General features: G+C 74.8%; 21 protein-coding genes (2 of these 21 only partly in view). 15 read left to right on the top strand and 6 right to left on the bottom strand.

The features are described from left to right. From NYF13_RS19250 to NYF13_RS19215, 8 genes are all read left to right on the top strand, one after another. A protein-coding gene (locus tag NYF13_RS19250; protein ID WP_315658559.1) for a papain-like cysteine protease family protein crosses the window boundary here: on the top strand, nucleotides 1-14 show its 3' portion. The gene continues 667 nt to the left of window position 1, outside the view; 14 of the gene's 681 nt are visible here — the last part of the coding sequence; its start codon lies off the left edge, out of view; its stop codon occupies nucleotides 12-14. Between the two features lie 7 nt (nucleotides 15-21). Further along, nucleotides 22-870 carry a hypothetical protein gene (locus tag NYF13_RS19245; protein WP_315658558.1) on the top strand — a complete coding sequence of 283 codons (849 nt, stop codon included), beginning with the start codon at nucleotides 22-24 and terminating at the stop codon, nucleotides 868-870. A gap of 1,183 nt (nucleotides 871-2,053) precedes the next feature. Beyond that, nucleotides 2,054-19,933, top strand: a complete 17,880-nt coding sequence (locus tag NYF13_RS19240) for a non-ribosomal peptide synthase/polyketide synthase (protein WP_396287619.1) — start codon at nucleotides 2,054-2,056, stop codon at nucleotides 19,931-19,933. Between the two features lie 43 nt (nucleotides 19,934-19,976). Then, the gene (locus NYF13_RS19235) at nucleotides 19,977-20,177 is read left to right on the top strand and encodes an MbtH family NRPS accessory protein (protein ID WP_315658556.1); all 201 of its coding nucleotides are present in this window, start codon (nucleotides 19,977-19,979) and stop codon (nucleotides 20,175-20,177) included. A gap of 53 nt (nucleotides 20,178-20,230) precedes the next feature. After that, nucleotides 20,231-21,577: a serine hydrolase domain-containing protein gene (locus tag NYF13_RS19230; protein WP_315658554.1), complete on the top strand. Its 1,347-nt coding sequence runs from the start codon at nucleotides 20,231-20,233 to the stop codon at nucleotides 21,575-21,577. A 61-nt stretch (nucleotides 21,578-21,638) separates the two neighbouring features. Continuing rightward, entirely contained in the window at nucleotides 21,639-41,573 is a 19,935-nt protein-coding gene (locus tag NYF13_RS19225) for a non-ribosomal peptide synthase/polyketide synthase (protein ID WP_315658553.1), read from the top strand. After that, the gene (locus tag NYF13_RS19220) at nucleotides 41,570-42,877 is read left to right on the top strand and encodes an MFS transporter (RefSeq protein WP_315658551.1); all 1,308 of its coding nucleotides are present in this window, start codon (nucleotides 41,570-41,572) and stop codon (nucleotides 42,875-42,877) included. The genes NYF13_RS19225 and NYF13_RS19220 overlap by 4 nt, the downstream gene beginning before the upstream one ends. Then, nucleotides 42,874-44,091: a cytochrome P450 gene (locus NYF13_RS19215; RefSeq protein ID WP_315658549.1), complete on the top strand. Its 1,218-nt coding sequence runs from the start codon at nucleotides 42,874-42,876 to the stop codon at nucleotides 44,089-44,091. Before NYF13_RS19220 ends, NYF13_RS19215 begins: the two co-directional genes overlap by 4 nt. Nucleotides 44,092-44,683: 592 nt before the next feature. On the opposite strand, the gene NYF13_RS19210 is transcribed toward NYF13_RS19215, so the two are convergent. After that, nucleotides 44,684-45,529: an SAM-dependent methyltransferase gene (locus tag NYF13_RS19210; RefSeq protein ID WP_315658548.1), complete on the bottom strand. Its 846-nt coding sequence runs from the start codon at nucleotides 45,527-45,529 to the stop codon at nucleotides 44,684-44,686. Nucleotides 45,530-45,712: 183 nt separating this feature from the next. Between NYF13_RS19210 and NYF13_RS19205 the strand changes: the two genes are divergently transcribed. Then, a complete protein-coding gene (locus NYF13_RS19205) occupies nucleotides 45,713-46,288 on the top strand; it encodes a hypothetical protein (protein ID WP_315658547.1) in 576 nt (191 codons plus the stop codon). A 10-nt stretch (nucleotides 46,289-46,298) separates the two neighbouring features. On the opposite strand, the gene NYF13_RS19200 is transcribed toward NYF13_RS19205, so the two are convergent. Both NYF13_RS19200 and NYF13_RS19195 read right to left on the bottom strand, forming a co-directional pair. After that, the gene (locus tag NYF13_RS19200; protein ID WP_315658545.1) at nucleotides 46,299-47,231 is read right to left on the bottom strand and encodes a LysR family transcriptional regulator; all 933 of its coding nucleotides are present in this window, start codon (nucleotides 47,229-47,231) and stop codon (nucleotides 46,299-46,301) included. A 109-nt stretch (nucleotides 47,232-47,340) separates the two neighbouring features. Further along, a complete protein-coding gene (locus tag NYF13_RS19195; protein WP_315658544.1) occupies nucleotides 47,341-48,600 on the bottom strand; it encodes an MFS transporter in 1,260 nt (419 codons plus the stop codon). Nucleotides 48,601-48,888: 288 nt separating this feature from the next. On the opposite strand from NYF13_RS19195, the gene NYF13_RS19190 reads away from it, so the two are divergent. From NYF13_RS19190 to NYF13_RS19180, 3 genes are all read left to right on the top strand, one after another. Further along, complete coding sequence (locus tag NYF13_RS19190; RefSeq protein ID WP_315658543.1) at nucleotides 48,889-49,329, top strand: SRPBCC family protein; 441 nt, start codon at nucleotides 48,889-48,891, stop codon at nucleotides 49,327-49,329. 133 nt (nucleotides 49,330-49,462) lie between these two features. Continuing rightward, complete coding sequence (locus NYF13_RS19185; protein WP_315658542.1) at nucleotides 49,463-50,428, top strand: TIGR03557 family F420-dependent LLM class oxidoreductase; 966 nt, start codon at nucleotides 49,463-49,465, stop codon at nucleotides 50,426-50,428. Nucleotides 50,429-50,512: 84 nt separating this feature from the next. Then, nucleotides 50,513-51,271, top strand: coding sequence for an FkbM family methyltransferase (locus NYF13_RS19180; RefSeq protein WP_315658541.1), 759 nt, complete (start codon nucleotides 50,513-50,515; stop codon nucleotides 51,269-51,271). Nucleotides 51,272-51,277: 6 nt separating this feature from the next. Here NYF13_RS19180 and NYF13_RS19175 read toward each other — a convergent pair whose 3' ends face one another. The 3 genes from NYF13_RS19175 to NYF13_RS19165 are packed head-to-tail and all read right to left on the bottom strand — an operon-like array spanning nucleotide 51,278 to nucleotide 54,545. Continuing rightward, complete coding sequence (locus NYF13_RS19175) at nucleotides 51,278-52,573, bottom strand: glycosyltransferase (RefSeq protein ID WP_315658540.1); 1,296 nt, start codon at nucleotides 52,571-52,573, stop codon at nucleotides 51,278-51,280. Beyond that, nucleotides 52,555-53,556, bottom strand: coding sequence for a hypothetical protein (locus NYF13_RS19170; RefSeq protein ID WP_315658539.1), 1,002 nt, complete (start codon nucleotides 53,554-53,556; stop codon nucleotides 52,555-52,557). Before NYF13_RS19170 ends, NYF13_RS19175 begins: the two co-directional genes overlap by 19 nt. Then, a complete protein-coding gene (locus NYF13_RS19165) occupies nucleotides 53,553-54,545 on the bottom strand; it encodes a glycosyltransferase family 1 protein (protein WP_315658538.1) in 993 nt (330 codons plus the stop codon). The genes NYF13_RS19170 and NYF13_RS19165 overlap by 4 nt, the downstream gene beginning before the upstream one ends. Before the next feature lie 832 nt (nucleotides 54,546-55,377). Between NYF13_RS19165 and NYF13_RS19160 the strand changes: the two genes are divergently transcribed. The 3 genes in view from NYF13_RS19160 to NYF13_RS19150 are tightly spaced (each overlapping or abutting the next) and all read left to right on the top strand, a layout consistent with a single transcriptional unit that may run on beyond the window. After that, nucleotides 55,378-56,472 carry a glycosyltransferase gene (locus tag NYF13_RS19160; protein WP_315658537.1) on the top strand — a complete coding sequence of 365 codons (1,095 nt, stop codon included), beginning with the start codon at nucleotides 55,378-55,380 and terminating at the stop codon, nucleotides 56,470-56,472. Continuing rightward, nucleotides 56,469-57,494, top strand: a complete 1,026-nt coding sequence (locus NYF13_RS19155; RefSeq protein WP_315658536.1) for a glycosyltransferase — start codon at nucleotides 56,469-56,471, stop codon at nucleotides 57,492-57,494. The genes NYF13_RS19160 and NYF13_RS19155 overlap by 4 nt, the downstream gene beginning before the upstream one ends. Continuing rightward, a protein-coding gene (locus NYF13_RS19150; RefSeq protein WP_315658535.1) for a galactosyltransferase-related protein crosses the window boundary here: on the top strand, nucleotides 57,491-57,671 show its start. 701 nt of this gene lie beyond the right edge of the window; the window shows 181 of its 882 coding nt (coding positions 1-181); the start codon lies at nucleotides 57,491-57,493; its stop codon lies beyond the right edge, outside the window. The genes NYF13_RS19155 and NYF13_RS19150 overlap by 4 nt, the downstream gene beginning before the upstream one ends.

Below are 57,671 nucleotides of genomic sequence, written 5' to 3'. Positions count from 1 at the left end.
TTTCGAGGAGTTGAGTCCGGCGTGGTCGGTCCCACTCGCTTCCTGGTGGTCGCGGCGCTGCTCGCCGGCGGCACGACGATGGGCCCGCCGGCCGGCGCCGAGGGCGGGCGCCCGTCGCCGGCGCCGCTGCCGGCCGGACGGCTCGCGGCCGCGGTCGCCGCCGCCCACACCGCCCGCGCGGTCAGCATCGCGCTGACCAACCTGGAGCAGGGCGGCCGCCCGAGGCCGGCGACGGTCGCCGTCGCCGGCCTCGGGATCCCGGTGTACGAATTCAGCCCGGCGTTCATCCGGGGGGACCAGGCCGCGCCGGTCGTGCAGCCGGCCTACGTCGCCGTGCCCGCCGCCGCTCCGGACGGACGGAAGGTCACGATGCAGGTCGTGCCCGAGCCGGCGGGCTGGTCGGTCACGGGGGCGCTCTCCGGTGACGACGAAGCGCGCCTCGTGGGCCAGGTGCCGCCGGGCGGGTTCCTGGTCAACGAACCGCAGATCAACGGCTGGCTGGCCCTGTCGGGCGGGGAAGTGCGATTGCTGCAGGCCAGCCTGCCGGACGGGGCGGCCGGGGCGGCGACCTCGCTGCACGACTACCAGCTCCGGCTCCAGCAGCGGTACGCCGTCCCGCACACCGATGCGCACGGGCACCGCGAAATCGGGTTCGTCCAGCGCACGCCGGAGCCGGGACCGTCCGATCCGGCCTCGAACCGGTCGATGCCGGTCTGGTGGATCGCCGGCCTGGCCGGGCTGCTCCTGCTGGTCGCGGCGAGCAACGTCGTGGTCACCCGGCGGAAGGCCGCCCGCGCCTCGTCCGGCCGGGAAGGCGCCGGGCCGGACCTCGAGCCCGAAGTCAAGACGGGCACGGGCTGCGCTCCCTGAGCCGCCCGGCCCCGTCCGGGCCGGGCCGGACGGGGCGGTGGCTGGGGCCGGGGCCGGGGGGTGGCTCGGTCCGGCCCGGGTTCACGGCGTCGTGCGGCCCGGCTTCGCCCCGGCGCCTTCACCTGAGCTGGTGACCGGGCTGGCGGTCGATTATCACCGAACCAGGGTCGCATCCGGTGGGGATCGGGCACTCTGAATGGCCGACTTCGGGTCCTGCTTCGTGATCATGGGCGCTGAAGCTCCACTGAACCGGCTTTCTCGCGGGGCGCCTCGGAGGGGGCGGGGCCGGGGGCTCGGGGCCGCCGTGTTCTTCGAACTGGTCATGGGACGGCCCAGGACCTGGGGTCATCCCGCCCGGACCGGCCCGGTGCTCGACCGGCGGTGACCTGCGGCTCAATGGCGAAAAGGGGGCCTCGGTGGGGGTCCGATATCGCCATTTTTGGAATATTCCAATTACCGAATTACGGGCTCCAGTGATCGGCCAATCCGGTGCCGATGCCGGGGCCTGTCGCGTTTGCGAGGTTGGGCGGGGTCGCGGGCTTTCGCCGGGGGATTGCCGATCTTGGGCCGGGCGAAATTTCACGGAGTTGCCGCAAACAAACTGCTCGCTAACGTAAATCGTCCGTACCCAGAGAGTGTTTTCGCAGGCCGCAGGTAGCAACGGGGTGAACTTGGTTCGTACTTCCGGGGTAGGTTGGCGCTGCTGCTCCGTTCGGCGGTACAAGCGGCACGGCCGCTGGGTAAATTTGAGCCAAATCCGATAGTCGCGGTGGCCCCGGCTGGCGGATTAAAGTGAACTGCTGCGTGAGCGGTGGTGATGTGGCCACTTCTGGGGAGTCGGCACCGGATCGCCGGTAGACCGACATTTTTCGGAAAAGCGCCTCTCGCTGCCGGTTCGCGAAGTGGCCGCCGCAACCGGAAGGATCGCTGTGACTTCTCGCAGGCTTCTTCGTCCCTGCCGTGGATCCAGGCTTCCCGCTGAATGCGTGAATTCGCTTGTTGGCGGAGTGCTCATGAAGCGATAGGGCGTTCGGCCAGGAGAATCGCCCATTCCTGGTGTTCTGACCACGGGTGAGCGGGGCCTGCTCCGGTAGCCGTGAAAAGACCGCCACTCCCTGTCCTGACCGCGCCGGCGTCGCTTTGCCGCGCGCTGGTTTCAGCATGCCCGAAAGGTGCCCGAGCAATGCCGTCCCACGACGTCACGATGCCTGCCACTCCGACCGGGCCCGCCGGTCCGGCGCCGTCGGGCACGCTGGCCGGCCTGATCGAAGCGCAGGTGCGCCGCTCGCCCCACGAGCCGGCGCTGGTGGGCGCGGACGGGACGACGACGTACGCGGATTTGAACGCCCGGGCCGACCGGCTGGCCCGGCTGCTGGTCGAGCGCGGGGCCGGGCCGGAGGAGGTCGTCGCGCTGGCCCTGCCGCGCTCGGCCGACCTGGTGACCGCGCAGCTCGCCGTGGCCAAGACGGGTGCGGCCTTCCTGCCCGTCGACCCGGACTACCCGCCCGAGCGGATCGCGTTCCTGCTGGCCGACGCCCGGCCGCGGCTGATCCTGACCCGGGCCGGCTCGGCCGCCGCCTTCCCCGCGGACCGGGTGATCGTCCTCGACCGGCCCGGTCCGCTCCAGGAACGGGCCGCCACCGGAGCCGCTGAAAACACCGAAGACACCGAAGCCACCGAGTTCGCCGACGCCGACCGGCTCCGCCCGCTGCGGCTCACCCATCCGGCCTACGTCATCTACACCTCGGGTTCGACCGGCGTGCCCAAGGGCGTGGTGACCACCCATCGCGGCCTGGCCGGCTTCTGCGCCGCGATGAAGGAGCACTACGACGTGCGCCCGGGCGACCGCGTGCTGGAGTTCTCCTCGCCCAGCTTCGACGCCTCGGTCCTCGAACTGGGCCTGGCGCTGACTTCGGGCGCGGCCCTGGTCGTGCCGCCCGCCGGGCCGCTGGTCGGGGACACGCTCGCCGCGGTGCTGGACCAGGAGCGGGTGAGCCACGCCCTGATCCCGCCGGTCGCGCTGGCCACGATCCCGGCCCCGGCCGCCGGGGCGCTGCCGCACCTGCGCACGGTCATCGTCGGCGGGGACGCCTGCCCGCCGGAGCTGGTCCGCGTCTGGGCGCCGGGCCGCCGCATGATCAACTCCTACGGGCCGACCGAGTCCACGGTGGTGGCGACCTGGAGCGGACCGCTGACCGCCGGGGACCCGCCGCCGATCGGCCGGCCGATCCCGGGCACCACCGTCCACGTGCTGGACGAAGCACTGGTGGCCGGCGAGTCCGGCGAGCTCTACCTGGCGGGTGCGGGCCTGGCCCGCGGGTACCTCGGCCGCCCGGGGCTGACCGCGAGCCGGTTCGTGGCCAACCCGTTCGGCGCTCCCGGCGAACGGATGTACCGGACGGGCGACGTGGTCCGCCGCACCGCCACCGGCGAGCTGAGCTTCACCGGCCGGGCGGACCACCAGGTGAAGATCCGCGGGTTCCGCATCGAGCCCGGCGAGATCGAGGCGCGGCTGCGGGAACAGCCGGGTGTCGGTGAAGCGGTGGTGCTCGCCCGGGAGGACCGGCCGGGGGTCAAGCGGCTCGTGGCCTACGTGGCCGGCGACCCGGACCCGCGGGCCCTGCGCGCGGCGCTGGCGGACCGGCTGCCGCCCTACCTCGTGCCCGCCGCCTTCGTGCCGCTCGAGCGGATGCCGCTGGGCCCGCACGGGAAACTCGACCGGGACGCGCTCCCGGCCCCGGACTGGGACACGGTGGACCGCGCCCGGTACGTGGCGCCGCGGACCCCGGCCGAGCAGGTGCTGGCGCGGCTGTGGGCGGAAGTGCTGGGGGTGGCCGAGGTCGGGGTCGAAGAGGACTTCTTCGAGCTCGGCGGGGATTCGATCCTCGGCGCGCAGGTGCTGGCCCGCATCCGCGCGCGGTTCGGCGCCGGGCTTTCCCCGCGGGTGGTGTTCGAGACCAGGACCGTCGCCGGGCTCGCCGCCCTCCTGCCGGCCGGCCCGCGGCCGGCGGACCACGGCGGCATCCCCCGCGTCCCGCGCACCGCCGCGGTCCCGATTTCGCCGGTGCAGCAGCGGCTGTGGGTCCTCGACGAGATGACGCCGGGTACCACCGAGTACAACACCGGCGTCGGGCTCACACTGTCCGGCCGCCTGGACCGCCCGGCGCTGGCCGGGGCGCTCGACCGGCTGGCCGCCCGGCACGAGTCGCTGCGGACGACGTTCGCCCGGGCCGGCGGTCAGGTCCGGCAGATCATCTCGGACACGGCCAGGATCCCGCTGCGGGACGCCGGTCCGGCCACCGCCGACGAGCTGGACGCACTCCTGGCGGCCGAGCTGGACCGGCCGTTCGATCTGCGCCGCGGCCCGCTCACCCGCGCGGTGCTGGTGCGCACCGGCGCCGAGGAGCACGTGCTCCTGGTGTGCCAGCACCACATCATCACCGACGGGTGGTCGGTGGCCCTGCTGGTCGAGGAGCTGGCGGCGCTGTACGCGGGTGAGGAACTGCCCGCGGTGCCGGTGGCGTACCGGGACTTCTCGGCGTGGCACCACGAACGCCTGGCCGGCCCGCTGCGGGCCCGTCAGCTGGCCCACTGGCGGGACCACCTCGCCGGCCTCGGCGCCCTGGACCTGCCGGCCGACCGACCGCGCCCGCTCCGGCGCGGCACCGCCGGGGCCGTCCGCCGGTACGAGCTGCCGGCCGGTCTCGCGGAGCGGCTCGGCCGGCTCAGCCGGGACGCCGGGACCACCCTGTTCACCACGCTGACCGCCGTGGTGCAGGTGCTGCTGGCGCGCTACAGCGGCCAGGACGACGTCGCCGTCGGCACCGCCGTGTCCGGGCGCGACCACCACGAGCTGGAGCGGCTGGCCGGGTTCTTCGTCAACACCCTGGTCCTGCGCTCGACCGTGCGCCCGGACCGGTCGTTCGCGGACTTCCTCGGTCAGGTCACCGAGACCGTGCTCGCGGCGTTCGCCGCGGGCGAGGTCCCGTTCGACCAGGTGGTCGACGAACTGGCGCCCGCGCGCGACCCCGGCCGCACCCCGCTGGTGCAGGTCCTCGTGGTGCTGCACCAGGAACTGCTCCGGCGGCGGCAGGCCGGCGGGCTGCGCCTCGGCGAGCACGCGCTGCCGCGGCCCCGCGCCCGCTACGACCTCGTGCTGGAGTTCCAGGCCGACGCGCGCGGCCTCGCGATCGAATACCGCACCGAGCTGTTCGACGCCGCCACGATCGACCGGCTGGCCGGGCATCTGTGGGTGCTGGCCGAGGCCGTGGCCGCCGGCCCGGACCGGCCGGTGGCGGACCTGCCGCTGATGGCCGGGCCCGAACGGCGGCGGGTGCTGGAGCAGTGGCAGGGACCGGCGGCGACCGCGGAGCCGGGCGCGACGCTGACGCGGCTGATCGAGGCGCAGGCGGCCCGGACGCCGGACGCGGTCGCCGTGCGGTGCGGGGACGCCCGGCTGACCTACCGCGAGCTCGATCGGCGGGCGAACCGGCTGGCCCGGCTCCTGGCCGGGCGGGGGGCCGCGCCGGAACGCCTGGTGGCCCTCTCGATGCCGCGCTCGGAGCGGCTGATCGTCGCCCTGCTCGCGGTGCTCAAGACCGGAGCGGCCTACCTCCCGGTCGATCCGAACTACCCGGCCGACCGCGTCGCGCTGATGCTCGCCGACGCGGCCCCGGTGCTGCTGCTGACCGAAGGGGACGCCCCGGCGCCGGCCGGCGTCCCGGTGCTCGCGTACCGCACCGAGACCACTGCCGAGACCACTGCCGAGACCGCTGGGGACGAGCCGCTCGGCGACGTCGGCCTCGACCCGGCGAACGCGGCGTACGTCACCTACACCTCGGGTTCCACCGGCCGGCCGAAGGGCGTAGTGGTCACCCACCGCAGCGTGGCGGGCCTGATGGCGTGGGCGGCCGGGGCGTTCGGCGCCGAGCTGTCCGGCACGGTCGTCGCCTCGACCTCGCTCAATTTCGACGTCTCGGTGTTCGAAACGTTCGCGCCGCTGGTGTCCGGCGGGACGGTGGAGGTCGTGCGGGACGTGCTGGCCCTCGGCGAGCGTCCCGGCACCGACTGGCCGGTCGGACTGGTCAGCGGGGTGCCGTCCGCGTTCGCCCAGTTGCTGGCGCAGGGCGGGGTCTCGGTGCGGCCGGAAACCGTGGTGCTCGCCGGTGAGGCCCTGACGCTGCGGGCGCTGCGCGACATCCGGGCGGCGCTGCCGGAGAGCCGGATCGTCAACATCTACGGCCCGACCGAAGCCACCGTCTACGCCACCGCCTGGTTCCACGACACCGATCGCACCCCGCCCATCGGCCGCCCGATCGAGGGGACCCGCGCCTACGTCCTGGATCCCCGGCTGCGGCCGGTCCCGACCGGCGTGCCCGGGGAGCTCCACCTCGGCGGCGGCGGGCCCGCCCGCGGCTACCTCGGCCGCCCGGGGCTGACCGCGGACCGGTTCGCCGCCGATCCCTTCGGCGCGCCCGGTTCGCGGATGTACCGGACCGGCGACGTCGTCCGGTGGAACGCCGAGGGGGAGCTGGAGTACCTGGGCCGGGCGGACGACCAGGTCAAGATCCGGGGCGTGCGGATCGAGCCGGGCGAGATCGAGGCCGCCCTGCTGCGCCACGACGCCGTGGCCGACGCCGTCGTCGTCGCCCGGGCCGAAGACTCCGGCCACCAGCGGCTGGTCGCCTACTTCGTGCCCGAGGCCGGTCGTGCGGCCGAAACCGCCGGGCTCCGCGAGTTCCTCGGCCGCTCGCTGCCCGGCTACCTGGTGCCGGCCGCGTTCGTGCCGCTCGACCGGCTGCCGCTGAACCCCAGCGGCAAGCTCGACCGGCGGGCCCTGCCCGCCCCGGACTGGGCCGGCGCCACCACCCGGGTGGGGCCGCGGACCGGGACCGAGCGGGTGCTGGCGAAGATCTGGGCGGACGTGCTCGGGCTGGCCGAGGTCGGTGTCGAGGACAACTTCTTCGATCTGGGCGGGGATTCGATCCTGAGCATCGGCCTGGTGGCCGCGGCGGCGGAAGCCGGGCTGAAGGTGACGGCCGCGGACGTCTTCGCCTGCCAGACGATCGCCGCGCTGGCCCTGGTCGCGGTTCCCCTCGCCCCCGAGGCCACCGACCAGGGGCCGGTGACCGGGCCGGTGGAGCTGACCCCGATCCAGCGCTGGTTCCTCGACGCCGAGCCGGTGGCGCCGGACCACTTCGAGCAGCGCCTGACCGTGCGGCTGGCCGAGGGCTTCGACGAGGCGCGGCTGCGCGCCGCGCTCAATACCGTCGTCGAGCACCACGACGCCCTGCGGCTGCGGTTCCGCCGCACCGGGACCGGCTGGACGCAGGAGCACGCCCCGGCCGGACCGGCCGAGGTGACCGGCGCCCGGATCGACCTCGGCGCCGGACCGCTGCTGCGCGCGGAGCTGGCCGGTTCGACCCTGCTGCTGGCCGTGCACCACCTGGTGGTCGACGGCGTTTCGTGGCGCATCCTGCTGGAGGACCTCGATTCCGCCTACCACGGGCGGGAACTGCCGCGGAAGACGACTTCCTTCCAGGACTGGGCTTCGCGGCTTTCGGCGCACCCGTTCGCCGGCCTGCCCCACTGGCAGGCGGTCGACGGCGCCCAGATCCCGCTGGACGCACCGGTGGCCGAGGGTTCGAACACCGTCGCGTCCACCCGTTCGGTCACCGTCCGGCTGGACGGCGAGACCACCCGGGCGTTGTTGCAGGATGTGCCCGGGGTGTATCGGACGCAGGTCAATGACGTGTTGCTGGCGGCGCTGGGGCGGGTGCTGTGCGGCTGGGCGGGCCGTGACCGGGTGCTGGTCGATCTGGAGGGGCACGGCCGCGAAGACCTGTTCGAGGGGGTGGACCTGTCCCGGACGGTCGGCTGGTTCACCTCGCTCTACCCGGTCGCGCTCGGCGCCGGGGACGCCGGCTGGGCGGACGCGCTCAAGACGGTCAAGGAGCAGCTTCGGGCGGTCCCGGACCGCGGTGTCTCCTACGGCGCGCTGCGCTACCTGACCGCGTCCGCGCCCGAGGTGACGCCGCTGGTCAGCTTCAACTACCTCGGCGGGTTCGCCCCCTCCGGAACCCTCTACCGCGGTCTCGACCGGGAGCTGGAACTTTCGCAGAGCCCGGCGGCCACCCGGTCGCACGCGGTGGAGGTGGTCGGCCGGCTCACCGGCGGCGGACTGGAGTTCACCTGGTCCTACTCGGCCGGGCTGCACCGCGAGCGCACCATCCGGGCCGTCGCCGGGGACTTCACCGGCGCGCTGGCCGAGATCGTGGCGCACTGCGCCGGTCCCGGTGCGGGTGGGCGCACGCCGTCGGACTTCCCGCTGGCCCGGCTGGACCAGTCCACTGTGGACGAGATCGCCGGGGACGGCCGGAACGTCGAAGACCTCTACCCGCTCACCCCCACCCAGGCCGGGATGCTGTTCCACCGGCTGACCGGGGGCGGCCGGGGCGCCTACCTCCAGCAGCTGAGCTTCGTGGTGGACGGGGTCGCGGACCCGGACGCGCTCGGCCGGGCCTGGCAGCAGGTGGTGGACCGGACCCCGGTGCTGCGCAGCCAGATCGTCTGGGAAGGGGTGGACGAGCCGGTGCAGGTGGTGCGCCGGCACGTCACCCTGCCGGTCGAGCACCGCGACTGGACCGAGCGGCCCGAAGACCTCGACGCGGTCCTGGCCGAAGACCGCGCCGCCGGGCTGGATCCGGGCGCGGTGCCGCTGATGCGGGTGCTGCTGGCCCGGGTTTCGCCCACCCGCGTCCAGGTGGTCTGGACCTTCCACCACCTGCTGCTCGACGGCTGGAGCCTGTTCCAGGTGCTGGCGGACGTCTCGGCCGCGCACGAGGGCCGGGCCCTGCCCGCGCGGCCGCCGTTCCGCGACTACCTGCGCTGGCTGGGCGAGCAGGACGCCCCGGCCGCGGAGCGGTACTGGCGCGAGCTGCTCGCGGACCGGTCCGAGCCCACCCCGCTGCCCTACGATCGGGCGCCCGGCGCGCACGCCACCGAGTCCAGCGCCGAACTGCGGGCCGCGGTGCCCGCCGAGCCGCTGCGGCAAGCCGCGCAGCAGCACGGGCTGACCCTCAACACGCTGGTGCAGGGCGCGTGGGCGGTGCTGCTCGCCCGCTACAGCGACCGGCGCGACGTGTGCTTCGGCACCACGGTGGCCGGGCGCCCGGCCGAGCTGCCCGGGGCCGGGGAGATCACCGGCATCTTCATCAGCACCCTGCCCGTGGTCGCCGACGTCGCCGACGGCGTCCGCGCGCTCGACTGGCTGCGCGAATTGCAGAGCGCCCAGGCCCAGGCCCGCCGGTTCGGCCACCGGCCGCCGGTGCGGCGGCCGGGCGCGGACGGCGGTGAGCTGTTCGACAGCATCCTGGTGTTCGAGAACTACCCGGTCACCGCGGGCCTCGGGCTCAGCGGGCTGCGCGGGGTCGAGACCACCAGCTACCCGTTGAGCGTCGTGGCCTACCCCGGGGAACGGGAGCTGGAGCTGGTCTTCGGCTACGACCCGGAGCGGTTCGACGCCACGACGGTGGAGCGCCTGGCCGGCCACTTCCGGACCCTGCTGGCCGGGCTGGCCGCCGGGCTGGAGCAGCCGCTGTCACGAGTGGACCTGCTCACCGCCGCCGAGCGGCGGGAGGTGCTGGCCACCGGGACCGCCACCGCGCCGCCGGGGCCGGCCGCCACCGTGCCGGAGCTGTTCGCCCGGCAGGCGGCCCGGACCCCCGGCGCCACCGCGGTGGAGTCCGGAGCCGGGAGCCTGACCTACGCCGAACTCGACCGCCGCGCGAACCGCCTGGCGCACCGGCTGATCGGGCTCGGGGTCGGCGTGGAGCACCCGGTGGGCCTGCTGGCCGGCCGCTCGGCCGAGGTCGTGGTGGCCGAGCTGGCGGTGCTCAAGGCCGGCGGCGCCTACGTCCCGCTGGACGCGCGGGCCCCGGCGGACCGGCTGCGGGCGATGCTGGACGGGGTTTCGGTGCTGCTGTGCGACGAGGCGGGCCGGGAGCTCGCCGCGTCCATCCACAGTGGACCGGTCCTGCCGGTGGACGGCGGGCCGGGCCCGTCCGGCCCGGACACGGCGCCGGAAGTCCCGCTGTATCCCGAGAATCTCGCGTACGTCATGTACACCTCGGGCTCGACGGGAACGCCGAAGGGCGTGGGCGTCGGCCACGAAGACATCGCCGGACTGGCCCTCGACCGCTGCTTCGCCGGGGACGCGCACCGCGCGGTCCTCCTGCACTCGCCGCTGGCGTTCGACGCCTCGACCTACGAGGTGTGGGTGCCGCTGCTGAGCGGTGGCCGGGTGGTCGTGGCGCCGCCGGGCGAGGTCGACGCCGACGTTCTGCGCCGGGTGATCGGCGACCACGGGGTGACCGCGCTGTGGCTGACCGCCGGCCTGTTCCGCCTGGTGGCCCAGGAGGACCCGGGGTGCCTCGCGGGGCTGGCGCAGGTGTGGACCGGCGGTGACGTGGTCCCGGCGGAATCGGTGCGGCAGGTGCGCTCCGCCTGCCCCGGGCTGACCGTGGTGGACGGGTACGGACCGACCGAGACCACCACGTTCGCGAGCCACTTCGCGCTGCCCCCGGGGCAGCCGGTGCCCGAGGTCGTCCCGATCGGCCGGCCGCTGGACACCATGGCGGCCCTGGTGCTCGACCGGGCCGCGCGGCCGGTGCCGGCCGGGGTGGCGGGCGAGCTGTGCGTCGCGGGCACGGGGCTCGCCCGCGGCTACCTGGGACGGCCCGGGGCGACGGCGGAGCGCTTCGTCGCCAATCCCTTCGGCGAGCCGGGATCGCGGATGTACCGGACCGGTGACCGGGTCCGGTGGGCCGACGGCGGGGTGCTGGAATTCCTGGGCCGGGCCGACGACCAGGTGAAGATCCGGGGGTTCCGGGTCGAGCCGGGCGAGGTCGAGACCGCGCTGGCCGCCCACCCCTCGGTGCGCGGCGCCGTGGTCGTCGTGACCGGAGCCGCCGGGCGCCGGCGGCTGGCCGCCTACGTGGTCGCCGACGGGGAACCGGACCTGCGCGGGTTCCTGGCGCGGTCGCTGCCGGACTACCTGATCCCGTCGGTCTTCCTGCGCCTCGACCGGATACCCCTGAGCGCCAACGGAAAGGTCGACCGGCAGGCGCTCCCGGCGCCCGAGGCCGAGCCGCGGACCGGCTACCGCGAGCCGGGCACGGCGGACGAGCGGCTGCTCGCGGGCATCTGGGCCGAGGTGCTCGGGGTGGACCGGGTCGGCGCCGGCGACGACTTCTTCGCCCTCGGCGGCGATTCGATCCTGAGCATCCAGGTGGTGTCCCGGGCCCGGCGCGCCGGACTGGACCTGATGCCCGGCGACCTGTTCGACCACCCGACGGTCGCGGCGCTGGCCCGGGCCGCGGTGCCCGCCGCCCCGGCGGCCGCCGCGTCCGGGCCGGTCGAGGGCGAGGTGCCGCTGACCCCGATCCAGCACTGGTTCCTGGACCCGGCACCGCCGCACCCGGAGCACTTCTACCAGTCGGTCTCGCTGGAGCTGCCCGGAGCCCCGGACCTCCCCGCGCTGCGCGAAGCCTTCCGGGTGCTGCTGCGCCACCACGACGCGCTGCGGCTGCGCCTGGCCGAGGGCCGCCAGTACCACGCGCCGCCGGCCGACGAGGACGTGTTCGGCGCGGAGATCGACCTGGCCCGCGGCCCGCTGCTGCGGGCCGGGACGACCGGCACCACGCTCCGGATCGACGCGCACCACCTGGTCGTCGACGGCATCTCGTGGCGGATCCTGCTGGAGGACCTGCGCACCGTGCTGCACGGCGGTGAACTCGCGCCGAAGACCACCTCGTTCCGGGACTGGGCGCGCAAGCTCGCCGAGCACACCGCCGCCGGCGGGTTCGACGGGGAGCTCGCCTACTGGGCCGCCACCGGCATCGACCCGTCGCTGCCGGTGGACGGCTCCGGCGAGAACACCTACGGGGCGAGCCGGTCGCTGACCGTCCGGCTGGACGCCGGGACCACCCGGTCGTTGTTGCAGGATGTGCCCGGGGTGTATCGGACGCAGGTCAATGACGTGTTGCTGGCGGCGCTGGGGCGGGTGCTGTGCGAGTGGACCGGTCGTGACCGGGTGCTGGTCGATCTGGAGGGGCACGGCCGCGAAGACCTGTTCGACGGGGTGGACCTGTCGCGCACGGTCGGCTGGTTCACCTCGATCCACCCGGTGGTGCTCGGCGTCCCGGCCGGGGACTGGGGCGCGGCGCTCAAGGCGGTCAAGGAGCACCTCCGGGCTATCCCCGGGCGCGGGGTCGGCTACGGCGCGCTGCGCTACCTGGCGGGCGCGGTGGCGCCGGTCGACCCGCAGCTGGGGTTCAACTACCTCGGCCGGTTCGACGGCAGCGGCCTCGGCGGCTCGGCCCACCCCGGTCAGCGCCGGGCGCACCGGCTCGACGTCGTCGGCGCGGTGGTGGCCGACCGGCTCGAACTGACCTGGGACTACTGCCCGGCGGTGCACAGCGAGGCCACCGTGCGCCGGCGGGCGGAGGAACTGCTGGCGGCGCTGGCCGAGATCGTGGCGCACTGCGCCGGTCCCGGTGCGGGTGGGCGCACGCCGTCGGACTTCCCGCTGGCCCGGCTGGACCAGTCCACTGTGGACGAGATCGCCGGGGACGGCCGGGACGTCGAAGACCTCTACCCGCTCACGCCCATGCAGTCCGGCATGGTGTTCCACAGCCTGGTCGACGGGGCCAGCGGCACCTATCTGAACCAGGTGCGGCTGCGGCTGTCCGGAGTGACCGACGCGGACGAGCTGGCCGAGGCCTGGCAGCGGGTCGTGCGGCGCACCCCGGTGCTGCGCAGCCGGATCGTCTGGGAGGGCCTGGACGAGCCCGTGCAGGTGGTCCAGCGCGAGGCGGCGGTGCCGGTCGTCCGGCTCGACTGGACGGCGCTGACCGCGGACCAACGCGAGACCGAGCTCGAACGGCGGCTCGGCCGGGACCGCGAGCAGGGGTTCGACCTCGCCACCGCCCCGTTGATGCGGCTGACGCTGGCCACCCTGGGCGCCGACGAGGTCCTGCTGGTGTGGACCTTCCACCACGTGCTGCTGGACGGCTGGAGCGCCGCGCAGGTGTTCGGCGAGGTCTGCGAGCAGTACGCGACCGGGGCCGCGGCGACCTACCGGCCGCCGTTTCGCGAGTACCTGCGCTGGCTCGGCGGGCAGGACACCGAGGCGGCCGAAGACCACTGGCGCGAGGCGCTTTCCGGGGTGCGGACGCCGACCCCGCTGCCGTTCGACCGCCGGCCCGCCGAGGCGCACCGCGCCCAGTCCGGCGCGTCGGTCCGCGTCACGGCGCCGTCGGACCGGCTGCGGGAGTTCGCCCAGCAGCGCGGCCTGACCGTGAACACCCTGGTGCAAGGGGCCTGGGGACTGGTGCTTTCGCGCTACAGCGGGGAACCCGACGTCGTCTTCGGGACGACCGTGTCCGGCCGGCCCGCCGACCTGCCCGGGGCCGAGTCGATGGTCGGGCTGTTCATCAACACCGTGCCGAGCCGGGTGACGGTCGACCCCGGGCAGCCGGTGGCCGAGTGGCTGCGTGAGCTGCAGCAGGCCCAAGCCCGCGCGCGCCGGTTCGACTTCGTCTCGCTGGCGCAGTTGCAGGGGCTGGCCGGCGGCCCGCTGTTCGACAGCATCCTGGTCTTCGAGAACTACCCGTTCGACACCGAAGCCGTCGCCGCGCACGGGATCGGCCTGCACGACGAGGGCGACGTCCAGCCGACCAGCTACCCGCTCGGCGTGGTGGTGACCCCGGGGGAGCAGCTGTCGGTGTCGTTCGACTACGACCCGGCGCTGTTCGACGCGGCCACGATCGACCGCCTGGCCGGGCAGCTCCTGCTGGCGCTGGACCGGATCGTCGCCGCGCCCGAGCGGCCGGTGGGCGAGCTCGACCTGCTCACCGCGGCGCAGCGGGTCCAGGTGCTGCGCGAATTCAACGACACCGCGCACCCGCTGCCCGAGGCCACGGTGACCGGGCTGTTCGCCGAGCAGGTACGGCGGACCCCGCGGGCCCGGGCCCTCGGCGAACTGACCTACGCGGAGCTGGACGCGCGCGCCAACCGGCTGGCCCACCGGCTGATCGGCCTCGGCGTCCGGCCGGAGGACCGGGTCGGGCTGCTGCTGGAGCGCTCCGCCGCGCTGGTCGTCGCCGAGCTCGCGGTGCTCAAGGCCGGCGCGGCCTACGTGCCGGTGGACCTCCGTGCCCCGGTGGCCCGGATGCGGCTGGTGCTGGCCGAGGCGGGCGTGACCGTGGTGATCGCCGACGAGTCCGCTCCGGACGTCCACAACGGACCCGTGGTGCCGGTCGAGCAGGACGGGCCGGACACCGCGCCGGAGGTGGCGCTGCGCCCGGCGAATCTCGCGTACGTCATGTACACCTCGGGCTCGACGGGAACGCCGAAGGGAGTGGCGGTCTGCCACCAGGACGTCGTGGGGCTGGCCCGCGACCGGTGCTTCGCCGGCGGGGCGCACGCCGCCGTGCTGATGCACTCGCCGCAGGCCTTCGACGCGTCGACCTACGAAGTGTGGGTGCCGCTGCTCACCGGTGGCCGCGTGGTCGTGGCGCCGCCGGGCGAGGTCGACGCCGACGTGCTGCGGGCGCAGATCAGCGGGTCCGGCGTGACCGCGGCGTGGCTGACCGCGGGGCTGTTCCGGCTGCTGGCCCAGGAGGACCCGGGCTGCTTCGCCGGGCTCGCGCAGGTGTGGACCGGCGGTGACGTGGTCCCCGCGGAATCCGTGCGACGGGTGCGCGCCGCGTGCCCGGAGCTCACCGTGGTGGACGGGTACGGACCGACCGAGACCACCACGTTCGCCAGCCACTTCGCGCTGCCCCCGGGACGACCGGTGCCGGACGTGGTGCCGATCGGCCGCCCGCTGGACAACATGGCGCACTTCGTGCTGGACGCCGGGCTGCGCCCGGTCCCCGCCGGAGTCGCGGGGGAGCTGTACCTCTCCGGCACCGGGGTCGCCCGGGGCTACCTGGGCCGGGCCGGGCTCACCGCGGACCGGTTCGTGGCGAATCCGTTCGGCGAGCCGGGCTCGCGGCTGTACCGGACCGGGGACCTGGCCCGCTGGCGCGAGGACGGGGTGCTGGAGTTCGCGGGCCGGTCCGACGACCAGGTGAAGATCCGCGGCTTCCGCATCGAACCGGGGGAGATCGAGGCCGTGCTGGCGGCGCAGCCGGAGGTCTCCTCGGCCGTGGTCGTCGTGCGCGACCGGCGCCTGGTCGCCTACGTCGTCGCCACCGGCGCGCCCGACCTGCGCGCCCGGCTCGCGCGGGAGCTGCCCGAGTACCTGGTGCCGTCGGTGGTCGTCCCCCTCGACGCGCTTCCGCTCAGCCGCAACGGGAAGGTGGACCGGGCGGCGCTGCCCGAGCCGGCGGCCGAGCCGGCCGGCGCCTACCTGCCGCCGCGCACCGAGGCGGAGCGGGTGCTCGCCGGGATCTGGGCCGAAGTGCTCGGGGTGGACGGCGTCGGCGTCGAAGACAGCTTCTTCGCCCTCGGCGGCGATTCGATCCTCAGCATCCAGGTCGTTTCGCGGGCCCGGCGGGCCGGGCTCGGCCTCGCCCCGCGCGACCTGTTCACCCACCAGACCGTGGCCGCGCTGGCCGCCCACGCCACCACCACCGCGGTGGTGGTGGCCGAGCAGGGGGCCGTCCGCGGACCGGTCGCGCTGACCCCGATCCAGCACTGGCTCTTCAGCGGCGCTTCGGGCCGCCCCGAGGAGTTCACCCAGTCGGTCCGCCTCGAGTGGCCCGAACCGTTCGACCTCCCGGCGCTGCGCGCCGCGCTGGCCGAGCTGGTGGCCCACCACGACGCGCTGCGCATGCGGTTCACCGACGGCGGCCAGTACAACGCCCCCGCGGAACCGGCCGAGCTCATCGAGGCCACGGCGGACCTGGCCGAGGGTCCGCTGCTCACCGCGGAACTGCTCGCCCCGGACGCCCTGCGGCTGACGGTCAACCACCTCGTGGTGGACGGGGTGTCCTGGCGGATCCTGCTGGAGGACCTGGAAGCGGCCTACCACCGGCGCCCGCTGCCGGCCAAGACCACCTCGTTCCGCGAGTGGGCGAACCGGCTCGCCGGGCACGCCGCGGCCGGCGGGTTCGACGACGAGCTGCCGTACTGGGAGTCCGCGCTCGCCGCCGACGCCTCGATACCGGTGGACGGCTCGGGCGCCAATACCGCCGAGACCACCGGGACGGTCACCGTCCGGCTGGACGCCGAGACCACCCGGGCGCTGCTGCAGGACGTGCCCGGGGTGTACCGGACGCAGGTCAACGACGTGCTGCTGGCCGCGCTCGGCCGGGTGCTGGGGGAGTGGACCGGCCGCGACCGGGTGCTGCTCGACCTGGAGGGGCACGGCCGCGAAGACCTGTTCGACGACGTCGACCTGTCGCGGACCGTCGGCTGGTTCACCTCCCTGTACCCGGTCGCGCTGACCGCCCGGGGTGACTGGGGGTCCCGGCTGAAGTCGGTGAAGGAACAGCTGCGGGCCGTGCCGCGCCGTGGCGTGGGCTTCGGCGCGCTGCGGTACCTAACCGGGACCGCGCCCGCGCTCGCGCCGGCCGTCGGCTTCAACTACCTGGGCCGGTTCGACGGACAGGCCGGCGGTCTCGAGTCCTCGGTCAGCGCCGGGGCGGCGCGGGCGCACCTGATCGACGTGGTCGGCCGGGTGACCGGCGACGAACTGGAATTCACCTGGTACCACTCGACGCAGGTGCACACGGCGGCCACGGTGGACCGGCTGGCCACGGGGCTGCTGGCGGCGCTGGCCGAGATCGTGGCGCACTGCGCCGGTCCGGGGGCGGGCGGGCGCACGCCGTCGGACTTCCCGCTGGCCCGGCTGGATCAGTCCACTGTGGACGAGATCGCCGGGGACGGCCGCGACGTCGAAGACGTCCACCCGCTCACGCCGATGCAGTCCGGGCTGGTCTTCCACGGGCTCTCCCAGCAGTCCCAGGGCGTCTACTTCGAGCAGGTCACCTTCGTGCTGGACGGGGTGGACGAGCTGGGACCGCTCGCGGCGGCCTGGCAGCACGTCGTCGACCGGACCCCGGTCCTGCGCGGCCACGTGGTGTGGGCGGGCGTCGCCGAGCCGCAGCTGGTGGTGCGCCGGAGGGCGGACGTGCCCGTCACCCGGCTCGACTGGCGGGACCTCGATCCGGCGGAGGCGCTGCCGGAGCTGCTGGCCCGCGACCGCGAGGAGCCCTTCGACCTCGGCCGGGCGCCGCTGCTGCGGGTCGCGCTGGCCACGCTGCCGGGCTCCGCGGTGCAGGTCGTCTGGACCTTCCACCACGTGCTGCTCGACGGCTGGAGCGTGTTCCAGGTGCTGTCCGACGTGTGCGCGGCCTACGCGGCGCTGCGGGACGGAGCCGAGCCCTCGTTGCCGGGCCGGCGCCCCTTCTCCGATTACGTGCGGTGGCTGGACGCGCAGGACGACGAAGGGGCCGAGCGGCACTGGCGCCGGGTGCTGGCCCCGGTGACCGAGCCGACCCCGCTGCCCTACGACCGGCCGCCCGCCGCCGCCTACGAGGCCGGCTCCTCGGAATGGGTGACCGGGGACCTGGACGAGGAGCAGACCCGCGGGCTCTCCGCGTTCGCGAGGGCGGAGCGGCTCACCGTCAACGCCGTGGTGCAGGGAGCGTGGGCGCTGCTGCTCTCGCGCTATCGCCCGAACGGCGGCGATGGGGAGCCGGTGTGCTTCGGCGCCACCGTGTCCGGCCGGCCCGCGGATCTGCCCGGCGTGGACGACATCACCGGCATCTTCATTAACACCCTGCCGGTGGTCGTCGAGGTCGACGACCACGCGCCCGCCGCCGGCTGGCTGCGTGGGCTGCAGGCCGCCCAGGCCGACTCGCGCCGCTTCGAGCACCTCCCGCTCACGCGGCTGCAGGCGTGGAGCGGCGTCGAGGGGGGTGTCGCCCTCTTCGACAGCCTCGTGGTGTTCGAGAACTACCCGGTCAAGGCCGGCGACCTCGCCGGGAACGCGGTGGCCCCGCGGGACCTGGAGGCCCGGGAGACGACCAGCTACCCGCTCAGCGTGGTGGCCGCGCCGGGCGAGCGGCTCGCCCTGGGCATCGGGTACGACCCGGCCCGGTTCGACCGCGAGACGGTCCGGCGGATGGTGGCCCACCTGCGCCGGGTGCTCGGCGCGCTGGTGGCCGATCCCGAAGTCGAGCTGGGCCGGATCGCCGTGCTGACCGAGCCCGAGCGCGACGAGGTGCTGCTGGCTTTCAACGACACCGCCCGCGAGGTGCCCCGGGTCACGCTCACCGCGCTCATCGAGGCGCAGGCCGCCCGTACCCCGGACGCCGTGGCCGTGTGCGGCGACGGTGAGCGGCTGAGCTTCGCCGAACTCGACGCGCGGGCCGGCCGGCTGGCCCGCACGCTGGCCGCGCGGGGCGCGGGGCCCGAGCGGATCGTGGCGCTCGCCCTGCCGCGCTCGGTGTGGATGGTGATCGCCCAGCTCGCCGTGCTGAAGACCGGGGCCGCCTACCTGCCGGTCGACCCCGCCTACCCGGCCGAGCGGATCGAGTTCATGCTCGCCGACGCCGCCCCGGTGGTGGTCCTGACCCGGCCGGAGTTCCCGCGGCCGGCCGGGAACGTGCTCGTCCTGGACGACCCCGCAGAACCCGAAGACGCCGGAGACGCCGGAGACACCGGAGACACCGTGTCCACTGTGGACGCAGAGGGCACCGGAGACCCGGTGCATTCCCGGCTCCCCGGCCGGGAGGTGCCGCTGGAGGCCCCGGCGTACGTGATCTACACGTCCGGGTCCACCGGCACGCCCAAGGGGGTCGTGGTCACCCACGCCGGGCTGGCCGGGTTCTCCGCGGCGGAGATCGAGCGGTTCGACGTGCGGCCGGGGGACCGGGTGCTCCAGTTCTCGTCGCCGAGCTTCGACGCGTCGGTGCTGGAGCTGTGCATGGCGCTGCCGGCGGGCGCCGCGCTGGTCGTGCCGCCGCCCGGGCCGCTGCTCGGCGAGCACCTGGCGCAGGTGCTGGCCGGCGAAGGCGTGACGCACGCGCTGATCCCGCCGGTGGCCATGGCGACCGTGCCGGAGGTGGCGCTGCCCGCGCTGCGCACGCTGGTGGTCGGCGGTGACGCCTGCACCGCCGACCTCGTCGGCCGCTGGGCGCGCGGGCGGAGGATGATCAACGCCTACGGCCCGACCGAGACCACGGTGGTCGCGTCCTGGAGCGATCCGCTGGAACCCGGTGCGGTCCCGTTGATCGGCCGGCCGATCACCAACACCCGGACCTTCGTGCTCGACGCCGCGCTGCGCCCGGTCCCGGTCGGGGTCGCCGGAGGGCTCTACGTCGCCGGGGACGGACTGGCCCGCGGCTACCTCGGCCGCCCGGGGCTGACCGCGGCCGCGTTCGTCGCCGACCCCTTCGGCGCCCCCGGCTCCCGGATGTACCGCACCGGCGACCTGGTCCGCTGGCGGGCCGGGGGCCGCCTGGAGTTCCTGGGGCGCACCGACGACCAGGTCAAGATCCGGGGCTTCCGGGTCGAGCCCGGCGAGATCGAAGCCGTGCTGCGGGCCCACGAGGGGGTCCGTGACGCCGCGGTGGTGGCCGTCGACCGGAGGCTGGTCGCCTACGTCGTGGCCGACGAAGGGGCGGACCTGCGGGGGCACCTGACCGCGCGGCTGCCCGCCTACCTGGTGCCGTCGGCGTTCGTGCTCCTCGACGCATTGCCGTTGACGGCCAACGGGAAGCTGGACAAGCGGGCGCTCCCGGAGCCGCCCGCCCCGGTGGCCGCCTCCGGCTACACCCCGCCGGAGACCGAGGCCGAGGAAGTGCTCGCGGGCATCTGGGCCGAGGTGCTCGGCGTGGACCGGGTGGGCGTGGCGGACAACTTCTTCGCGCTCGGCGGGGATTCGGTGCGCAGCCTGCAGATCACGGCGATGACCAGGACCGCGTTCGACGTGGACCTCACCCCCCGGGACGTGCTGTCCGCCGCGACCGTGGCCGGGCTGGCCGAGCTCGTCGAGGAGCGGATCCTGCTCGACCTCGAACGCCTGGCCGCGGGCCACGGCGCGTGACCCCGCTCGATTTTCCCATCACACCAAGGAAGGGCTGATCCGGATGCAGGACGACATCGACTACCAGGTGCTGGTCAACGACGAGGGCCAGTACTCGTTGTGGCCCGTGGCCAACGAGGTGCCCGCCGGCTGGCGGGCCGACGGGTTCCGGGGCGGCAAGCAGGAGTGCATGGACCACGTCGACGAGGTGTGGACCGACATGCGGCCGCTGAGCCTGCAGCGGCGGATGGCCGCCGAGAGCTGAGCCGTGGCGGCGGACGGCAGACCCAGTAACGAATGGCGGAAGGTTCTACGCACGTGCTCACTACCACCACGTTCTCCCCGGGTGTGCTCGACCGGAGAACGCCCTACACCCCCGACGGCGAGCGGCTGACCCGGCTGCTGGCCGAGCTGGCCCGGCGCCACCGCGTCCCGGCCGCGCAGCTGACGGTCCACTCCGGCGGGCGGACGGCCGCCGTCTCGACCGGGGGCTGCGGGACCGCCGCCAAGTTCCCGATCGGCTCCATCACCAAGCCCTTCACCGCGGCGCTGGTGCTCCAGCTCGTCGCCGACGGCGACCTGGAGCCCGGCGACCCGATCGGGGAGCACCTGCCCGAACTGGGACCCCAGCTGGGCCGCCTGAGCGTCGCACAGCTGCTCAGCCACACCGGCGGGCTCCCGGCGACCCTGGGCGCCGCCGCGGACGGACCGGGCCGCCGGTACCTGCGGGCCTGCCGCGAGGCCGGGCCGTTGCAGCCGCCGGGACTGGGGTTCTCCTACTCCAACGTCGCCTACGTGCTCAGCGGCGGCCTGATCGAGGCGGTCACCGGGATGAGCTGGCGGGAGACCGTGGTCAAGCTCCTGCTCGAACCCCTGGGCATCGAGCCCGCGTTCACCGTCGAACCCGGGGCCCGCCACCGGGACCTCCCGTTCGTCTCCGGGCACGCGGTGCACGCCGTGACCGGCCAGGCCCGCGCGGTCGCGCAGACGCTCGGGGCCGCGGAGGCCCCCGCGGGCGCGCTCGCCCTGAGCGCGACCGACCTGGTCTTCTTCGGCCTGATGCACTGCGGCGGGGTCTCGGTCCTGCCGGAGGAGCTGGCCGCCCTGATGCGCCGGCCGGTGCCGGGCGCCGACCCCTTCGGCCTCGCCGACGGCTGGGGCCTCGGCCTGGCCTGCTACCACGGGGCCGACGCGGACTGGGCCGGGCACGACGGCACCGCCGACGGCACCTCCTGCCACCTGCGGGTCGACGCCGGCCACGGCCGGGTGGTCGCGCTCACCACGAACGCGGGCACCGGTTCGGCGCTGTGGGCCGACCTGGTCGCCGCGCTGGGCGCATCGGGCCTGCCGGTGGGCGACTACGAACTGCCCGGGACCACCGGCGGTGAGCCGGGCCTGCCGGTCGCCGGCCTGGCCGGGCGCTACACCAACGCCGACCTCGAATACCGGGTCGACGTGCCCGACGACGGCGAAGCCGCGCTCCTGGTCGGCGGTGAGCCCTACCCGGGGCTGACGGTCCGGGAAGACGGCCTGTTCTCGGTGCGCGAGCCCGGCACGGGCCGCCGGATCGTCGGCGGCCGCTTCCTGACCGACCCGTCGACCGGGCAGGTCAGCGGGCTGCAGACCGGCGGCCGGGTCGCCCGCCGGCGCCCGGCCGGGTACTGACCGGCCGCGAAGGCCCGGCGCACCAGAGCACTGGAACCACCCCCGGAGCAGTGAGGCAACCATGACCACCTCGAAACAGAGCCGCATCGACGCGCTGCCCGCGGAGCTGCGCGAGCAGCTGCGGCGCCGCCTGGCCGGCCGGGCCGAGCGGTCCGACGTCATCGGGCGGGCACCGCGCGAGGGGGCGCTGCCCCTTTCGTTCGCCCAGGAGCGGTTGTGGTTCCTCGACGAGTTCCAGCCGGGTGAGGCCGAGTACAACAGCGCGGTCGCGCTACGGCTGCGGGGCGCGCTCGACACCGGCGCGCTCGGCACCGCGCTGAAGGAGGTCGTGGCCCGCCACGAGTCCTTGCGCACCACGGTGGAGGACGTCGGCGGCAGCGCCGTCCAGATCGTCCACCCGGACCTGGAGATCCCGGTGGGGGTCGCCGACCTGGCCGCCGACGCGACCCTGCGGGCCGGTGACCTGGCCGGGGTGCTGGAGGCGGAGTACTCACGGTCGTTCGACCTGCGGCGCGGCCCGCTGGTGCGGCTGCTGCTCGTGCGGGTCGCCGAGGCCGAGCACGTGCTCCTGATGACCGCCCACCACGTCGTCACCGACGGCGCCTCCATGGGCATCGTGGTCGACGAGCTGGGCGCGCTGTACGCGGCCGCCGTGCGCGGTGAACCCGCGCGGCTGCCCGAACCGCAGGTGCAGTACGCCGATTTCGCCGTCTGGCAGCGCGCCCGGCTCTCGGGGCCGGTGATGGAGGGCCACCTCGACTACTGGAAGCGGCAGCTCGACGGGGTCGAGCCCCTGGACCTGCCCCTGGACCGGCCCCGGCCCGCGGTGCGCACCTCGGCCGGCGCGGTGCACCACTTCACCGTGGGGGCCGACGCCGCGGCGGGACTCGCGGCCCTCGCGCTGGCCCGCGACACCACGCTGTACACCGTGCTCGTGGCCGCCTGCCAGGTGCTGTTCGCCAAGTACACCGGCCACGACGACATCGCCGTCGGCACCGTCGTCTCGGGCCGGGGGCGGCCGGAGATCGAGCGGACGGTGGGCTTCTTCGTCGACACCGTCGTGGTCCGCTCCACTGTGGACCGGAGGGCGCGGTTCACGGACTTCCTCGACGCGGTGCGCGAAACCGTGCTGGAGTCCTTCGAACACGCCGAGGCGCCGTTCGAGAAGCTGGTGGAGGCGCTGCGGATCGAGCGCGACCCCGGCCGCAACCCGCTGTTCGACGCCATGGTCCTGCTGCACGGGGCCGGAACCGGGACGCCGGACTTCGGCGGACTGGAGGTGGAACCGGTCGAGGTGGTGCGGCGGGCGGCCAACTTCGACCTGACCTTCGAGTTCCAGCCGGCCGGCGCGGAGCTGGCCGGCTCGCTGGAGTACAACACCGACCTGTTCGACGAGCGGACCGCGGCCGCGCTGGCCGGGCACCTGGGCGTGCTGCTGACCGCGATCGCCGCCGACGCCGCCCGCCCGGTCGGCGACCTTCCCCTGCTGCGCGGCGGCGAGCGCCACCGGCTGCTGACCGGGTGGAACGGCGCCGAGCTGGACGTGCCGGACACCACCCTGGCCGAGCTGTTCGAATCCCAGGTCCGGCGGGCCCCGGAGGAGACCGCGCTGGTGGCCGGCGAAACCTCGCTGAGCTTCGCCGAGCTCAACGCCCGGGCCAACCGCCTGGCCCGCCACCTCGTCGCGCTCGGCGCCGGGCCGGAGCGCGTCGTCGCGCTCGCGCTGCCCCGCTCGGCCGACCAGGTCGTGGCCCTGCTCGCGGTGTTCAAGGCGGGCGGGGTGTACCTGCCGGTCGACCCGGAGCTGCCGGCCGACCGGATCACCTTCCTGCTGCAGGACGCGGGGGCCGAGCTGGTCCTCACGGCCGAAGGCGACACCACGACGCCCGTGCCGGGCCGCGGCCTCGTCCTCGGCGCGCCGGAGACCGCGGCCGCACTGCGGTCGCGGCCCGGCACCGACCTGACCGACGCCGACCGCAATCGTCCACTCGGGACGGACAACGCGGCCTACGTCATCTACACCTCCGGCTCCACCGGACGGCCCAAGGGGGTGGTGGTGCCGCAGCGCAACCTGGCGAACCTGCTGTTCGGCCACCGCGCCCGGTTCGCGGCCGGCCCGCGGCTGCGGGTCGCGCTGACCGCGTCCTTCTCGTTCGACACCTCGCTGGAAGGCCCGGTCCTGCTGGCCGACGGGCACGAGCTGCACGTGGTCGGCGACGAGGTCCGGCGGGACGCCGAGGCGCTGGTGGACTACGTGGCCGGGCACCGGATCGACTTCCTCGACCTCACCCCGACCTACCTGCGCCGGCTCATCCCGGCCGGGCTGCTGACCGACCCGCGGCACCGGCCGAAGATCCTCATGCTGGGCGGGGAGGCGCTGGGGGAGGCGCTCTGGCACGAGCTGGCCACGGCGGAGGTGACGGTGGCCCACAACTACTACGGGCCGACCGAGTACACCGTCGACGCGGTGTCGTGCCGGGTGCGCGAATCGGCCCGGCCGACCCTGGGCCGGCCGCTGCCCAACACCCGGGCCTACGTCCTGGACCAGGACCTGCGGCCCGTGCCCGCCGGCGTGGCAGGCGAACTCTGCCTCGCCGGCGCGCAGCTCGCGCGCGGCTACCTCGGCCGGGCCGGGCTCACCGCCGCGGCCTTCGTCGCCGACCCGTCCGGAGCGCCGGGCGAGCGCATGTACCGCACCGGGGACCTGGTCCGGCGGACGGCCGACGGGCGGCTGGACTACCTGGGCCGGCTCGACGAGCAGGTGAAGATCCGCGGGTTCCGGGTCGAGCCGGGGGAGATCGAAGCCGCGCTGCTGCGGCACCCGGCGCTGGCCCAGGCCGTCGTCGTGGCCACCCGGGCGGCCGGCGGCCACGCCCGGCTGGTGGCCTACCTGGTGGCCCGGCCCGGCGAGCCGGCCCCGGAGGCGGCCGGGCTGCGCCGGTTCCTGGGCGCCACCCTGCCGGATTACCTGGTCCCCTCGGCGTTCGTCAGCCTGGAGCACCTGCCGCTGACCGCCCACGGGAAGCTCGACCACCGCGCGCTGCCGGCCGCGGAGCCCGCCGCCGACGCCGGGGCGGAGCCCGTCGCCGCCCGGACGGCGATCGAGCACGAGCTGGTGGCGATCTGGGCCGAGGTGCTCGGCCACGACCGGATCGGCGTGGAGGACAACTTCTTCGGCCTGGGCGGGGATTCGATCCTCAGCATCCAGGTGGTGTCCCGGGCCCGGGCGGCCGGGCTGCGGCTGACCTCGCGGGACATCTTCCTGCACCAGACGATCGCCGGGCTCGCCACCGCCGTGCAGCCGGCCGCGGCGCCCGGCCCGCCGGAGGCGCCGCGGATCGCCGGGCCCGCGCCGCTGACCCCGATCCAGCACTGGTTCTTCGCCACCCACGGCCCGCTGGACCACTTCACCATGTCCCAGCTGCTCGAACTCGCCGGGGACGTCGACCACGAAGCCCTGCGCGCGGCCTTCGAGGGCGTCCTGGCCCAGCACGAGGCGCTGCGCACGCGGTTCTTCACCGTCGACGGCGAATGGCGCCAGGAAGTGCTGCCCGAGCCGCCGGCAGCCGGCCTGGCCGTGCGCGATCTGTCCACTCTGGACGAGGCCGGGCAGCGGGCCGGGGTCGAGGCCGCGGCGGCGCAGGTGCGGGCCGGGCTGGACCTCGCGGCGGGCCGCGTCGCCGGGGCGGCGCTGATCCTGCTCGGCTCCCGGCCGCCCCGGCTCTTCCTGGCCGTGCACCACCTCGTGGTCGACGGGGTCTCGCTGCGGATCCTGCTCGGCGACCTCGAAACCGCCTACGGGCAGGCCCGCGCGGGCCTGCCCGTGCGGCTGGAGCCCGTGGGCACGGCCTTCACCCAGTGGGCGCACCGGCTCGGCGCGCACGTGCGCGCCGGCGGGCTCGACGGCGACCTGGCGCACTGGCGTGCGGTGTCCGCCCGCGTCGTGCCCGCGCTGCCGGTGGACCGCACGGGCGTCAGCACCGCCGGCTCCACCCGGTCGCTCACCGTCTCGCTGAGCCGGGACGAGACCACCGCGCTGCTGCAGCAGGTCCCGGCGGTCTACCGGACCCAGGTCAACGACGTGCTGCTCAGCGCCCTCGGCCGGACCCTGGCGCGGTGGTGCGGCCAGGACTCGGTGCTGGTCGCGCTGGAGGGCCACGGCCGGGAGGACGTGCTCGACGGCGTCGAGCTGTCCCGGACGGTCGGCTGGTTCACCACGCAGTTCCCGGTCGCGCTCGACGTGGCGCCCGAGGGGGACTGGGGCACGACGCTCAAGACGGTCAAGGAGCAGCTGCGCGCGGTGCCGCACCGCGGTCTGGGCTACGAGGCGTTGCGTTACCTCGGGGAGCCCGGCGCGCTGCCGGCCGGTCCGCTGCCGCAGGTCTGCTTCAACTACCACGGCCAGTGGGACGGCGGTGCCGCGAGCGCGGGCCTCGTGCGTGGACGGCTGGAGGGCGCGGGGGAGGACCTGGCGCCCGAGGAGGCGCGGACCTACCTGCTGGACGTGACCGGGCTGGTCGACGCCGGGGAGCTGACCCTGACCTGGCAGTACTCCGGGCAGGTGCACCACGAGGCGACGATCCGGCGGCTGGCCGAGGCGATGACGGGCGCGCTGCGCGAGATCGTCGAGCACTGCGCGAGCCCCGGCGCCGGGGGCCGCACCCCCTCGGACTTCCCGCTGGCCCGGCTCGAACAGTCCACTGTGGATAAGATCGCCGGGGACGGGCGCGAGGTCGAGGACGTCTACCCGCTGACCCCGCTGCAGGCGGGCATGCTGTTCCACAGCCTGTCCGATCCCGGCAGTTACGTGGACCAGGCCCGGATGCTGCTCGACGGCGTCCGCGAGCCGGCCGCGTTCGCCACGGCGTGGCAGCAGGTGGCCGACCGGACCCCGGTGCTGCGGACCCACCTGCGCTGGGAGGGGGTGGCCGAGCCGCTGCAGGTGGTGCGGCGGCGGGTGGTGCTGCCGATCGCCCACGCCGACCTCCGTGGACTGTCCGAAGTGGAGCAGCAGGCGGAGCTGGACCGGCTCTCGGCCGAGGACGCCGCGGCCGGCCTGGCCCTGGACGTGGCTCCGCTGACCCGGTTCACGATCGCCGTGCTCGGCCCCGGGCGCGTGCTGCTCATGTGGACCTCCCACCACCTGGTGCTCGACGGCTGGAGCCTGGCCCAGCTGTTCACCGAGGTGTGCGAGCAGTACGCGGCGATCACCGAGCACCGCTCGCCGCGCGTGGCGGCGCACCGCCCGTTCCGCGACTACCTGGGCTGGCTGGCCGGGCAAGACCAGGACGAGGCCGCGCGGTACTGGCGCGGGGTGCTGGCCGGCTTCGGCGCCCCCACCCCGCTGCCGTGGGACCGCGCCCCCGCCCGGGCCCACCGGGCGCGGTCCTCGGAGACCGTCCGCGTCGCGTTGTCCGCGGAGCGCTCCGCCGCCCTCCGCGACGCCGCCCGGCGCAACGGGCTCACGGTGAACACCGTCGTGCAAGGCGCGTGGGCCCTGCTGCTCTCGCACCACAGCGGTGAGGCCGACGTGGTGTTCGGCACCACCGTGTCCGGCCGCCCCGACGACCTGCCCGGCGCGGAGACCATGGTCGGCATGTTCATCAACACCGTGCCGACCCGGGCGCGGGTGGAGCCCGGCGCGCCGGTGGCGCAATGGCTGCGGCGGCTGCAGGACGAGCAGAACCAGGCGCGGCGCTTCGACTTCGTCGCGCTCGGGCGGCTGCGGTCCTTCAGCGACGTGCCGGCCGGGCAGAACCTGTTCGACAGCATGGTCGCGTTCGAGAACTACCCGTTCGACGAGCAGGCCGCCGCCGAGTCCGGAGTCACCCTCCGCGAGGTGAAAGCACTCGACAGCACCACCTTCCCGCTCAGCCTGCGCGCCTACCTGGACCGGCGGCTCGGCTTCGAGCTCGCCACCGACCCGGCGCTGTTCGACGACGCCACGGCGCGCGCACTGGCGGCGCGGCTGGAAACCCTGCTGTCGGCGATCGCCGAGGACCCGGACCGCCCGGTCTCGCGGCTGCCGTGGCTCTCCCCGGCCGAACGGCACCAGGTGCTCGTCGAGTGGAACGGGACGGCCTCGGGCCTGCCCGCGCCGTCCCTGCCGGAGCTGTTCGCCGCCCAGGTCGCGGCCACGCCGGAGGCGATCGCGCTCACCGGCGAAGGCACCAGACTGTCCTACGCCGAGCTGAACCGCCGCGCGAACCGCCTGGCGCACCGGCTGATCGCGCTCGGCGCCGGACCCGAGCGGTTCGTGGCGCTGCGGCTGCCCCGGTCGGCCGGGCAGGTGGTCGCGGTGCTCGCGGTGCTCAAGTCCGGCGCCGCCTACCTGCCGCTCGACCCGGACGGGCCGCCCGAGCGGACGAGGCGGATGCTCGCCGACACCGGCCCGGTCGCCGTGCTGACCGCCGAGGACGTGGAGGCGGCCGCGACGGGCGGCCCCGACACCGACCCGGAGCCGCGGGCGACCCCGGACAACCCCGCGTACGTCATCTACACCTCGGGTTCGACCGGCGTCCCGAAGGGCGTGCTGGTCACCCACCGCACCGTCACCCGGCTGTTCGCGGCCACCCGGGACCTGTTCGCCTTCGGCCGTGACGACGTGTGGACGCTGTTCCACGCTTACACGTTCGACTTCTCGGTGTGGGAGCTCTGGGGCGCGCTGCTGCACGGCGGCCGGCTGGTCGTCGTCCCCCACGCCGTTTCCCGCACGCCGCGGGAGTTCCTGCGCCTGCTCGCGGACGAGGGCGTCACGGTGCTCAACCAGACCCCGTCGGCGTTCTACCAGCTGATGGGCGCGGAGCAGGACGAACCCGCGCTCGCCGCGCGGCTGGCCCTGCGGTACGTCGTGTTCGGCGGCGAAGCACTCGACGCGCGCCGCCTGGCGCCGTGGTTCGACCGGCACGGGGAGCACACCCCGTCGCTGGTGAACATGTACGGCATCACCGAGACCACCGTGCACGTCACCCACCAGGCCCTGGGCCGGGCTTCGGCGGCCGGGGCGATCGGCACCGGGCTGCCCGACCTGCGCGCCTACGTCCTCGACGCCGCGTTGGAACCGGTCCCGCCCGGGGTGACCGGTGAGCTCTACGTCGGGGGGGACGGGCTGGCGCGGGGCTACCTCGGCCGCCCCGGCCTCACCGCCGCCCGGTTCGTCGCCGACCCGTTCGGCGCGCCCGGGGCCCGGATGTACCGCAGCGGCGACCTCGCCGCCTTCGCCGCCGGTGGTGGGTTGCGCTACCAGGGGCGCGGGGACCACCAGGTCAAGATCCGCGGGTTCCGGATCGAGCTGGGCGAGATCGAAGCCGCGCTGACCGCGCTGCCCGAGATCGCCTCGGCGGCGGTGCTCGCCCGCGAAGACCAGCCCGGCTCCCGGCGGCTGGTGGCGTACTTCGTCGCCGCACGGGCGGGCGAGGCGCCGTCGGCCGCGGTGCTGCGGGACCAGCTCGCGCGGTCCCTGCCCGGCTACATGGTGCCGGCGGTGTTCGTGCCGATCGAGCGCCTTCCCTTGACCCCCAACGGAAAGCTCGATGTCCGGGCGCTGCCCGCCCCCGGCGCGGCCGCGGCCACGAGCGCGGGGTTCACCGCCCCGCGCACCGAGGCCGAGCGGACGGTCGCGGCGGTGCTGGCGGAGGTGCTGGGCCTCGAACGGGTCGGCGCCGAGGACAACTTCTTCGAGCTGGGCGGTGATTCGATCCTGAGCATCCGGATCGCCTCCCGGCTGCGGGCCGAGTTCGGCGTCGAGGTGTCCCCGCGCGCGCTGTTCGACACGCCCACGGTCTCCCGGCTGGCGGCCGGGCTGCCCGCGAGGCCCGGGCCGCGGCTCGCGCCGGTGATCCACCCGGCCGGCCGGGACACCGACCTCCCGCTGTCGTCCGCCCAGCAGCGGCTGTGGTTCCTCGACCAGTTCGCCCCGGGCGGCACCGACCACGTCTCGGCGCTGGCCCTGCGGGTGCACGGGCCGCTCGACGTCGGCGCGCTCGCCCGCGCCCTCGATTCGCTGATCGCGCGGCACGAATCGCTGCGCACCACGTTCGACCCGGCCGGCGGGCACCCCCGCCAGGTGGTCGGGCCGCCGTGGTCGGCCGCCCTGACCGCCACCGACCTGACCGGCCGGCCGGCGGCGGAGGTGCAGCGGCTGCTGGCCGACGACCTGGCCCGGCCGTTCGACCTGGCCCGCGGCCCGCTGCTGCGGGCCCGGCTGGTGCGCACCGCACCCGAGGAGCACGCGCTCCTGCTGGCCCTGCACCACATCGTCACCGACGGCTGGTCGATGGGCCTGCTGGCCGGGGAACTGGCCGCCCGGTACGCCGACGAGGGCGCCCAGCTTCCCCCGCTGCCCATCCAGTACGCCGATTTCGCGGTCTGGCAACGGGAACGGCTCGCCGGCACCGCCGTGGCCGAGGCGGCCGCGTTCTGGCGGCGCGAACTCGACGGACTGGGCCCGCTGGACCTGCCGACCGACCGGCCCCGGCCGGCCACGCGGACGGCGAACGGCGCCGAGCACGCGTTCACCGTCGCGCCCGCCGTGCTCGCCGCGCTGCGGGAACTGGGCCGGGACCGGGAAACCACGCTGTTCACGATCCTGGTCGCGGCCTGCCAGCTCGTGCTGCGCGCGTGGTCCGGCCAGGACGACGTCGCCGTGGGCACGGTCACCTCGGGCCGGGACCACCCGGAGGTCGAGCACCTGGTCGGGATCTTCGTCAACACGCTCGTGCTGCGGTCGCGAGTGGACGGACGCTGGCGCTTCGACGAGTTCCTGGCCTCGGTCCGCGAGACCGTGCTGGCCGCGTTCGCGCACCAGGAGCTGCCGTTCGAGCGGGTGGTCGAGGAGGTCGCGCCCGAGCGCGACACCAGCCGCACGCCGCTGTTCGAAGTGCTGGTGACCCTGCAGAACGCCGGTAACCGGCTGCCCCCGTTCGCCGGGCTCGCCACGAGCGAGCTGGCGCTGCCGATGACCACCGCCGGGTTCGACCTGAGCCTCGAGTTCGAGGAGCACGCCGACGGGTTGCGCGGACTGCTGAACTACAACACCGACCTGTTCGACGCCGCCACCATGACCCGCCTCGCCGGGCACCTGGAGGTGCTGCTCACCGCCGTCGCGGCCGACCCCGCCCAGGAGGTCGACGCCATCGCGCTGCTCACCGGGGCCGAGCGCGAGCTGGTCCTCGGCACCTGGAACGACACCGCCCGCCCGGTGCCCGGCGCGACGTTCACCGAGCTGTTCGAGGCACAGGCCGCGCGCACCCCGGACGCGACCGCGCTGGTCTTCGGCGACCTCGCGCTCACCTTCGCCGAGGTCAACGCGCGGGCCAACCGCCTGGCCCGGGTGCTCGTCGAGCGCGGGGCCGGGCCCGAGCGCTTCGTGGCCGTGCTGCTGCCGCGCTCGGCGGAACTGGTGGTCACCGTCCTGGCCGTGCTCAAGGCCGGGGCCGTGCACCTGCCGCTCGACCCGGATCTGCCGGCGGAGCGGATCGAACTGGTGCTGGCGGACGCGCGACCGGTCCTGGTGCTCACCGAACCGCCGGCGATCCCGGCCGATCCGGCCGGCACCGAACTGACCGGCACCGATCTGACCGACGCCGACCGGGGCGGCCCGGTGCTCGGCGACCACGCCGCCTACGCCATCTACACCTCGGGTTCGACCGGGCGGCCCAAGGCGGTGGTGGTCGGCCACGCGGCCCTGGCCAACCTCTTCCACGACCACGCCGCCGAATTCACCGCCGCCACCGGGAAGGACCGGCTCCGGGTGGCGCTGACCGCCGCGTTCTCCTTCGACGCCTCCTGGGAGGGCCTGCTGCTGATGGCCGGCGGCCACGAGCTGCACGTGATCGACAGCGACACCAGGCTCGACCCCGAGGCACTGGTCGCCTACGTCGCGGACCGGGGCATCGATCTGCTCAACTCGACCCCGTCGTTCGTCCAGCACCTGCTCGGCGCCGGCCTGCTCACCACCGCCCGGCACCGGCCTTCGGTGCTGGTGCTCGGCGGGGAAGCGGTCACCGGCGACCTGTGGCGCGAACTCGGCGAGACCGACGGTGTCACCGCGTACAACCTGTACGGCCCCACCGAATGCACCGTCGAAGCCACCCTGGCCCGGATCACCTCCGGCAGCCGCCCGGTGATCGGCGGCCCGGTGGGCAACGTGCGCGCGTACGTGCTCGACGAGCGGGGACGACCGGTGCCGATCGGGGTGCCCGGTGAGCTCCACCTCGCCGGGGCGCAACTGGCCCGGGGCTACCTGAACCGGCCGGGGCTGACCGCCGCGCACTTCGGGCCGGACCCGTTCGGCCCGCCGGGCAGCCGGGCCTACGCCACCGGCGACCGCGCCCGCTGGCTGCCCGGCGGCCGGCTCGGCTACCTCGGCCGGGCCGACGACCAGGTGAAGATCCGGGGGTTCCGGATCGAGCCTGGCGAGGTCGAAGCCGTGCTGCGCGGGCACCCCGGGGTCACCGACGCCGTGGTCGTCGCCCGCCGCGACGACGGCCGCGACCGGCTCGTCGCCTACGTGGTCGCGCCGGGCTCGACCGATCCGGAAAGCCTGCGCGCCCGGCTGAAGGACCGCCTGCCGGACTACCTGGTGCCCTCGGCGTTCGTCGTGCTCGACCGGCTCCCGCTGGCCGGCAGCGGCAAGATCGACCACCGGGCGCTGCCCGCGCCGGGGCCCCGGCCCACGGCCGGCACCGTTGTGGTGCCGCCGCGGACCGCCACCGAGCGGCTGCTGGCGGAAATCTGGGCCGAGGTGCTGGGCGCCGGCCCGGTCGGGGCCGAGGACAACTTCTTCGCCCTCGGCGGCGACTCGATCCTGAGCATCCAGGTCGTCTCCCTGGCCCGGCGGCACGGGCTGCGGCTGCGTTCCCAGGACATCTTCCGCCACCAGAACATCGCGGAGCTGGCCCGCGTGGCCGAGGCGGGCGCGCCGGCACCGGCCCGGCCCGAGCCCACCGGGCCGGCCCCGCTGACCCCGATCCAGCGCTGGTTCCTCGAAACCGAGCCGGCCGGCCGGGACCACTTCACCATGTCCACCGCCGCCGAGCTCGACCCCGGCACCGATCCGGAGATCCTGGCCGCCGCGCTGGCCGCCGTCTTCGAGCGGCACGCGGTGCTGCGCACCCGGTTCACCCGCGAAGGCGGGCAGTGGTGCCAGGAACCCGGGCGGGCCGAGGCCCCGGAGCTCCGGGGCGTCGATCTGTCCGAACTGGACTCCGAAGTGGACGGTGCGGCCGCCGTGCGCGCCGCCGCCGTCGAGGCGCGCGGCGGCCTGCGGGTGGACGGGGGCCCGCTCGTGGCGGCGGTCCTGTTCACCTCCGGCCCCGCCCGGCCGCCCCGGCTGCTGGTGATCGCCCACCACCTGGTGATCGACGGCGTTTCGTGGCGGATCCTGTTCGGCGACCTGGAAACCGCCTACGAGCAGCTGAAAGCCGGTGGGCCGGCCGACCTCGGCCCGGCGACGACCTCGTGCGGCTCGTGGGCGCGCCTGCTCGCCGGGCACGTCCGCGCCGGCGGCTTCGACGCCGACCTGCCCCACTGGTCGGGGATCGCGGCGGTGCCGCCGCTGCCGGTGGACCGTCCGGGCGGGAACACCGCCCGGTGCGCCCGGACCCTGTCCGTGCGGCTGAGCGCCGAGACCACCGATGCCCTGCTGCACCGGGTTCCCGAGGTCTACCGCACGCAGGTCAACGACGTGCTGATGGCCGCGCTGGGCCGCGTGCTGGCCCGCTGGACGGGCCACGGGCGGGTGCTCGTCGCGCTGGAGGGCCACGGCCGCGAGGAGATCTTCGCCGAGGCCGACCTGTCCCGCTCGGTCGGCTGGTTCACCGCGGAGTTCCCGGTCGAGCTCACCTTGGACGAGGACGAACACTGGGGCCGCACGCTCAAGGCGGTCAAGGAACAGCTCCGGGCCGTGCCCGCGAAGGGCCTGAGCTACGGCGCGCTGCGCCGGCTCGACCCGCGACGGCGGCTGGACGAGGGCCCGGCGCCGCAGATCTCCCTGAATTACCACGGCCAGTGGAGCGCCGCCCGGGCTTCCGGCGGGCTCTACCGGTCCTGGGGTGGCGACCTCGGCGAGGACGTGGGGCCCGACCGGCAGCGCACCTGCCTGCTCGACGTGGTCGGCGTCGTCGACGAAGGACAGCTCGAGCTGTCCTGGACCTATTCGGCCGAAGTGCACGACGAGGGCACCGTGCGGCGGCTGGCCGAGGCGGTCGCCGAAGCGTTGCGCGAGATCACCGGGCACTGCGCCGAGCCCGGCGCGGGCGGCCGCACGCCGTCGGACTTCCCGCTGGCCCGGCTGAGCGCCGCCGAACTCGACGTCGTCGCCGGGGACGGCCGCTCCACCGAGGACGTCTACCCGCTGACCCCGCTGCAGGCCGGCATGGTGTTCCACAGCCTGTTCGACGCCGGTTCGACCGCCTACCTCGAACAGGTCCGCGTGCGGCTGGCCGGGGTCGCCGACCCGGCGGCGCTGGCCGCCGCCTGGCAGCGGGTCGCCGACCGCACCCCGGCCCTGCGGACCCGGCTGGTCTGGACCGGGATCGGCGAGCCGGTCCAGGTGGTGGACCGCCGGGCCGTGCTCCCGGTCACCCACCACGACTGGCGGGCCCTGGACGAGGACGCCCGCGAGAGCGCTCTGCGCGAACTGCTCGAAGCCGACCGCGGCGTGCCGTTCGACCTGACCCGGGCGCCGCTGACCCGGCTGGCGATCGCGGCGCTGCCCGGCGGCGAGGTCGACCTGGTGTGGACCTCGCACCACGTGCTGCTGGACGGCTGGAGCGCCGCGCAGGTCTTCGCCGAGGTCTGCGAGTGCTACGCCGCCGCGGCCGCGGGCGCCGAACCCGGCCTGCTCACCCGCCGCCCGTACCGCGACTACCTGGGCTGGCTGGCCGGGCAGGACGAGCACCGGGCCCAGGAGCACTGGCGCGCCACCCTGGCCGGGTTCGAAGCGCCGACCCCGCTGCCCTGGGACCGCCCGCCGGCGCCGGAGGGCCAGGCCTGGTCCGGGGCCTCGGTCCGCGCCGGGCTGGACCCGGCCGCGACCACGCGGCTGCGGGAGTTCGCCGGGGCGCACGGGCTCACCGTCAACACCGTGGTGCAGGGCGCCTGGGCGCTGCTGCTCTCGGCCGCCTCGGGCGAGCGGGACGTCGTGTTCGGCACCACGGTCTCCGGCCGCCCGGCCGAGCTGGCGGGCGTCGAGACCATGGTCGGCCTGTTCATCAACACCGTGCCCACCCGGGTCGGTGTCCACAGTGGATCCACGGTGGCCCGCTGGCTCGGCGGGCTGCAGGCCGCGCAGAGCGAGTCCCGCGACCACGACTTCGTCTCGCTGGCGCAGCTGCGGCCGCTGTCGGACGTCCCGGCCGGGCAGAACCTGTTCGACAGCATGGTGGTGTTCGAGAACTACCCGATCAGCGAGCCGGCCACCCCGGGCGCGCCGCGGGTGCTGGCGGTGACCTCGGCGGACGCGACGACCTACCCGCTGTGCCTGCGCGCCGCCCTGGACGAGCAGCTCACCCTCGACCTCGCCTACGACCCGGCGCGGTTCGACGCCGCCACCGCCGCGACCCTCAACGCCCGGCTGCGCTCGCTGCTGGACGCGCTCGTCGCCGATCCGGACCGGCGGCTGGGCGCGCTGCCGTGGCTGTCCGGGGACGAGCGCGCCGCGGTGCTCGCGGACTCCGCGGGCCCGGTCGGCGAGCCGCCCGCGGCCACGATCACCGCCCGGTTCGACCGCCAGGCCGCCCGCGCGCCGGAAGCGGTGGCCGTGGTGTGCGGGGACCTCTCCCTGTCCTACGCGGACCTGGACGGGCGGGCGAACCACCTGGCCCACCGGCTGGTGGAGCTGGGCATCGGGCCGGAGGACCGCGTCGGGCTGCTGTCGGATCCCTCGCCCGACCACGTCGTGGCCCAGCTCGCCGTGCTCAAGGCCGGCGCGGCCTACGTGCCCCTGGACACCCGGGCCCCCGAGCCGCGCCTGCGCTCGATCCTGGCCGAGGCGGCGGTGGCGGTGGTGCTGAGCACCGGCCGCTGGGCCGCGACCGCCCGTGCGGTCCACAGTGGACCCGTGCTGGCCGTGGACCGGCAGTCGGCCGCGCGCGGGCCGGAGGTGGCCGTGGACCCGGAGAGCCTGGCCTACGTCATGTACACCTCTGGCTCGACCGGCGTGCCCAAGGGCGTCGCGGTCCGGCACCTGGACGTGGCGGCGCTGGCGCGGGACGGCCGGTTCGCCGGCGGTGCCCACGAACGGGTGCTCGCCCATTCGCCGCTGGCCTTCGACGCGTCCACCTACGAACTGTGGGTGCCGCTGCTCGGCGGCGGCACGGTGGTGCTGGGCGAAACCGCGGAGGTGACCGTGGAATCGCTGCGCCACACCGTCGCCGCGCACGCGGTGAGCGCGCTCTGGCTGACCGCCGGGCTCTTCCGGCTGATCGCCGGGGACGATCCCGGCTGCCTGGCCGGGGTCCGCGAGGTGTGGACCGGCGGCGACGTCGTGCCCCCGGAAGCGGTCCGCGCCGTGCTGGCCGCCTGCCCCGGCCTCGTGGTGGTCGACGGCTACGGGCCCACGGAGACCACCACGTTCGCCTCGGCGTTCCGGATGACCGGGGCGGTCCCCGAGCCGGTACCGATCGGCCGCCCGCTGGACGGCGTGCGCGCCTACGTGCTCGACGCCGAGCTGAGGCTGCTCCCGGCGGGCTCCCCGGGTGAGCTGTGCCTGGCGGGCCCGGGGCTGGCGCGCGGGTACCTGGCGCGTCCGGGGCTGACCGCCGAGCGGTTCGTCGCCGACCCGTTCGGCGCGCCCGGTGAGCGGATGTACCGGACCGGCGACGTCGTGCGGCGCCGGCCCGGTACCGGGCTGGAGTTCCTCGGCCGCTCCGACGAGCAGATCAAGCTGCGCGGCTTCCGGATCGAGCCGGCCGAGGTGGAGGCGGTGCTGACCGGGCACCCCGCGGTCGGCCAGGCGTTCGTCACGGTGCGGGCCGACGGCTCGGGCACCCGGCGGCTGGTGGCCTACGTCGTGCCGGCGGCCCCGGCCGATCCGGCCGGATTGCGGGCGCACGCCGCCGCGGCGCTGCCGGAGTACCTGGTGCCCGCCGCGGTCGTGCTGATGGACGAACTCCCGTTGAGCCGCAACGGGAAGGTGGACCGGCGGGCCCTGCCCGAGCCCGGCCGGACCGCCCCGGAGGGGCACGTCCACGTGGCGCCCCGCACCGCGATGGAGCAGACCGTGGCCGGGATCTGGGCCCGGCTGCTCGGCGTGGACCGGGTCGGCGCGCAGGACAACTTCTTCGAGCTCGGCGGCGACTCGATCCTGAGCATCCGGCTGGTCTCGCGGCTGCTGACCGACTGCGGCGTGTCGGTCTCGCCGCGGATGGTGTTCAGCAGCCCCACGGTGGCGCGGCTGGCCGCGGCGATCACCGGGCTGGGCGGCCCGCCGGCCGAGGCCGGCCGGATCCCGGTGCTGCCCCGCGGCGGCGCCCTGCCCCAGTCGTTCGCCCAGCAGCGCCTGTGGTTCCTCGACGAGTTCGCCCCCGGCAGCTCCGAGTACGTCACCGGCACCGCCGTGCGCCTGCGCGGCGAACTGGACGTCCAGGCCCTCGCCACGGCCTTCACCGCCCTCGTCGCCCGGCACGAATCGCTGCGCACGACCTTCGGCGCGGCCGACGGGCACGGCGTGCAGTTCGTGCACCCGCCCGCCGCGGTCCCCCTGCCGGTGACCGATCTGACCCACCTGGAGCCCGGCGCCCGGGAAGCCGCGCTCGCCGCGGTGCTGGCCGAGGACGGCGAGCGGCCGTTCGACCTGCGCGAGGGCCCGCTCCTGCGGCCCGCGCTGATCCGCCTGGGCGCCCGCGAACACGTCCTCACCCTGGCGGTGCACCACATCGTCACCGACGGCTGGTCGAACGGGCTGATCGCGGCGGAGGTGGGTGCGCTCTACCGCGCCGCGCGCAGCGGCGAGCCGGCCGCCCTGCCCCCGCTTCCGTTGCAGTACGCGGATTTCGCAGCCTGGCAGCGCGGCCCGGCGGCCGAGCCGGTCCTGGCCGGGCAGGTGGGGTACTGGACGGACCGGTTGCGCGGCCTCGCGCCGCTGGAGCTGCCCACCGACCACCCGCGCCCGCCGGTGCGCACCACCCACGGCGCGACCCGCGAGCTCACCGTGCCGGCCGCGGTGACCGCCCGGCTGAAGGAGGTCGGCCGGGACCGGGGGACCACGCTGTTCACCACCCTGGTCGCGGCCTGCCAGGTGCTGCTCGGCCGGTGGTCGGGCCAGGACGACGTCGCGGTCGGCACGGTCACCTCCGGCCGGGAGCGCGCCGAGCTGGAAGGGCTGGTCGGGTTCTTCGTCAACACCGTGGTGCTGCGCTCCCGGGTGCGCCGCGACCTCGCCTTCGAGGAGTTCCTCGACGAGGTGAGCAACGGGGTGCGGTCCGCGTTCGAGCACCAGGACCTGCCCTTCGAACGGGTGGTGGACGCGGTCCAGCCGGTCCGCGACCCCAGTCGCAGCCCGCTGTTCGGCGTGATGGTGGTGCTGCAGAACAGCCCGGAGGCCCCGGCCGGGCTGCCCGGGCTCGAGGCCGAAGCCGTCCCGATGCCGGGCACCGCGGCGAACTTCGACCTGACCATCGAGTTCCAGGAGGACGGTTCCGGGGACGGCTCCGTGCTGCGCGCCGCGCTGACCTACAACACCGACCTGTTCGAAGCGGCGACGATCGACCGGCTGGCCGGGCAGCTGGCCGTGCTCCTCGCAGGCGTCGCGCAAGACCCGGCGTCGCCGGTCTCGCGGCTGCCGCTGCTGGACGCCGCCGAACGCCGGCTCCTGCTCGAAGAACGCAACGACACCCGGCGCGAGGTACCGCCGGGAACCCTCGTCGAGCTGTTCGACGCGCACGCCCGCCGCGCCCCCGGCGCGCTCGCGGTGCGGTCGGAAGACGGGGACCTCACCTACGCCGAGCTCGGCGAGCGGGCCAACCGCCTGGCCCGGCTGCTGATCGGCCGCGGCGCCGGGCCGGAGCGGGTCATCGCGCTGGCGCTGCCCCGGTCGGCGGACCTCGTCGTGGCCGAGCTGGCCGTGCTGAAGGCCGGTGCGGCGTTCCTGCCGGTCGACCCGGGCTATCCCGCGGAGCGGATCGCGTTCATGCTCGCCGACTCCCGCCCGGCACTGGTCCTCACCCGCGACGGGCTCGGCCCGGACGGCACCGGCGACCTGCCGGTGCTCGGCCTCGGCGGAGCCGAAACGGTGCGCGCCCTGGCCGGGCGCTCCGGCGAGGACGTGGCCGACGCCGACCGGACCTCGGCGCTGAGCCCGGAAAACCCCGCCTACGTGATCTACACCTCCGGCTCGACCGGGCGTCCCAAGGGCGTGGTCGTGTCGCACACCGGTCTGGCCGGGTTCGCCGCGGCGGAGGCCGGGCACTTCGGCGCGACGGCGGGGGACCGGGTCCTGGCCTGCGCTTCCCCGAGCTTCGACGCGTCCGTGCTGGAACTGTGCCTGGCCCTGGCGGCGGGGGCGACGCTGGTGGTGGTGCCGCCCGGCCCGCTGCTGGGGGAACCGCTGGCCGCGTTCCTCGCCGAGCACGGGGTCACCCACGCCCTGCTCCCGCCCGCGGCGCTGGCGACGGTGCCCGAAACCGGGCTGCCCCGGCTGCGCACCCTGGTCGTCGGCGGGGACGCCTGCACCACCGAGCTGGTGGACCGCTGGGCGCCGGGGCGGCGCCTGGTCAACGCCTACGGCCCGACCGAGTCGACGATCGTCGCCACCTGGAGCGAGGCTCTGGCCGCCGGCGGGCCGGTGACCATCGGCCGGCCGATCCCGAACACCCGCGTGTACGTCCTCGACGACGCGCTGCAGCCGGTGCCGGTCGGCGTGGCCGGCGAGCTGTACGTGACCGGCGACGGGCTGGCCCGCGGCTACCTCGGCCGCCCGGGCCTGACCGCGGACCGGTTCCCGGCCGACCCCTTCGGCGCGCCCGGCGCCCGGATGTACCGCACCGGCGACGTGGTCCGCTGGACCGCCGGCGGTGAGCTGGAGTTCCACGGCCGGGCCGACGACCAGGTGAAGGTCCGGGGGTTCCGGATCGAGCTGGGGGAGGTGGAATCCGCGCTGACCCGGCACCCCGGCGTCGGCGCGGCCGTGGCCGCGGTGCAGGACGACGAGTCCGGGCACCGGCGGCTGGTGGGCTTCGTCGTCCCGGCCCGCCGGGCGGAACCGCCCTCGGCGGCGCAGCTGCGGGAATTCCTGGGCCGCGGCCTGCCCGCGCACCTGGTGCCTTCGGTGTTCGCCACCCTGGACGTGCTGCCGCTCACCCCGAACGGCAAGCTCGACCGGCGGGCCCTGCCCCCCGTCACCGCCGCCCCGGAACCGGCGGCGCCCTACGTCGCGCCGGGCACCCCGGCCGAGGTGCTGCTGGCCACCGTGTGGTCGCAGGTGCTCGGGCTCGACCGGGTCGGGATCGAGGACAACTTCTTCGAGCTGGGCGGCGATTCCATCCTCAGCATGCAGGTCGTGGCCCGCGCCCGGCAGGCCGGACTGCGGCTGAGCTCCAAGGACCTCTTCCTGCACCAGACCATCGCGGCTCTGGCGCCGCAGGCCACGGCCGGGGAAGCGGCCGCGGAGCCGGCGCGGCCGGTCGTCGGCCCGGTCCCGCTCACCCCGATCCAGGACTGGTTCTTCCGCACCAACACGGTCAACCCCCACCACTTCAACCAGTCCATGCTCCTCGAGCTGGGCACCGATCTCGACGAGGACGCGCTCCGGCAGGCGCTGGAGGCGGTGTGGAGCCACCACGACGCCCTGCGGATGCGGTTCGAGCGGACCGGCGACGGGTGGGCCCAGCACAACGCGCCCGTCGAACCGGTGCCGCGGCTGCGGCGGCACGACCTGTCCGGCGTGGCGCCGGCGCGGCGCCCGGCCGAGCTGGAACGGGTGGCCGACGAGGTCCACGCGAGCTTCGACCTCGAACGCGGGCCGCTGCTGAAGGCCGTGCTGTTCCGCGCGGAGCCGGACTGGCCGCCCCGGCTGTTCCTGGCTTCGCACCACGTCGTGGTCGACGCCGTCTCGTGGCGCATCCTGCTCGACGACCTCGAAGCCGCCTACCGGCAGGCCGTGCGCGGTGAGCGGACCGACCTCGGCCCGAAGACGACCTCGTTCCGCGACTGGTCCCTCCGGCTCGGAGAGCACGTGCGCGAGGGCGGTTTCGACGAGGAGACCGGGTACTGGACCGGACTGGCCGACCCGGGGGACCTGCCGGTCGACCACGACGGGCCCGACGACCACGACCCGGCCCCGGTGACCGCCGCCGACGCGGTCACGGTGGTGCTCTCCGCCGCCGACACCACCACCCTCCTGCGCTCCGCCCCCGCCGCGTACCGCACCCGCGTCAACGACGTCCTGCTGACCGCTCTGGCGTGGGCCCTGTCCCGGTGGACCGGCCGGGACGCGGTGTCCATCGCGCTGGAGGGCCACGGCCGGGAGGACGTGCTCGACGACGTCGACCTCAACCGCACGGTCGGCTGGTTCACCACGCTCTTCCCGGTCGTGCTCACGGTTCCCGCGCCCGGCCGGCCGGACTGGCGCGCCCTGATCAAGGCGGTCCGCAACCAGCTCCGCCGGATCCCCGGCAACGGGTTCGGCTACGGGGCCCTGCGCCACCTCGGTTCGCCGCAGACGCGGCAACGGCTTTCGGCCGGGGGCCCGCGACCGCAGATCTCGTTCAACTACCTGGGCCAGTGGGACGGCGCGGGTCCCGCGGCCGGTGACGCCCCGTCCGGCGACGGCCTCTACCGGGCCGTGCACGGCTCACTGGGCCGGGACCACGACCCGGCGGAGCACCGGCCGCACCTGCTCGACCTGGTCGGCGCGGTCCAGGACGGCGAGCTGGTGTTCTCGCTGATCTACCGGCCGGACCGGCACGAGCGGCCGACCGTCGAGGCGGTCGCCGCCGACTTCGCCGAAGCCCTGCGCGCCATCGCGCGGGACTGCGCGGGAGGGGAGCGGAGGTGACCCTCGTCCCGCTGTCCCGGAACCGGAACTACACCCTGCTGTGGGGCAGCCAGGCGTTGTCGGTGGCCGGGTTCAGCGCGTCCGTGATCGCCCTGCCGCTGCTGGTGCTCGCGGTCACCGGCTCACCCGCGGTGTCCGGACTGGTGCTCGGGGTGGACGCGATGGCGCAGCTGGTCGCGGGCCTGCCCGCCGGGGCGCTGGCGGACCGCTGGAACCGCAAGAAGATCATGCTCGGCTGCGAAGCGGCGCAGGCGGTCGCGGTCGGCAGCCTGGCCGCCGCGGTCTGGTGGGACGCGGTGAGCACGGCGCACGTGGTGGTGGTCGCGGCCGTGATGGGCGTGTGCCGGTCCCTGTTCGGGCCGGCCGAAGGCGCCACGGTGGCGCGCATCGTGCCGCAGGCCCAGCTGCCGACGGCGGTGGCGATGAACTCCGCGCGCGGAGCCGTGGGACAGCTGGCCGGCACCGCCGTGGGCGGCTTCCTCTACGCGCTCGGCCGCGCGGTCCCGTTCGCGTTCAACGTGGCCACCCACCTGATCTCCTTCGTCGCGCTGCTGTTCCTGCGCGCGCCGCACCACCGGGCCGAGGTCCCCTCCGGCGGGCACCTCGGCCGGGAGATGGCCGAGGGGCTGCGCTGGGTCTGGCGGGAACGGCACGTGCGGGTGACCGTGCTGTGCGCGGTGAGCCTGAACTTCTTCTTCAGCGCCTACTACATCGTGATCGTCGTGCTGGCCAAGGACCGGGGGGTGCCCTCGGGCGAGATCGGGGTGATGGCCGCCATGCTGGGGGTCGGCGGGGTCGCCGGTTCGCTGGCCGCGCCGTACCTCCAGCGCCGGATCAGCCCGTACGTGTCGATCATGGGCGTGTTCTGGGTGCTGACCGCGCTCACCCCGCTGGCGGTCTTCATCACCGGCGACGGCTACCTGATGGGCGCGCTGTTCGTGGCGATGTCCCTGCTGCCGCCGACCGCGAACACCACCATCGGCACCTACCAGCTGCTGCTGACCCCGGACCGGCTGCGCGGCCGGCTGACCAGCGTCATGGGGGTGATCGGGGGGGTCTCGGCCGCGACCGGTCCGGCCTTCGGCGGGCTGCTCGTGCAGGCGGTGCCGGGTCCCGGCGCGGTCGTGCTGTGCACCGCCGGCATCGCCGCGATCACCCTGGTCGTCACCTTCAGCCCCACCCTGCGCCGATTTCCCCGCAGCGAGGACATCGTGCTCGAACGGCCCGAAGCCGCACCGGCGGGCCGGCCTTCACCCGCACCGGCGGACCCCCGCCGCGACGAGAAACGAGGAAACCCGACATGAGCGTCCAGGACCAGTCCGGCGGCCCCGGGCTCACCTTCGCCTTCGAGGAGCTGGTGTCCCGCACCGGCGAGCTGCGCGAAACCGGCCCGGTCCACTACGACGAGCAGCGGAGCGCGTGGCGGGTGCTGGACCACCCGGGGGTCTCGCGGGTGCTGTCCGATCCCGCGGCCTTCTCCTCGGACTTCTCCGGGCTCACCCCCGTCCAGGAGGACTTCGAGACCTTCCGCAAGGGCAACTTCGTCGGGATGGACCCGCCCGACCACCGCAAGCTGCGCACCCTGGTCACCCAGGCGTTCACCCCGCGGGTGGTGGCCGGGCTCGAACCGCGGATCCGGGCCATCACCGGAGAGCTGCTCGACGAGGTGGCCGGGGCCTCGCGGATCGACCTGATCGACGCGCTCGCCTACCCGCTGCCGATCATCGTCATCGCGGAACTGCTCGGTGTGCCGGCGGCCGACCGGCCGTTGTTCACGAAGTGGGCGCGGGTGCTGTTCAGCGGGGACCAGCTGGGGGAGTCGGCCGACATGGCCGACATCCAGCGGGCGCTCGACGCCATCGCGCCCACCATCCGCGAGATGAACGCCTACATCCTCGAGCACATCCGCGAACACCGCGCCCGGCCCGGCGACGGGCTGACCAGCCGGCTGGTGCAGGCCGAGTTCAACGGCGAGCGCCTGGAGGATCAGGAGATCGTCGGCTTCGTGGCGCTGCTGCTGGTCGCCGGGCACATCACCACCACCGCCCTGGTGGGCAACGCGCAGGTCTGCTTCGACCGCGACCCGCTCGCCGCCGCCGCGCTGCGGGCGGACCCGGCCGGCCTGCCCGTCGCGCTCGAAGAGGTGCTGCGCTACCTGCCGCCGTTCCCCGAACTGGGCCGGCGGACCACGGCCGAGGTCAGCCTGGGGGGCCGGACCATCCCGGCGGACGCGATCGTCATGGCCGACCTCGCCTCGGCCAACCGTGATCCGGCCTGCTTCGACGAACCGGACCGGTTCGACGCCCGGCGCAGCCCGAATCCGCACCTCACCTTCGGGCACGGCATCCATTTCTGTTTCGGTGCGCCCCTGGCGAGGCTGGAGGGGCGCGTGGCCTTCGAGGTGCTATTCGACCGCTACCGGAATCTCGCGGTGGCCGAAGACGACGCGGTCGAATTCCAGAACCCCGCGGTGATAGTGAGCGTCAAGCGGCTGCCGCTCGAGGTGGAACCCGCCTGACCGCCGTTGCCCCGGCCCCGGGCGGAGCGCACCGGAGCCGGGGGCCGGGATCCGGCTCCGGGATCGGTGAATGCGGCCGATGAGAATATTCGATTTCCGGATAGGGTTCTCGTCGGTAAAGGACACACCGCGCCGGTTTACCCTCAGATGGCGGTGGGGAAGCGCGGCCTTTCCGGGATAGAATTCGGATAATTCTTCCCGAGTCGCGCTGGGAGCGTTTCGTGTTTCGTTCTTCGGGTCCACCGAGCAGGCCGGGGACGGGCGTGGCCTCGGCCGCCTTCCCTGTTTCGCTGGCCCCGTTTCGCGCCCACGCTCGTGTTCGCGCCTGCCGCGCCACTGCCCGGCCGCCATTCCTCCATCGGAGGGCTGGGCGTGTGCGACAGTAGGGGAGGTGGGATGCCGGCCCCTTATCGGGTGGCCCGCCGGCATCCCACCCTCTTCAGGTCGTTCGGGAGGCTGGATTAGTTACTTCTTCCGTCCGGCCCAACCGGATGGAGTGCGATTATTACGCTAATTGGGTGATCCGCTTTGCCGGCGATTGTCTGGTTCCATTTGTTCGGACATTGGCGCGCGCACCCTCGCTATCAGGGCTTTACGGTTTCCGGGCGACGACGCAGCCGAGGATGCGCTGGGCGATCGACGGCCGGCCGAGCATCGGCCCGTCGGGCCACCAGTCCGACACCGCCGTGACCTCGCCCGGCCGGCCGGGGCCGGGCGGGATGACTTCCCAGCCGTGCACCAGCTCGAGGATCTCCGCGGCGGTGCGGGCGGTGATCGTCTTCATCGGCCCGTTGCGGATCTCCCGCAGCGTCTCCTGCAGGATCCGGTCGTCCTCGGAGCCGTCGCCCGGATCGAGCACGTGGCTGATGGCCAGGTAGGAGCCCGAAGGCAGCCGTTCGGCGAAGGCCCGGGTCACCTCGGCGGCCCGGCTGCCCTCGCCGGCGTTGTGGTGCAGCGCGGCCAGGAACAGCACGGCGATCGGCCGGTCCCAGTCCAGGTGCCGCCGGACCACCTCGGCCTCGAGGATGCTGGGCGGGTCGAAGAAGTCCGCCTGCAGGTACTCCGTGTGCTCGTTTTCGTCGAGCAGGGCCCGGCCGTGGGCGGCCACCACGGGGTCGTAGTCCACGTAGGCGACCTTCGCCTCCTGGTGCACCCGCTGCACCACCTGGTGCACGTTCTCCGCGGTCGGCAGGCCCGAGCCGCAGTCGAGGTACTGGGTGACCCCGGCGCTGTCGGCGAGGAACCGGCACAGCCGGATCAGGAAGTTCCGGTTCTGCCAGGCGACATCGGCCACCTCGGGCATGTGCTGCTTGATCGCGTCGGCCTGCCGGCGGTCGACCTCGTAGTTGTCTTTACCGCCGAGCAGGTGGTCGTAGACGCGCGCGACGCTCGGAGTACCCGGGTCGACCCCGGGCGGAGCGCCTGTTTCACCGGACATCGCAGACCTCCCGCACCAGGTTCGTGATAGCTGGCGCACACAGTAGTGGCGCCCGGTGGCGCGGGAAAACCGGCTGTCACGGTGTCGTTCGGCCGCTGTCGTCAGAAGTACCGTGAAGCCGCTTCGGCGGCGGGTGGTAGACCACCGGGGCATCGCCCCGGTTGCCCGAAGGAGTTCCCCATCATGTTCGTGCGTCGCTGCCTCGGGACGCTCGGCGCCCTGACCACGCTGGCCGGTACGGCCGTGGCCGTCCCCCCGGCCGCGGACGCGGCCGTCACCTGCAGCAGCTACACCAGCCGCGCCGTCCTCGGTGGCTACGAGCAGACCCTGACCTGCCCCGGGGGCGGGTTCTTCATGGTCGAGGGCCTGGGCACCACGCTGACCGATGCCTCGGCCCAGGCCGCGGCGGTGGTGCAGGACCAGGCCACCACGGGGCTGCCCTGCACCTTCTACAACGGCAGCACGGACAAGCTCGGCGGGTTCGGCGTGACGCTGGAGTGCAGCGGACCGGGCGGCCTGACCTTCACCAACGGCCTGGGCACGAAGCTCACCGAAGCCGCCGTGGAGGCCCGCACCCTGGTCCAGGTCTACGCGGCGACGCACCAGCAGTGCAGCGACTACTCCACGAGCGCGGTCATCGGCGGGTTCAGCGTGACCTTGGAGTGCATCGCGCCGGCCGGCATCTACTTCGTGACGGGCACCGGCACCAAGCTCACCGACGCCGCGGCCGCGGCCCGGGCGCTGATCCACACCAGCTGAGCGAGCGGGTTCAGCGGGCCCAGTCCGGCACCCACACCTCCTCGCGGGAGGTTTCCCGGTACCGGGTGCACAGGTACCGGAGGAAGTCCGCGAGGACCGGGTGGGGGTTGTCCGCGCGCCAGACCACCGACAGGGGGTAGACCGGGGCCGGGTCGACGACGGGGATGCGGCGCAGGTCGTAGCTCTCCGGCCACAGGTAGCGGGAGCCCTCGCCGACGAAGGTGGCCAGCCGGGTGGAGTCGGCGATTTCCGCGAGGAGGGCTTCGACGCCGAAGCTCGGGCCGATCGTGTCGATGGTGAGCCCGAAGGCCCGGGCCAGGTCGTCGTAGTAGCCCAGCGGCTCGGCGTCGGACAGGCCGGGCATCCAGATCGGGTGGCCGGTGAGCCCGGCCAGGGTCACCGACGGGGCGTCGGCCAGCGGGTGCTGCGGGCCGACCAGCAGCTCGTGGCGGTCGTCGATCACGCGCGAGGAGCGGAGCCCGTCCGGGACCGCGCGGGCCGAGGCTCGCAGGGAGCGGAACGTGGCGTCGAGGGTGCCGGCGCCGATCTCGGCCAGCGCCGACGCGGCGTCGCCGTGGGCCAGCGTCACGACATCCAGGTCGATGCCGGGGTGCTGCTGGTAGAAGGCGTGCAGGAGGTTGGACGGGGCGATCCGGCGGCCGACGACGTCGATCCGCAGGGGCCGCCGCCCCGGAGTCACCGCGGTCGTGACGCGCTCGGCGGCCCGGAGCAGTTCGCGGGCGTGGGGCAGCAGCGCCTGCCCGTCCACGGTGAGCCGCACGCCCCGGGCGAGCCGGGCGAAGAGCTTGACCCGCAGCTCCCGCTCCAGCCCCGCCACCCGGCGGGACGCGCCCTGCTGGGTGATCCCCAGACCGTCGGCCGCCGTCTGGAACCGCCCGCTGTCGGCGACGGCGACGAAGGTACGAACCGCTTCGAGATCCACCCGGCAGAACCTACGCCCACAACCACTGGTTGTGGGTCCGGCCTCGGTGCGTTGTGGGTGCGGGCCCACCAACCGCGGAAAGTCAAGGGCGGCATCACTTTCACCCTCGTCACCGACCACGCCGAGCGCCCGGACCGGAGACCGGGCCCGGCTCCCGCGAGCGGTCGTCCCGCAGGCTCAGGAGCAGCAGCGGGGTTGCCAGGAGGGCCAGTCCGGCGAGGCCGACGGCGGCGCGCGGGCCGGTCAGCCCGGCCAGCCCGCCCCCCAGCGCGGTCAGCGTCGCGGTGACCGCCTTGCCCGCGATCGACCAGGCGGAGAGCGTGCGGGTGATCCGGTCGGCGGGTACCTGCCGGAGCCGGTGGGTGGCCAGCACCGGGTTGAACACGGCGCAGCAGGTGATCAGCCCGAATTCGACCGCGATCACCAGGACCAGGCCGAAGGCGCCGGGGCGGACGAAGACCAGTCCGAGCGGCCAGCCCGCGCGCAGCGCGCCGGCGGTGAGCAGGACGTGGTGCCGGCCGAACCGTCCGGCCAGCCGCCGGGCCAGCCGGGAGCCGACGAGGCCGCCGATGCCGGGGGCGGCGAACGCGAGTCCGTACTCCCACGGGGCGAATCCGAGCTCGCCGAGCATGAGCACCGCCATCAGCGGGGCGGCGGCCATGATCAGTCCGTTGACCAGCAGGACGTTGAAGAACAGCGGGCGCAGGGACGGGTGGGTCAGCAGAAAGCGCCAGCCCTCGGCCAGGTCGGCGGCGCGGAGCCCGCGCCCGGGGGCGCGGGCCGGGTGCGGCTCCCCGCCGCCGATGGCCCGGATCCCCGCCGCCGAGAGCGCGAAGCCGGCCGCGTTGGCCACCACCGTCACGACCGGGCCCAGCAGCCCGATCGCCGCCCCGCCGAGCGGCGGCCCGAGCAGGGTCGCGGTCCAGGTGGTCGACTCGAACCGCCCGTTGGCCGCCAGCAGGTCCTCCTCGGGCACCAGCGATTTGAGGCGGGCGCCGCTCGCGGCGGTGAAGGTGATGTCGGCGGCGCTGACGAGCACCGAGACGAGGAGCAACTGGACGAAGACGAGCTGGTTCAGCACGTAGGCCAGGGGCACGGTCAGCAGTGCCGCGCACCGGACCAGGTCCATCGCGATCATCACCGGCTGCTTGCGCCGGAACTCCACCCATGGGCCGAGCGGCAGCGCGAGCACCGCGCCCACCGCGAGGCCGGCGGCCGCCAGCAGCGAAACCCGGCCCGGCCCGGCGTGCAGCACCCGGATCGCGAGCACCGGGAAGGCGTCGAAGGCGAGCCACGTCCCGAACGCGCTCACCGCGTACGCGGCCCACAACCACGTGAACTGCCGCCGCAGCACCGGTTCGCCCTGCATCCGCACTGGCTCCGTCCGTTCCCGAGATGCCTTTCGAGATCGCGGATCCAAACCGACGGACGGGGTCACGGTCAAACAACCGGCCCCGGTAGAGCCACAACCACCGGTTGTACCGCGCCGGTGAACCGGGTCCTCACCGGGCGGGGAAGCAGATCGCCGGGCCCGGTTTCGCGAGCGGAAGGACGCGGACCGCGAGATCGAGGGTTGCGGACGGGGTCGGAGAGGGTAGCCGAAGATCGAAGGCCGGTGCCGCGATGGCGCCGGCGCGACCCCGAGGGAGTGTCCGCTGTGGCTGCTGTTGCGCACTATGTTGAGGTCGAAGCCCCGGCCCAGGCGTGTTATGACTGGTGGCGGTCGCTGACCCGGCTGCCGCAGGTGTTCTCCGACGTGAAGTCGGTCGAGCCGGTCGACGGGGACGCCACCCGCACCCGCTGGAAGGTGGCGGGACCGGTGGGCTCCACCGTGGAGTGGGAGGCGAAGATCGTCGAGGACGCCCCGCCGCACAAGATCGCCTGGGCCACCGTGGACGACGCCGACGCCGACGTGAAGAACGCCGGTGTGGTGCGGTTCGACGACAAGGGCAACGGCCGCACCGGGGTGGAGATCTCGTTCGAGTACGAGCCGCCGGCCGGGAAGCTGGGGGAGGCGGTCGCGTCGCTGCTGGCGGACCCGCAGAAGAAGGTCGAGCGCGCCGCGGCCGAGTTCAAGACGGTCATCGAGGCCCGCTGACCTCGGCCGGGTCCGGGCGCGGCCGAGCCGGTGCCCGGACCCGGACGGCCCGGCCGGTTGCCCCGCCTCACCCGGCCGGAGATTTCTCGCCGGGCTTCGGCATGGCTGCGCGCCGGCGGGGTAACCCGGGAGCATGACGAGCCTGGGATACTTCCTCTCCTGTGAGCAGTACGGCCCCAAGGAACTGATCGCACAGGCGGTCGCGGCCGAGCGGGCCGGGTTCGAGCGGTTGTGGATCTCCGACCACTTCCACCCGTGGAACGACGAACAGGGGCAGAGCCCGTTCGTCTGGTCGGTCATCGGCGCGCTGTCCGAGGCGGTCTCGCTGCCGGTGACCACGGCCGTGACCTGTCCGCTGGTGCGGATCCACCCGGCGGTGATCGCCCAGGCCGCGGCGACCGCGGCAGTCCAGCTCGACGGCCGGTTCGTGCTCGGGCTCGGCTCGGGCGAAGCGCTCAACGAGCACATCCTGGGCGACCCGTGGCCGTCGGCGGGCCGGCGGCTGGCCATGCTGGAGGAAGCGGTCGGGCTGATCCGCACCCTGCACTCGGCCGGCGCGCGGGGCGAGGCGATCAGCCACCACGGCGAGTTCTACGAGGTGCAGGACGCCCGGATCTACACCGTCACCGAAAGCCCCGTGCCCATCTACCTCTCCGGCTTCGGCCCGCAGGCGACCGAGCTGGCCGGCCGGATCGGCGACGGGTTCTGCACCGTGACCCCCGACGCCGAGCTGATCCGGACCTTCCGCGACTCCGGCGGCGGGTCCAAGCCGGTGCAGGCGGGGATGAAGGTCGCGTGGGGCAGCGACCGCGAACGCAGCCGGGCCGAAGCGCACCGCTTGTGGCCCAACGAAGCCCTCGGCGGCCAGCTGCCCCAGATCCTGCCGCGGCCGCAGGACTTCGAAGCCGCCACCGCATCGATCAGCCCGGACCAGGTCGCCGAGACCGTCGTCTGCGGTGACGACCCCCGCGAGCACCTCGACCGCGTGCGCGAGTACGTCGACGCGGGGGCCGACGAGATCTACGTCCAGCAGATCGGCCCGGACTTCGACGCCTTCTTCCGGGGCTGGCAGGAGCACGTCATCCCCGCCGTCGGCTGACCGCCCCGGGCGCCCACGCCCGCACCACCCCGGGACCGGCCCCCTCGGCCGTGGCCCCCACCCCGACTCCCCCGGAGGGCACCAGTGCAGGAGCGCGTACGGGTCGCAGACGACCTCGAGGTGGCGACCGGTCCCGGCCGGTGGGCGGCCGGCGAGGCGCACTACCTCTACCACGAGATCTTCACCCATGACGACTACCTCCGGGATCTTCCCGCCCTGCGCCCGGACGCGGTGGTCGTCGACGCCGGCGCCAACCTCGGGTTGTTCGCGTTGCGGATAGCCCGGGACTGCCCGGACGCCCGGCTGGTCGCCGTGGAACCGGTTCCGTCGACCTGCGCCCTGCTCCGGGTCAACACCGCTGCCCTCGCCCCGGGTTCGGTGCGCGTCGTCGAGGCCGCGCTCGGCGACCGCCCGGGGCGCACCACCCTGACCGCCTACCGGTACCTGCCGGCCAACTCGACCGCGCACCCGAGGGAGAAGCCGGCGGACTGGGTGGCGGCGATGCGGGAAACCCAGCCGGACGCGGAGACCGCCGACGAAATGCTGCGCACCGACCTGGTCGAAGCCGAGGTGGTGACCCTCTCCGGCATCCTGCCTCCCGGCGACCGGATCGATCTGGTCAAGATCGATGTGGAGGGCGCGGAACTGGAGGTGCTGCGCGGTGTCGACGACCGCGACTGGCCCCGGATCGACGCGCTGGTCATCGAGGTGCACGACGTCGCCGGCCGCTTGGGCGAGATCGAGAACCTGCTTGCGCAACAGGGTTTCGACTGCACCGTCCGGGTGCCGGCGATGATGTCCGCGGAGTTGCGCCACCACATCGTGACCGCCCGGCGGAGCTGACCGGCGTCACTCCCAGCGGGCGAAGAAACCCGCCAGCGTCCGGTTCCGGTCGTCGGTCTCGACCGGGAGGCGGTGCCGGCCGAACGCGTGCTCGACGACTTCGCCGGGCTCGAACCGGGCCGACCACCGCCGGGCCCGGCCCACCGCGCGCGTCGACTTCGCCACGGCCTGGACCTCGCCGTCGTGGACCAGCTCCACCAGTCCGGCGTCGGACTCCGAGATCAGCGCCACCGCGCGTTCGACCGCCGTCTCGGGCAGGGGGTGGCGGACCTCGAACCGGACGCGGGCCCGGCGGAGCTGGTCCTCGGTCCACGGGGCGGTGCGCACGGCGGACGCGTAGGTCTCCAGCAGCCGCTCGTCCCGCGTGGGCAGGCGGATCGCGAGATCGCGGTGGGTCTGGCGCAGCAGGGCGTGCACCGTGCGCACGGTGTGGTCGAACGCACCGTCGGTGTGCACGTCGGCGAGCACGTCGGGGATCAGGCCGGGCAGCGGGGCGCCCCGGGTGGCCGGCTCGGGGATCAGCGCGGCCAGGCGGGCACTCTGGTACTCCATGATCGCCTCGGCCTCGCCCCGGCCGGCCCAGTCCGGGCCCTCGTGCCAGGCGACCGCGTCCCGCTCGTGCACCAGCACCGCGCCGGCGTTCCAGGCCCGGTAGGCGAAATCCCAGTCCTCCCCGCCGTAATCCACGAACCGCTCGTCGAACCCGCCCAGGTCGTGGAACAGGCTTCGCCGGCAGCACAGCACGGCGCCGATCAGGAAGCGGAAACTGCGGCCGTCGGCGTGCAGCAGGTTGCCCGAGGCGGCGTAGGCGTCGGCCAGCCAGGCCGGTTCCGGCAGCACGGCGGCGGGGCCGGGGCTCTCGTCCTCGGCCAGCCCGGCGAACGAGGCGTGCCGGCGCCGGCCCACCGCCAGGACGTCCGGGCTCCTCCCGACGTGGCGCACGATTTCCTCGACGTAGCCCGGTTCCGGCACGGTGTCGGCATCGAGGAAGACCAGCACCTCGCCCGTGCTCCGCTCGACGGCCAGGTTGCGGGCCGTGCCGGCCCGGAAGCCCTGGTCCGGCTGGCTGACGACCACGGTTTCGATCCCGGGCACGGTGAAGGCCGGGGTGCGCGCCGATCCGTCGTCGGCCAGCACGACCTGCCGCGGGGGCAGGCTCTGCCGCCGCAGCGCCGAAGCCATGCGGCCGAGCAGGTGGTGCTGCTCGTAGTGGGTCACGACCACCGTCACCGCCGGGGCCGGCCGGGGATAGCCGCTCAGCCGGTCCCACCGGTTGTGCTGGATCAGGATGTCGGTGAGCACGGGGCACCCTCGTGGGCGGCGAGCACGCGCCGGTAGAGCGCGACGTGTTCGGCACCGATGTCGCGCCAGCGCGGGACCTCGGCCAGCCGGGTCTCCCGCGGGTCGGCGAGCGCGCGGGCGGTCCGTTCCGCCAGCTCGGCCGAAGTCGCCGCCAGCGCGAGGTTGCCCGGGTAGCGACGCTCGATCTCCCGGCTGTACGGACCGGCCCAGGTGATGGGCCGGCGCTGGCACGACAACCAGGACAGCAGCGAGCCACTCGCGCTGACCTCGCGGTTGAGCACGAGCGGCACCCCGGCCGCGCGCGCGATGGCGGCGAACCGGTCGTCGGTCAGGTGGCCGGTGATGACGAACGGAACGCCCTTGGCTTCGGCCCGAACTCGCAGCTGCTCGGCCAATTCGTCGTGCCCCGCGCTAGCGGTGCCCGCGGCGAACACCCCGGGCGGGCCTTCGGGCCGGTCCCGGCCCACGGCCGCCGCCACGTCGATCGCCTCGCGATGGCCCTTTCCGGGGTAGAGGTAGCCGAGCACGACCAGCGACGAGGCCACCTCCTCCGGGGCCCGGAGGGCGAGCGCCGCGGGTTCGGCCGGCAGGGGCAGGTCGATGTGGTGCACCGGCTTGGCGGTGAGCCGGGCGACCTTGGCGGCTTCGTGCTCGGCGGAGACGATCACCGAGTCACTGGCTTCGAGCACGGCGGTGTAGCCGGCGCACCGGGCCAGGTCGCGCCGCCCGCGACCGGCGGGATCGGGCACGTCGTGCACGGTCACCACCAGCGGGCGCCGGGCCCGCGCCGCCCAGGCGCGGTAGGCGCGGGCGGCCTCGTCGATGGTCGGGCCGAACAACGCGTCGGTGAAGTGGGCGTGGGTCAGGTCCGGCTCGGGGCCGCCCGCCGAGACCCCGCGGGCCGCGCACAGCCGGGCCACGGACCGGGCGTGGCGCACGACCCCGTGGCCGGCCGGCCCGGGAGCGTGGGAGTGCACCCTCATGCCGGTGAACCCGTCGTGACCCCGGTGCGGGTCACCTCGCGGTAGACCGACGCGTGGGCGGCGGCGATGACCGCGCGCTCGGCTTCCCGGCGCCGTGGGTCGGCGCGCCAGTGCGGCCGGTGGTGATAAGCGTGCCGCAGCGCGCGGTCGAGGCCGGCCTGGTCCACTTCGGTCTCGGTGCGGTGGTACAGCAGGCACGGTGCCTGCTCGTCGAAGAACCCGCAGTCCGGCGCCAGCACGGTGGTGCCGAGGTCGTGGCAGGCCTCCAGCCACCCGGAATGGGTGCCGAACCGGTGCGGCAGCACGGAGACGTCGAGACTTTCGAGGTAGTCGAACAACTCGGCGTCGGAGAACCGCGAGCGCACGGTGACCGGCACCCCCTGGCTTCGCAGGGCCTCGGCCGCCCGCGAGCCACCGGCGTCGTCGTGGGCGTGCACCACCAGCCGGGCCCCGGGCAGGGTCGCCACGGTGCGGGCGAGCTGCGCGGCGACGGCCACGGCGTCGCAGTTCGCCCGCATGCTCTTCGCGTGCACCCCGACCACGAACGCGTCTCCGGCCGGGCGGGGGGAGACGCGGCCCGCGCGAACCGGGTCCACGACCTGCGGGTGCGCGACCACCGTCGCGACCCGGTCCCACTCGCGGGTGATCACCGCGGCCGCGCCCGGGGTGAGGGTCAGCACCGCGTCGGCCGCGGGCACGAGGACGTCCAGTGCGGCCCGGTGCGGGCCGGGATCGGCCTGGTGCGGGTTGCGGAGGTCGTGGACGGTGAGCACGAGGGGCTTCCCCAGCTCCCGCAGCACCCCGGCCATCGACCGCAACTGGGCGGGGGAGCGGTGCTCGAAGCCGAAGTGCAGGTGCAGCAGGTCGAACCGGTCGCGGTGGGCCCGCAGCCACGCGGGCTCCAGCGAGGGGTGCGGCCACCACTGCCCGGACGGCGCTCCCGGGACCGGTGGATCGGCCAGCATCCGGAACGCCGGAGCGGCCCGCACATCCGCGATATTGCGGGTATAAGAATGGCCGGCGGGAACTGCGGCAACCATCAGCGGCCTCTGCACCGATTACGGGTATCCACTTTGTGCGCCGGCCAAACATCGCCCCGCACCGGTTCACCCGATCTTCGCCCAGGGCTAGGTGGACCGCCGAGCCGGGATCCATGATGGACCCCATGGATCCCGTTCGCCCCAACGATTGCCGAGCCTTCGGCCCGGGAGAGGGCGAAGCCGGGGGCGCCGGAGGAGGCCGCCTCGACCCCGGGGGACCGCGGGGCCGGACCGATCCGAGTCGCGCCCGCTCCTTCCCGTTCGTTTCCCGCGGCGCCGGTACGGGTACCTCCGATTCACGCACCGAGGATCCGAGACTCGTCCCCACCTTTTCGATGTGCCGGAAGAACGGAAATTCCGCTGACTCAGCCCGCGCGGGTGGCCCACCGGGATCGGGCCGTGGCTACCGTGCGCCCGGGACCGCGATTTCTGGTCCCGGCGCGCTCGACGTGCGCGGTGCCCTCACCGATCGTCCGGCCCGCGGACCCGGCCGGTGAACTGTCCCCGGGCGAGCCGCCGGCCCTTTTCTGTCGGTGCCGTGCGGTAGGTATTGGCCGTGGTGATCGCCGAAGCGCGGAGAAGGGAGCGAGCGCGCCGCCGACTCGTGGAGTCGTCGCCACGCGAGGCCGGACGCGCCGATCCGGTCCCGGTGCGTGACGGCCGGCGTCGAAGTGGACGAACACATGCTGCAGAAGGAGCACAGGCGGTGGTACACGCAACACCCGCGGTGGGTCGAGGCCGAAGTGACTTGGCACCGGCCGCAGCCGGCCCGGTCCGGTCCGTGGTCCCGGAGCCGCCGGCCCCCGGCCGCCCGGCCGGAACCGCGCTGGCCATCGGCTTGGTCGCCTCCGCGCGCTACCCCATCCGGGAGCCCTTCGCCGGCGGCCTGGAGGCGCACACCTGGCAGTTGGCCACCGGTCTGCGCAAGCGGGGCCACCGGGTGACCGTCTTCGGCGGGACCGGCTCCGACCCCGCCCTGGAGGTCCGCTCGATGCCGGTCCTGCCGGCCCTGTCGGCCCAGGCCCGGCTGGACGTCAGCATGCCCGCCGACTACTTCATCGCCGAGCACCACGCCTACCTCGGGCTGATGCTCGACCTCGGCGCGGCCGCGCAGTGCGACGTGGTGCACAACAACTCGCTGCACTACCTGCCCATCGCCATGGCGGCCACCCTGCGCACCCCGATGCTGACCACCCTGCACACCCCGCCCACGCCGTGGCTGGAGTCGGCGATCCGGCTGCGCTCGACCGGCCACACCCGGTTCGCCGCGGTCAGCGCCCACACCGCGCGGCAGTGGTCGGCCCTGATCCCCGCGATCTCGGTGGTGTCGAACGGAGTCGACCTGGACCGGTGGACGCCCGGGGCCGGGGGCGAGCCACCGGTCTGGTTCGGCCGCCTGGTCCCGGAGAAGGGACCGGAGCTCGCCATCGAAGCCGCCCGCGTGGCCGGGAGCGGGCTCCGGCTGGCCGGCCCGCGACCGGACGCGGAGTACTTCCGGCACCGGGTCGAGCCGCTGCTGGGCGGTGACGTCGAGTACCTGGGCCACCTCACCCACCGCGACCTGGTGCGGCTGGTCGGGTCGGCGAGCGTGGCCGTGGTGTCCCCGCGCTGGGAGGAGCCCTACGGGCTGGTGGTGGCCGAAGCGCTCGCGTGCGGCACCCCGGTCGCCGGGTTCGCGCGCGGCGCGCTGCCCGAGGTCCTCGACGAGCACACCGGCGTCCTGGCCGCCCCCGACGACGTCGCGGGGCTCGCCGTGGCGATCACCGCCGCCGCCACCCTGGACCGCGCCGCGGCGCGAAGGCGGGCGGAAGCCACGTGCTCGGTGGAGCGGATGGTCGACGGCTACGTCGAGATCTACCGGGAGCTGCGAGCGTGATCGCCTACTACGTCCACCACCACGGCTCCGGGCACCTCCGGCGGGCCGCCGCCATCGCCGCGCACCTCGGTGAACAGCTGCTGGGGCTCTCCAGCCTGCCCCGGCCGTCCGGCTGGCCGGGCCGGTGGACCACGCTGCCCGACGACGCCGGGGGAGCCGACGCCCAGCGCGACGACGTCACCGCCGGAGCCACCCTGCACTGGGTCCCCCGGCACCACGCCGGTCTGCGCGATCGGATGGCGCTGGTCAGCGCCGAGCTGCGGCGGTACCCGGTCCGCCTGCTGGTGGCCGACGTCTCGGTGGAGATCGCGCTGCTGGCCCGCCTGCACGGGGTGCCCGTGGTCGTCGTCGCCCAGCCGGGGCGGCGCACCGACCGGGCCCACCGGACGGCCTACGACCTGGCCGAGGCCATCCTCGCGCCGTGGCCGGCCCGGCCCGCGCCGGGCTGGCCGCCGCGGTGGCTGTCCAAGACCGTGCACACCGGCGCGTTCTCCCGCTTCGACGGCCGGACCCCGGCCCCCGCCGCCGCGGCCCGGCGCGTGCTGGTGCTGTGGGGGGCCGGGGGCCTGGCGGTCTCCACCGCCCAGCTGCACGCCGCCGCGACGGCCACCCCGGCCTGGCAGTGGGATATCGCCGGCCCGCTCCGGCCCGGCGAGGACCCCGGGAGCCGGCCCGCCAACCTGCACCACCACGGCTGGGTGGCCGATCCGTGGCCACTGCTGGCCGGGGCGGAGGTGGTGGTCACCCACGCCGGCCAGAACGCGCTGGCCGAGGTCGCCGCCGCCCGCCGGCCCGCGGTCGTCATCCCCCAGCCCCGGCCGTTCGGGGAGCAGTCCGCGACCGCGGCGGCCCTGAACCGGGCGTCGCTGGGCGTGGTCCGCCGATCCTGGCCCGCCCCCGCCCGGTGGTCCGGCGTGCTGGCCGAAGCCAGTTCTCGCGGCGGAGACTGGCGAAGCTGGTCGCCCGGGGACGGGGCGGGGCGAGCCGCCGCCGCGCTGCGCGAGCTGGCGGGGCCCCGGTGACCGGTCCGGCGCGACCGCCGCGCACCGCGGTCGTCACCATCGCGGCCGGGCGTGATTCCCACCTTCGACGGCAGCGCGCGGCCCTGGACGGGGCCGACGCCCCGGTGCACGTCGTGGTCGGCATGGGCGCGCCGCCCCGGTTGCCGCCCCGACCTCCGGCGCCGCCGGTGACACCGG

The sequence above is a fragment of the Amycolatopsis sp. PS_44_ISF1 genome (assembly GCF_032335455.1).
Classification (GTDB): domain Bacteria; phylum Actinomycetota; class Actinomycetes; order Mycobacteriales; family Pseudonocardiaceae; genus Amycolatopsis.
The sequence above is the reverse complement of the archived record's forward strand: the minus strand, read 5'-3'. Positions and strand labels throughout refer to the sequence as shown.

Bases quoted from the DNA above. Each gene is read 5' to 3' on its own strand.
- NYF13_RS19215 (WP_315658549.1), top strand. From the start codon at position 42,874: ATGAGCGTCCAGGACCAGTCCGGCGGCCCCGGGCTCACCTTCGCCTTC.
- NYF13_RS19205 (WP_315658547.1), top strand. From the start codon at position 45,713: ATGTTCGTGCGTCGCTGCCTCGGGACGCTCGGCGCCCTGACCACGCTG.
- NYF13_RS19225 (WP_315658553.1), top strand. From the start codon at position 21,639: ATGACCACCTCGAAACAGAGCCGCATCGACGCGCTGCCCGCGGAGCTG.
- NYF13_RS19235 (WP_315658556.1), top strand. From the start codon at position 19,977: ATGCAGGACGACATCGACTACCAGGTGCTGGTCAACGACGAGGGCCAG.
- NYF13_RS19185 (WP_315658542.1), top strand. From the start codon at position 49,463: ATGACGAGCCTGGGATACTTCCTCTCCTGTGAGCAGTACGGCCCCAAG.
- NYF13_RS19195 (WP_315658544.1), bottom strand. From the start codon at position 48,600: ATGCAGGGCGAACCGGTGCTGCGGCGGCAGTTCACGTGGTTGTGGGCC.
- NYF13_RS19240 (WP_396287619.1), top strand. From the start codon at position 2,054: ATGCCGTCCCACGACGTCACGATGCCTGCCACTCCGACCGGGCCCGCC.
- NYF13_RS19170 (WP_315658539.1), bottom strand. From the start codon at position 53,556: ATGAGGGTGCACTCCCACGCTCCCGGGCCGGCCGGCCACGGGGTCGTG.
- NYF13_RS19210 (WP_315658548.1), bottom strand. From the start codon at position 45,529: ATGTCCGGTGAAACAGGCGCTCCGCCCGGGGTCGACCCGGGTACTCCG.